The organism is Lactococcus sp. bn62 (assembly GCF_029492705.2).
Lineage (GTDB): Bacteria > Bacillota > Bacilli > Lactobacillales > Streptococcaceae > Lactococcus > Lactococcus petauri.
The window spans coordinates 1666595-1724265 of sequence record NZ_CP120417.1 but is presented as its reverse complement, the minus strand read 5'-3'; the positions used below and the strand labels follow the sequence as shown (position 1 = coordinate 1724265).

Annotated in this window: 61 protein-coding genes, 2 tRNA genes, 2 pseudogenes and 1 riboswitch (2 of these 66 running past the window's edge); of the genes and pseudogenes, 46 read left to right on the top strand and 19 right to left on the bottom strand. The window is 36.0% G+C overall.

What is annotated here, in order from left to right; all coding sequences use genetic code 11:
• Together P3G65_RS08975 and yqeK are read left to right on the top strand one after the other, a co-directional pair.
• Positions 1-1194, top strand: the 3' portion of a protein-coding gene (locus P3G65_RS08975; protein WP_107106237.1) for an ATP-dependent Clp protease ATP-binding subunit. It extends 1053 nt beyond the left edge of the window; the window shows 1194 of its 2247 coding nt (coding positions 1054-2247); the start codon falls outside the window, past its left edge; its stop codon occupies positions 1192-1194.
• Positions 1195-1248: 54 nt separating this feature from the next.
• Positions 1249-1836 (top strand): bis(5'-nucleosyl)-tetraphosphatase (symmetrical) YqeK, encoded by a 588-nt coding sequence (yqeK, locus tag P3G65_RS08970; protein WP_019291614.1) that lies wholly within the window; start codon positions 1249-1251, stop codon positions 1834-1836.
• Positions 1837-2207: 371 nt separating this feature from the next.
• On the opposite strand, the gene def is transcribed toward yqeK, so the two are convergent.
• A complete protein-coding gene (def, locus tag P3G65_RS08965) occupies positions 2208-2834 on the bottom strand; it encodes a peptide deformylase (protein WP_017370260.1) in 627 nt (208 codons plus the stop codon).
• A 104-nt stretch (positions 2835-2938) separates the two neighbouring features.
• Between def and P3G65_RS08960 the strand changes: the two genes are divergently transcribed.
• Together P3G65_RS08960 and uvrB are read left to right on the top strand one after the other, a co-directional pair.
• Positions 2939-3394: an RNA pyrophosphohydrolase gene (locus P3G65_RS08960; RefSeq protein ID WP_017370530.1), complete on the top strand. Its 456-nt coding sequence runs from the start codon at positions 2939-2941 to the stop codon at positions 3392-3394.
• Positions 3391-5379, top strand: a complete 1989-nt coding sequence (gene uvrB, locus P3G65_RS08955; protein WP_284071164.1) for an excinuclease ABC subunit UvrB — start codon at positions 3391-3393, stop codon at positions 5377-5379. Before P3G65_RS08960 ends, uvrB begins: the two co-directional genes overlap by 4 nt.
• A 26-nt stretch (positions 5380-5405) precedes the next feature.
• On the opposite strand, the gene fabZ is transcribed toward uvrB, so the two are convergent.
• Both fabZ and P3G65_RS08945 read right to left on the bottom strand, forming a co-directional pair.
• Positions 5406-5864 carry a 3-hydroxyacyl-ACP dehydratase FabZ gene (gene fabZ / locus P3G65_RS08950; protein ID WP_003134189.1) on the bottom strand — a complete coding sequence of 153 codons (459 nt, stop codon included), beginning with the start codon at positions 5862-5864 and terminating at the stop codon, positions 5406-5408.
• A gap of 277 nt (positions 5865-6141) precedes the next feature.
• On the bottom strand, positions 6142-6840 hold the full coding sequence (locus P3G65_RS08945; protein ID WP_284071163.1) for an N-acetylmannosamine-6-phosphate 2-epimerase: 699 nt from the start codon (positions 6838-6840) through the stop codon (positions 6142-6144).
• Between the two features lie 214 nt (positions 6841-7054).
• Between P3G65_RS08945 and fabI the strand changes: the two genes are divergently transcribed.
• The 4 genes from fabI to P3G65_RS08925 all read left to right on the top strand — a co-directional run bounded on the left by fabI (position 7055) and on the right by P3G65_RS08925 (position 10173).
• Positions 7055-7807, top strand: coding sequence for an enoyl-ACP reductase FabI (gene fabI, locus P3G65_RS08940; RefSeq protein ID WP_003134186.1), 753 nt, complete (start codon positions 7055-7057; stop codon positions 7805-7807).
• A 219-nt stretch (positions 7808-8026) separates the two neighbouring features.
• Positions 8027-8230, top strand: coding sequence for a hypothetical protein (locus tag P3G65_RS08935; protein WP_003134184.1), 204 nt, complete (start codon positions 8027-8029; stop codon positions 8228-8230).
• A 54-nt stretch (positions 8231-8284) separates the two neighbouring features.
• Positions 8285-9508 (top strand): MFS transporter, encoded by a 1224-nt coding sequence (locus P3G65_RS08930; protein WP_003134182.1) that lies wholly within the window; start codon positions 8285-8287, stop codon positions 9506-9508.
• A gap of 8 nt (positions 9509-9516) precedes the next feature.
• Positions 9517-10173: a Crp/Fnr family transcriptional regulator gene (locus P3G65_RS08925; RefSeq protein WP_003134181.1), complete on the top strand. Its 657-nt coding sequence runs from the start codon at positions 9517-9519 to the stop codon at positions 10171-10173.
• Between the two features lie 99 nt (positions 10174-10272).
• On the opposite strand, the gene yidC is transcribed toward P3G65_RS08925, so the two are convergent.
• From yidC to P3G65_RS08900, 5 genes are all read right to left on the bottom strand, one after another.
• Complete coding sequence (gene yidC / locus P3G65_RS08920) at positions 10273-11226, bottom strand: membrane protein insertase YidC (RefSeq protein ID WP_003134180.1); 954 nt, start codon at positions 11224-11226, stop codon at positions 10273-10275.
• A gap of 207 nt (positions 11227-11433) precedes the next feature.
• On the bottom strand, positions 11434-13146 hold the full coding sequence (locus P3G65_RS08915) for a phospho-sugar mutase (protein ID WP_003134178.1): 1713 nt from the start codon (positions 13144-13146) through the stop codon (positions 11434-11436).
• Positions 13147-13304: 158 nt separating this feature from the next.
• Positions 13305-13886, bottom strand: coding sequence for an ECF transporter S component (locus tag P3G65_RS08910; RefSeq protein WP_003134176.1), 582 nt, complete (start codon positions 13884-13886; stop codon positions 13305-13307).
• A 4-nt stretch (positions 13887-13890) separates the two neighbouring features.
• Positions 13891-14442, bottom strand: coding sequence for a phosphopantothenoylcysteine decarboxylase (coaC, locus tag P3G65_RS08905; RefSeq protein ID WP_003134174.1), 552 nt, complete (start codon positions 14440-14442; stop codon positions 13891-13893).
• A complete protein-coding gene (locus P3G65_RS08900; RefSeq protein ID WP_284071162.1) occupies positions 14435-15133 on the bottom strand; it encodes a phosphopantothenate--cysteine ligase in 699 nt (232 codons plus the stop codon). The genes coaC and P3G65_RS08900 overlap by 8 nt, the downstream gene beginning before the upstream one ends.
• 139 nt (positions 15134-15272) lie before the next feature.
• Here P3G65_RS08900 and P3G65_RS08895 point away from each other — a divergent pair, with 139 nt between their 5' ends.
• Positions 15273-16562 (top strand): serine dehydratase subunit alpha family protein, encoded by a 1290-nt coding sequence (locus P3G65_RS08895; RefSeq protein WP_019291616.1) that lies wholly within the window; start codon positions 15273-15275, stop codon positions 16560-16562.
• 48 nt (positions 16563-16610) lie between these two features.
• On the opposite strand, the gene P3G65_RS08890 is transcribed toward P3G65_RS08895, so the two are convergent.
• A complete protein-coding gene (locus P3G65_RS08890; RefSeq protein WP_014025285.1) occupies positions 16611-16790 on the bottom strand; it encodes a 2-hydroxymuconate tautomerase in 180 nt (59 codons plus the stop codon).
• 307 nt (positions 16791-17097) lie between these two features.
• On the opposite strand from P3G65_RS08890, the gene P3G65_RS08885 reads away from it, so the two are divergent.
• The 3 genes and pseudogenes from P3G65_RS08885 (at position 17098) to P3G65_RS08875 (ending at position 19189) form a co-directional block, all read left to right on the top strand.
• The gene (locus P3G65_RS08885) at positions 17098-17676 is read left to right on the top strand and encodes an adhesive domain-containing protein (protein WP_306723677.1); all 579 of its coding nucleotides are present in this window, start codon (positions 17098-17100) and stop codon (positions 17674-17676) included.
• A 62-nt stretch (positions 17677-17738) separates the two neighbouring features.
• Positions 17739-18896: pseudogene (locus P3G65_RS08880) on the top strand (IS3 family transposase).
• Between the two features lie 35 nt (positions 18897-18931).
• Positions 18932-19189 (top strand): ATP-binding protein, encoded by a 258-nt coding sequence (locus tag P3G65_RS08875; RefSeq protein WP_324249118.1) that lies wholly within the window; start codon positions 18932-18934, stop codon positions 19187-19189.
• Between the two features lie 38 nt (positions 19190-19227).
• Here the strand turns inward: P3G65_RS08875 and P3G65_RS08870 are convergent, their stop codons facing one another.
• On the bottom strand, positions 19228-19431 hold the full coding sequence (locus tag P3G65_RS08870) for a CsbD family protein (RefSeq protein WP_003134237.1): 204 nt from the start codon (positions 19429-19431) through the stop codon (positions 19228-19230).
• Between the two features lie 224 nt (positions 19432-19655).
• On the opposite strand from P3G65_RS08870, the gene P3G65_RS08865 reads away from it, so the two are divergent.
• The 3 genes from P3G65_RS08865 to P3G65_RS08855 are packed head-to-tail and all read left to right on the top strand — an operon-like array spanning position 19656 to position 22011.
• Complete coding sequence (locus tag P3G65_RS08865; protein ID WP_003134238.1) at positions 19656-20219, top strand: TetR/AcrR family transcriptional regulator; 564 nt, start codon at positions 19656-19658, stop codon at positions 20217-20219.
• A gap of 35 nt (positions 20220-20254) precedes the next feature.
• Entirely contained in the window at positions 20255-21328 is a 1074-nt protein-coding gene (locus P3G65_RS08860) for an ABC transporter permease (protein ID WP_284071161.1), read from the top strand.
• A 2-nt stretch (positions 21329-21330) separates the two neighbouring features.
• Positions 21331-22011 (top strand): ABC transporter ATP-binding protein, encoded by a 681-nt coding sequence (locus tag P3G65_RS08855; protein ID WP_003134240.1) that lies wholly within the window; start codon positions 21331-21333, stop codon positions 22009-22011.
• Positions 22012-22058: 47 nt separating this feature from the next.
• On the opposite strand, the gene P3G65_RS08850 is transcribed toward P3G65_RS08855, so the two are convergent.
• Positions 22059-23405: a hypothetical protein gene (locus P3G65_RS08850; RefSeq protein ID WP_003134242.1), complete on the bottom strand. Its 1347-nt coding sequence runs from the start codon at positions 23403-23405 to the stop codon at positions 22059-22061.
• Between the two features lie 313 nt (positions 23406-23718).
• Between P3G65_RS08850 and P3G65_RS08845 the strand changes: the two genes are divergently transcribed.
• From P3G65_RS08845 to P3G65_RS08795, 11 genes are all read left to right on the top strand, one after another.
• Positions 23719-24171 carry a hypothetical protein gene (locus P3G65_RS08845; protein WP_019292820.1) on the top strand — a complete coding sequence of 151 codons (453 nt, stop codon included), beginning with the start codon at positions 23719-23721 and terminating at the stop codon, positions 24169-24171.
• A complete protein-coding gene (locus P3G65_RS08840; RefSeq protein WP_306723669.1) occupies positions 24137-25852 on the top strand; it encodes a glycosyltransferase family 2 protein in 1716 nt (571 codons plus the stop codon). Before P3G65_RS08845 ends, P3G65_RS08840 begins: the two co-directional genes overlap by 35 nt.
• 36 nt (positions 25853-25888) lie before the next feature.
• Entirely contained in the window at positions 25889-26575 is a 687-nt protein-coding gene (locus P3G65_RS08835) for an EAL domain-containing protein (protein ID WP_029346261.1), read from the top strand.
• Positions 26576-26639: 64 nt separating this feature from the next.
• The gene (locus P3G65_RS08830; RefSeq protein ID WP_017370988.1) at positions 26640-27320 is read left to right on the top strand and encodes an EAL domain-containing protein; all 681 of its coding nucleotides are present in this window, start codon (positions 26640-26642) and stop codon (positions 27318-27320) included.
• Positions 27321-27388: 68 nt separating this feature from the next.
• The gene (locus tag P3G65_RS08825; protein WP_003134246.1) at positions 27389-28474 is read left to right on the top strand and encodes a GGDEF domain-containing protein; all 1086 of its coding nucleotides are present in this window, start codon (positions 27389-27391) and stop codon (positions 28472-28474) included.
• Between the two features lie 34 nt (positions 28475-28508).
• Positions 28509-29579 (top strand): non-hydrolyzing UDP-N-acetylglucosamine 2-epimerase, encoded by a 1071-nt coding sequence (gene wecB / locus P3G65_RS08820; RefSeq protein WP_003134247.1) that lies wholly within the window; start codon positions 28509-28511, stop codon positions 29577-29579.
• A gap of 243 nt (positions 29580-29822) precedes the next feature.
• On the top strand, positions 29823-31841 hold the full coding sequence (locus P3G65_RS08815) for a KUP/HAK/KT family potassium transporter (RefSeq protein ID WP_003134248.1): 2019 nt from the start codon (positions 29823-29825) through the stop codon (positions 31839-31841).
• Between the two features lie 173 nt (positions 31842-32014).
• Complete coding sequence (locus P3G65_RS08810; protein WP_225666599.1) at positions 32015-32227, top strand: hypothetical protein; 213 nt, start codon at positions 32015-32017, stop codon at positions 32225-32227.
• Between the two features lie 8 nt (positions 32228-32235).
• On the top strand, positions 32236-32991 hold the full coding sequence (locus P3G65_RS08805) for an NADPH:quinone reductase (protein WP_230625268.1): 756 nt from the start codon (positions 32236-32238) through the stop codon (positions 32989-32991).
• 125 nt (positions 32992-33116) lie between these two features.
• Entirely contained in the window at positions 33117-33572 is a 456-nt protein-coding gene (locus P3G65_RS08800; protein WP_003134249.1) for a MarR family winged helix-turn-helix transcriptional regulator, read from the top strand.
• Positions 33562-34182 carry a hypothetical protein gene (locus P3G65_RS08795; RefSeq protein ID WP_003134250.1) on the top strand — a complete coding sequence of 207 codons (621 nt, stop codon included), beginning with the start codon at positions 33562-33564 and terminating at the stop codon, positions 34180-34182. Before P3G65_RS08800 ends, P3G65_RS08795 begins: the two co-directional genes overlap by 11 nt.
• Positions 34183-34207: 25 nt before the next feature.
• Here P3G65_RS08795 and P3G65_RS08790 read toward each other — a convergent pair whose 3' ends face one another.
• A complete protein-coding gene (locus tag P3G65_RS08790) occupies positions 34208-34723 on the bottom strand; it encodes a MepB family protein (protein ID WP_003134251.1) in 516 nt (171 codons plus the stop codon).
• A 144-nt stretch (positions 34724-34867) separates the two neighbouring features.
• Between P3G65_RS08790 and P3G65_RS08785 the strand changes: the two genes are divergently transcribed.
• On the top strand, positions 34868-35290 hold the full coding sequence (locus P3G65_RS08785) for a MarR family winged helix-turn-helix transcriptional regulator (protein ID WP_017370986.1): 423 nt from the start codon (positions 34868-34870) through the stop codon (positions 35288-35290).
• Position 35291: 1 nt separating this feature from the next.
• Positions 35292-35930, top strand: coding sequence for a nitroreductase family protein (locus P3G65_RS08780; protein ID WP_284071159.1), 639 nt, complete (start codon positions 35292-35294; stop codon positions 35928-35930).
• Between the two features lie 57 nt (positions 35931-35987).
• On the opposite strand, the gene P3G65_RS08775 is transcribed toward P3G65_RS08780, so the two are convergent.
• The 5 genes and pseudogenes from P3G65_RS08775 to P3G65_RS08755 all read right to left on the bottom strand — a co-directional run bounded on the left by P3G65_RS08775 (position 35988) and on the right by P3G65_RS08755 (position 39095).
• Complete coding sequence (locus P3G65_RS08775; RefSeq protein ID WP_003134252.1) at positions 35988-36674, bottom strand: B3/4 domain-containing protein; 687 nt, start codon at positions 36672-36674, stop codon at positions 35988-35990.
• 75 nt (positions 36675-36749) lie between these two features.
• Positions 36750-37172 (bottom strand): annotated as a pseudogene (locus tag P3G65_RS08770) (GNAT family N-acetyltransferase); the annotation flags it as partial.
• Between the two features lie 38 nt (positions 37173-37210).
• Positions 37211-37666, bottom strand: coding sequence for a MarR family winged helix-turn-helix transcriptional regulator (locus P3G65_RS08765; protein WP_034999696.1), 456 nt, complete (start codon positions 37664-37666; stop codon positions 37211-37213).
• Between the two features lie 88 nt (positions 37667-37754).
• A complete protein-coding gene (locus tag P3G65_RS08760; RefSeq protein ID WP_017370982.1) occupies positions 37755-38411 on the bottom strand; it encodes a CPBP family intramembrane glutamic endopeptidase in 657 nt (218 codons plus the stop codon).
• A 117-nt stretch (positions 38412-38528) separates the two neighbouring features.
• The gene (locus P3G65_RS08755; RefSeq protein WP_019292825.1) at positions 38529-39095 is read right to left on the bottom strand and encodes a tryptophan transporter; all 567 of its coding nucleotides are present in this window, start codon (positions 39093-39095) and stop codon (positions 38529-38531) included.
• Between the two features lie 493 nt (positions 39096-39588).
• Here P3G65_RS08755 and P3G65_RS08750 point away from each other — a divergent pair, with 493 nt between their 5' ends.
• The 3 genes from P3G65_RS08750 (at position 39589) to P3G65_RS08740 (ending at position 43491) form a co-directional block, all read left to right on the top strand.
• A complete protein-coding gene (locus tag P3G65_RS08750) occupies positions 39589-40413 on the top strand; it encodes an Rgg/GadR/MutR family transcriptional regulator (protein WP_284071158.1) in 825 nt (274 codons plus the stop codon).
• A 144-nt stretch (positions 40414-40557) separates the two neighbouring features.
• Complete coding sequence (gadC, locus tag P3G65_RS08745) at positions 40558-42069, top strand: glutamate:gamma-aminobutyrate antiporter (RefSeq protein WP_017370980.1); 1512 nt, start codon at positions 40558-40560, stop codon at positions 42067-42069.
• A 21-nt stretch (positions 42070-42090) separates the two neighbouring features.
• The gene (locus P3G65_RS08740; protein WP_019292826.1) at positions 42091-43491 is read left to right on the top strand and encodes a glutamate decarboxylase; all 1401 of its coding nucleotides are present in this window, start codon (positions 42091-42093) and stop codon (positions 43489-43491) included.
• 153 nt (positions 43492-43644) lie between these two features.
• Here the strand turns inward: P3G65_RS08740 and P3G65_RS08735 are convergent, their stop codons facing one another.
• Positions 43645-44808: a pyridoxal phosphate-dependent aminotransferase gene (locus P3G65_RS08735; protein WP_003134259.1), complete on the bottom strand. Its 1164-nt coding sequence runs from the start codon at positions 44806-44808 to the stop codon at positions 43645-43647.
• A gap of 265 nt (positions 44809-45073) precedes the next feature.
• Positions 45074-45246: riboswitch (Lysine riboswitch) on the top strand.
• 366 nt (positions 45247-45612) lie between these two features.
• Between P3G65_RS08735 and P3G65_RS08730 the strand changes: the two genes are divergently transcribed.
• From P3G65_RS08730 to P3G65_RS08690, 9 genes are all read left to right on the top strand, one after another.
• Positions 45613-46890 carry a diaminopimelate decarboxylase gene (locus P3G65_RS08730; RefSeq protein ID WP_019292827.1) on the top strand — a complete coding sequence of 426 codons (1278 nt, stop codon included), beginning with the start codon at positions 45613-45615 and terminating at the stop codon, positions 46888-46890.
• 197 nt (positions 46891-47087) lie between these two features.
• A complete protein-coding gene (dapA, locus tag P3G65_RS08725) occupies positions 47088-47951 on the top strand; it encodes a 4-hydroxy-tetrahydrodipicolinate synthase (RefSeq protein ID WP_003134262.1) in 864 nt (287 codons plus the stop codon).
• The gene (gene dapB / locus P3G65_RS08720; RefSeq protein WP_003134265.1) at positions 47951-48661 is read left to right on the top strand and encodes a 4-hydroxy-tetrahydrodipicolinate reductase; all 711 of its coding nucleotides are present in this window, start codon (positions 47951-47953) and stop codon (positions 48659-48661) included. Before dapA ends, dapB begins: the two co-directional genes overlap by 1 nt.
• 93 nt (positions 48662-48754) lie before the next feature.
• Entirely contained in the window at positions 48755-49453 is a 699-nt protein-coding gene (gene dapD / locus P3G65_RS08715) for a 2,3,4,5-tetrahydropyridine-2,6-dicarboxylate N-acetyltransferase (protein ID WP_003134267.1), read from the top strand.
• 165 nt (positions 49454-49618) lie between these two features.
• Complete coding sequence (locus P3G65_RS08710) at positions 49619-50611, top strand: aspartate-semialdehyde dehydrogenase (protein ID WP_284071157.1); 993 nt, start codon at positions 49619-49621, stop codon at positions 50609-50611.
• On the top strand, positions 50608-51921 hold the full coding sequence (locus tag P3G65_RS08705; protein WP_003134269.1) for an aspartate kinase: 1314 nt from the start codon (positions 50608-50610) through the stop codon (positions 51919-51921). The genes P3G65_RS08710 and P3G65_RS08705 overlap by 4 nt, the downstream gene beginning before the upstream one ends.
• A gap of 23 nt (positions 51922-51944) precedes the next feature.
• Entirely contained in the window at positions 51945-53078 is a 1134-nt protein-coding gene (locus P3G65_RS08700; RefSeq protein ID WP_019292828.1) for an N-acetyldiaminopimelate deacetylase, read from the top strand.
• 662 nt (positions 53079-53740) lie between these two features.
• Positions 53741-53941: a cold-shock protein gene (locus P3G65_RS08695; RefSeq protein ID WP_014025161.1), complete on the top strand. Its 201-nt coding sequence runs from the start codon at positions 53741-53743 to the stop codon at positions 53939-53941.
• Positions 53942-54113: 172 nt separating this feature from the next.
• Positions 54114-54187 (top strand) — tRNA-Met (locus P3G65_RS08690).
• A gap of 32 nt (positions 54188-54219) precedes the next feature.
• Here P3G65_RS08690 and P3G65_RS08685 read toward each other — a convergent pair.
• Entirely contained in the window at positions 54220-54558 is a 339-nt protein-coding gene (locus P3G65_RS08685) for an MmcQ/YjbR family DNA-binding protein (protein ID WP_017370933.1), read from the bottom strand.
• 797 nt (positions 54559-55355) lie between these two features.
• Between P3G65_RS08685 and P3G65_RS08680 the strand changes: the two genes are divergently transcribed.
• The 6 genes from P3G65_RS08680 to P3G65_RS08655 all read left to right on the top strand — a co-directional run.
• Positions 55356-55658, top strand: a complete 303-nt coding sequence (locus P3G65_RS08680) for a hypothetical protein (RefSeq protein WP_003134277.1) — start codon at positions 55356-55358, stop codon at positions 55656-55658.
• 446 nt (positions 55659-56104) lie between these two features.
• Positions 56105-56305 carry a cold-shock protein gene (locus tag P3G65_RS08675; RefSeq protein WP_003134278.1) on the top strand — a complete coding sequence of 67 codons (201 nt, stop codon included), beginning with the start codon at positions 56105-56107 and terminating at the stop codon, positions 56303-56305.
• Positions 56306-56359: 54 nt separating this feature from the next.
• The gene (locus P3G65_RS08670; protein ID WP_306723676.1) at positions 56360-56767 is read left to right on the top strand and encodes an ArsC/Spx/MgsR family protein; all 408 of its coding nucleotides are present in this window, start codon (positions 56360-56362) and stop codon (positions 56765-56767) included.
• A 306-nt stretch (positions 56768-57073) separates the two neighbouring features.
• Positions 57074-57147: transfer RNA gene (locus P3G65_RS08665), tRNA-Met, on the top strand.
• Positions 57148-57310: 163 nt separating this feature from the next.
• On the top strand, positions 57311-57499 hold the full coding sequence (locus P3G65_RS08660) for a hypothetical protein (RefSeq protein WP_017371230.1): 189 nt from the start codon (positions 57311-57313) through the stop codon (positions 57497-57499).
• Positions 57500-57603: 104 nt separating this feature from the next.
• Positions 57604-57671, top strand: partial view of a hypothetical protein gene (locus P3G65_RS08655; RefSeq protein WP_003134280.1) — the 5' end (the start) only. It continues 127 nt past the right edge of the window; the window shows 68 of its 195 coding nt (coding positions 1-68); its start codon is at positions 57604-57606; the stop codon falls past the right edge of the window.

Sequence of the window (57671 nt, the reverse complement as noted above, 5' to 3'; positions counted from 1 at the left end):
CCTGAGGACATAAAGAAACGTATTGAGCAAGCAGAGGCGCAAAAAAACGAAGCCATGCAACGTGAAGATTTTGAGAAAGCAGCTCATTTCCGTGATCAAATCGCTAAGCTTCGTGAGCTTCAAAGCCATGAAATCTCAGATACTGACATGCCAAATATCACAGAAAAAGATATTGAAGTAATTGTTGAAGAAAAGACACATATACCTGTAGGTGATTTGAAAGAAAAAGAACAAACACAGCTCATTAATCTAGCTGAAGACTTGAAAGAACATGTTATCGGGCAAGATGAAGCGATTGATAAAATTTCTAAAGCTGTGCGTCGTTCGCGTGTCGGACTTGGAAAGCCTAATCGTCCTATCGGTTCATTCCTCTTTGTTGGACCTACTGGTGTAGGGAAGACCGAACTTGCAAAACAATTGGCTTATGAGCTTTTTGGCTCAAGAGATAGCATGATTCGCTTTGACATGTCGGAATACATGGAAAAACATAGTGTGGCTAAGTTGATTGGTGCTCCTCCAGGATATGTGGGTTATGAAGAAGCAGGTCAGTTGACAGAACGTGTGCGCCGTAACCCATACAGCTTAATTTTATTGGATGAGATTGAGAAAGCTCACCCGGATGTAATGCATATGTTCTTGCAAATTCTTGATGACGGGCGTTTGACAGATGCGCAAGGTCGTACAGTTTCCTTCAAAGATGCTATCATCATTATGACATCGAATGCTGGTACAGGTAAGGTTGAAGCAAGTGTTGGTTTTGGCGCTGCACGTGAAGGACGTACGAATTCAGTGCTTGGAGAGTTGGGTAATTTCTTCAGTCCAGAATTCATGAACCGTTTTGATGCTATCATTGAATTCTCAGCATTGAGCAAAGAAAACTTGCTTAAGATTGTAGATTTAATGTTGGATGAAGTAAATGCTCAAATCGCTCAAAATGATATTCATCTTGACGTCACACAGGCGGTTAAAGAAAAACTCGTTGATCTGGGCTACGATCCGAAAATGGGAGCACGCCCATTACGTCGTACCATCCAGGATAATATCGAGGATGCTATTGCTGATTTTTATATCGAGCATCCTGAGTATAAAGAATTACTTGCAGATTTGGTTGATGATAAGATTGTTATTGTGAATAAGCCTGAAGAAGTAAAAGGCACAGCGGATACATCTGATACTGAAGATGAGGAGAAATAAAAAAAGATAAGACCGGTTGATGGTCTTATCTTTTTTTGTTAAAGTAAGGTAAATATGAAAAATACAAATCAACTTAAACAAGAGATAAAAACTTTTTTATTAGAAAAGGAATGTTATGCAACATATAACCATTGCATAACTGTTGGTGACTATGCTGAAGAAATAGGACATGAATTTCTAAATGAAGCAGAAAGAGAGCAAGTAAAAATAGCAGGATACTTACATGATATTTCTGCTATTTATCCCAATAATGAAAGAATTTTTGTAGCAGAAGATATGAAGATAGAGCTATTTAAGGAAGAAAGACAATTTCCTATGATTATTCATCAAAAAATATCAAGGATAATGGCTCAAAGAGAATTTGGTATCCAAGACGAAAAAATTCTTTCAGCAATTTCTTGCCATACTACCTTGAAGAAAAAATTTTCAAAGGTTGATTTAGTTTTATTTGTGGCTGACAAAATAAGATGGGATCAAGAAGGACAACCTCCTTATCTAAAGGAAATCACTCAGGCGCTAAATTATTCTTTTGAAGCAGCAGCCTTTGCTTATACTGATTATATTTTGAAACACGATATAAAAGTTATTCATCCTTGGCTTTTAGAAGCTTATGAATTTTTAAATCTGAGAAGAATTAGTTAATGAAAAAACTTTATCTTTGGTGCATATTCCTTATATTTTTCGTGCTAATAAATAACTAAAAATACTTTTAGGGGGAGTACTTATGCTCTGGAGAATTTTAAACGAAGAAGATATGTCTCGGAAATATGATCAAGAAACGTCTTCAAAATACACAGCCTTTAATCAAGTCAATAATTATTTTATTGGAGCAATTAGTGGATTTGTGATAATAATCGCTCTCCCCTCGTATATTTTCCTTTTTTACCCCGTTTACCTCATAATAACATTATCCTTAATGTTCAAGACTATAGGATAAGAAAAAGAAAACTTGAAAAATTATTAAAATAAAAAAGAATAAGCTTTTTAGGCTTATTCTTTTTTATTGGGGGAAATTATTGGACAATCAGAAGTCCATCTTTGACAGCCCAAGGTTCTTTTTCATTGATGTGGTCGTAGAACATTATACCATTTGTATGGTCGATCTCATGTTGGACACACATTGAAGGGAAATCTTTCAGACGAATCTTGTGTTTCTCACCATTTTTGTCATAGTATTCTACAGTTACACGCGCGTGACGGATAACCAGACCAGGGACTTCACGATCGACAGAAAGACAACCTTCACCAGACTCGATAGCTGCATCTTGAACAGAGTGACTTACAATTTTAGCATTATACATGATTTCTGCCAACTTATAAGCTTCTTTAGGTGCAACTTCATTACCATTTTCATCTACTTCTGGATCGTTAGGGATAAGGACAGCGATAATTTTTTTGGCAATATCGAGTTGATTGGCTGCTAAACCAACACCTGGACGGAGCTGCATTTTTTCCGCCATTGCTGGATTTTGTGAATTACGGAGAAATTCCATCATTTTTTCGCCTAGAATGATATCTTCATCAGACAAGGGTAAGCTTACTTCATCAGCAACAGTACGTAGCGTTTCGTTTCCTTCACGGACAATATCGTCCATGCTAATCATATGACTTGCTTTGATTAATTTTTCTTGTACAGACATTTTTTTACTTCCTTGATATATTATTACTATTAGTTAATTATATCATAAATTTTCAGTCAAAAATGTTAAAATTGATTAAAGAGAAGGTTTATAAGGGGGCAGAAATGAAAACTTATAGAAAAAATACAGCAGCAATCATTTTGAATGCAGAAAATGAAATTTTACTCTTTCAACGTGCAGATTTGCCACAAATTTGGGGTTTCCCACAAGGAGGAATTGAGACAAGTGAAACCCCTGAACAAGCCGTGGTAAGAGAACTTGAAGAAGAGATTGGTACGCAAGATTTTGAAATTATAGGGAAATATCCAGAACTATTACGGTATGATTTTCCAGAAGGTATGACTTTTCCTGATTGGAGCTATGATGGACAAGAGCAACAGTATTTTCTTATCCGACTTTATCCCGAGGCTTCTATAAATGTAAAAACTGGTCATCCTGAGTTTATCAGCTATAAGGCTGTGCCTTTTGCAGATATTGATTTTAATGCATTTAGTTTCAAAGCCGACGTATACCGAAAGGCCCTCACTTATTTTAAAAAAGAATTTAAGGAAATAAAATGATAGAACGTATAACAGATAATAAATTTGATCTGGTCAGCAAGTATGAGCCAGCTGGAGATCAAGGACAAGCTATTGAGACGCTTGTAGAAAATATTGAAAATGGTGAAAAAGCGCAAATTTTACGAGGAGCTACTGGTACAGGTAAAACATATACCATGAGCCAAGTTATTGCGCGGACAAATAAACCTACCTTAGTTATGGCACATAATAAGACACTTGCGGGTCAGCTTTACAGTGAATTCAAAGAGTTTTTCCCTAATAATGCTGTCGAATATTTTGTCAGTTACTATGATTATTACCAACCTGAAGCTTATGTGCCTTCTTCAGATACTTATATTGAAAAAGACAGTTCTGTCAATGATGAGATTGATAAACTGCGTCATAGTGCAACAAGTTCCCTTTTAGAGCGCAATGATGTCATTGTCGTTGCTTCTGTTTCATGTATTTATGGTTTGGGTTCTCCTAAGGAATATCAAGATAGCGTCGTCAGCTTACGTCCTGGACTGGAAATTTCTCGTGATAAATTACTCAACGATTTAGTGGGCATCCAGTTTGAACGTAATGATATCGATTTTCAACGTGGTCGTTTTCGTGTACGTGGTGATGTTGTGGAAGTATTCCCAGCATCACGAGATGAGCATGCTTTTCGTGTTGAATTTTTTGGTGATGAAATTGACCGGATCCGTGAAATAGAAGCCCTGACAGGACAAGTTTTAGGCGAAGTAGACCATCTTGCTATATTCCCGGCTACTCACTTTATGACTAATGACGACCGTATGGAAGAGTCCATTGCCAAGATTGAAGCAGAACTTCAACAGCAATTAAAGGTCTTCCGTATTGAAGGGAAACTCCTTGAAGCGCAACGTTTGGAACAAAGAACCAACTACGATATTGAAATGCTACGTGAGATGGGCTATTGTAATGGTGTCGAAAACTACTCGCGTCATATGGACGGCCGTACCGAAGGGGAACCACCTTTCACTTTACTTGATTTCTTCCCTGATGATTTCATGATTATGATTGACGAAAGCCACATGACGATGGGACAAGTAAAGGGAATGTATAATGGTGACCGGGCGCGTAAAGATATGCTGGTCAATTATGGTTTCCGTCTGCCTTCAGCCTTGGATAACCGTCCGCTTCGTCGGGAAGAGTTTGAAAGTCATGTGCATCAAATTGTCTATGTTTCTGCCACACCTGGTGACTATGAAATAGAGCAAACAGAGACAATCGTGGAGCAAATTATACGTCCTACAGGTCTTCTTGATCCTATCGTGGAAGTTCGGCCAATGATGGGGCAAATTGACGATCTCTTAGGAGAAATCAATGCGCGTGTTGAAAAAGATGAACGTGTTTTTGTAACAACCTTGACGAAAAAGATGGCTGAAGATTTAACTTCCTATTTCAAAGAAATGGGTGTAAAAGTTAAGTACATGCACAGTGATATCAAAACTTTGGAGCGAACAGAAATTATTCGTGACTTGAGGTTGGGTGTTTTTGATGTATTAGTCGGTATTAATCTTTTACGTGAGGGGATTGATGTGCCAGAAGTTTCTCTGGTTGCTATTTTGGATGCGGATAAGGAAGGCTTCTTACGTAATGAGCGTGGCTTGATTCAAACCATCGGACGTGCTGCACGTAATTCTAATGGACGTGTCATCATGTATGGTGATAATATTACACAGTCTATGCAACGTGCAATGGATGAAACGAGTCGTCGTCGTAAAATTCAAATGGCATATAATGAAAAACATGGGATTGTGCCACAAACCATTAAGAAAGAAATTCGTGATCTGATTTCCATTACGAAACGTACCGAAAGCGGAGAAGTTGAAGAAGTTTCGGCTGAAGCAATGACGAAAAAAGAACGTAAAGCATTACTTAAAAAGCTGGAGAAAGAAATGGCCGAAGCTGCAGGAGCGCTTGACTTTGAATCAGCTGCGCAGTTACGAGACATGATTTTGGAAATTAAGGCTTTAGATTAAATAAAAAAAGAGCACCTGCTCTTTTTTTATTTTTCTTGTTCAGCGGCTTCATCCACGATGAAGGTAAACTCACAAGTTGTTACTTTCTTGCCATCAACATATGCGGCAGCATCAGCCTTACCTACTTTGCCACGGAATTTAGTGATTTCAAATTCGAGTTTCATTACATCACCAGGAACAACTTTTTGACGGAATTTAGCTTTGTCGATGCCACCAATATAGGCCATTTTTCCTTGGAATTCTTCTTTTTTAAGAATCAAGATTGAACCGGCTTGAGCTAAACTTTCCAAAATCAAAACGCCTGGGAAAGTTGGGTTGCCAGGGAAATGCCCATTAAAAACTTCTTCGTTAATTGTAACGTTTTTTGTTGCAAGAATCTTATTTTCTGAGATTTCGTCAACATAATCGATAAACATAATAGGATAACGGTTAGGAATAACTTCCATAACTTCTGTCGCTGTCATGGCATACTTTGAATTTGTCATATTAATAGTACCTCATATTTTATTTGTACTATCTCATTATATCACTATTTTTATTGTTTTATGTATAAAAACATTAAAATGCTCCTTGGATTGCTACTATAGACCATGGAGAAATTCGATAGAGGTATAACTAGAGCCAAGCATGGCAAATTTTTAGAATATTAAACTTAGATGTTTATTACTAGAAAAATTGAAGACACTAGTGCTATACTATTTGAGTAAAGATTACTTTAACATAAGCTCTATCTCTCAGCCACCCTTGGTTTGAGAGATTTTTTTATTCAGCTTGCTTTATAGCTTTGATAAAGCGGGCAGTAATCTCATGAGGACGTGTAATTGCTCCACCAACAACTTGAGCGAGCACACCAAGTTCCTGAATTTTTTTAGCCTGTTCGGGAATATGGATACCACCTTCAGCAATCACTGGAATATTGCTGTCCAAGAGTGACTGAATAAGCTCAATATCAGGTTGAGGTCGTTCTTTTGTTGCCTCAGTATAACCAGAAAGTGTGGTTCCGACAAAGTCACAACCAGCTTCATAGGCCGCTTTTCCAGCAGCAAAAGTATCAATATCTGCCATTAGCAATTGATGACGATATTTTTCCTTCACCTGATGAACAAAATCTGCCATACTTAAACCATCATGACGTTCACGCAGTGTACAATCTAGGGCAATTACGGCGATATTAAGGCTAGCTAACTCATCAACTTCCTGCATAGTTGCAGTAATATAGGGTTCTTGTGGAGGATAATCACGTTTGATGAGGCCGATAATGGGCACATCAACAACCTCTTTAATTTCTTCAATGTCTCGTACAGAATTTGCTCGAATACCTACAGCGCCCGCATTTTGGACACCTAAAGCGATAAGAGGCATAATTCCACCATCAATAGAATAAAGTGGTTCGCCTGGCAACGCTTGACAGGAAACAATCAGTCCACCGCGGACTTTTTCAATAAATTCTTGCTTATTCATAAAACCTCTCTTTCATTCTTAATTTTATTGTATCATCAAATTTAGGATTTTTAAAACGTTTTCTTTTAGATTGAAGAGGGAAACTTGACAATTACAGGCTTTTACATTACAATGTTTTATGTAGTAAGTATTTTGATATACAAAACTATTTACTTATATTTTTTAACTTATATTTTCTGAAATATATTTTTTTATTTTAAGGGGACTTATTTATATGTTTTTAGAAGGAAAAAAAATCGTCATTATGGGTGTGGCTAACAACAAGTCTATCGCTTGGGGTTGCGCTAAAGCTATGAAAGATCAAGGGGCGACCTTGATTTACACTTATCAAAATGAACGTATGGAAAAACAGCTTGCAAAGCTTGCTGGACCAGAAGATCTACTTATTGAATGTGATGTTGTATCTGACGAATCTATCCGTCGCGCATTTTCAACTATTGAAAGCCGCGTGGGCAAAATAGATGGTTTGGTACATGCCATTGCTTATTCAAAAAAAGAAGAACTTGATGGTAATGTATCTGATATCTCACGTGACGGCTATGCCCTTGCACAAGATATCTCAGCTTACTCATTGCTTGCTGTAGCAAAAGCTGCAAAACCTTTATTCAATGAAGGCTCTGGTATTGTTACTTTGAGCTATATGGGCTCTGTTCGTGCGATTCCTAACTACAATGTAATGGGTATTGCTAAAGCAGCTCTAGAAGCAAGTGTACGTTACTTGGCAGCAGAAATGGCACACGTTGGTGTTCATGTTAATGCTATTTCAGCGGGTGCAATCAAAACACTTGCGGTATCTGGTGTTGCAGGCTACAAAGATTTGATTAAAGAATCAAACAGCCGTACAGCTGACGGTAAGGGAGTAACGATCGAAGAAGTTGGACAAACCGCAGCCTTCCTCGTTAGTCCTTTAGCTACAGGCGTCATTGGAGATGTGGTTTATGTGGATAAAGGTGTTCACTTGACATAAGCAAAAACAGAGAAATACTTGATAGGCTTTTGGCCTTATCAAGTATTTTTTTTTATTTTTACAAATAAGAGTTGTTAACATATGTTGTTCATATTTTGCAGTATAAATTGTTGTAGCGATGTTACGCTTTTTCTTATATTATATTTCTTGTACATAAAATGTCGAAATGAAAGTGGCCACTAAATTTTTGACGAGAATAAAGAAAAGGAAAATTTAATAATGAAATTTGAATTTAAAAGTTTATCTACATATGAAGAAGATGCGACCCCTAACTTTATGGGCGGAGTAAACTACCACAGTCTAATCGAAGAATTTGACTCCATGGCCGAAGCTGTAAAATATGTGACTGATCATCACGGTTATTTGATTACAGATAATGGAAAATTTGCTTTTGAAGTAAGAAATATCTCCCTTATCAAATAACAAATAAAAAAGTATCTTCATAAGATACACATCAGTCGAGGAATAGAAAAAATCATGAAAAAAGAAAGTCTTTTTACAGCTACTTTCATTATTAATACACTTATTAGCTTTTTATTTTATATTGTTTTTTACGTTTTAACGTCATCTATAGGGACGTATGCGATGGAAGAACTCCATCAATCTACAGTAGTGAGCTTATCATTATCAAGTATCTTTGTTATCGGGGCGCTTATAGGGCGTGTATGGACCGGTATCGTTGTAACACGGATTGGGATGAAAAAGCTCCTTTATGTAGGTGGAATTATCTTTTTAGTTTTAACCTTGGGGTATTATGCAACGACTAATATACCTTTACTCTTTGTTATACGTGTAATTCAAGGTATGGGATTTGGGATTGGAGCAACAGCTTCAGGAACGATTGCTGGACATATTGTTCCAGCTTCAAGACGAGGCGAAGGGATTGGCTATTATGCTTTGTCCGTTACGCTGGCTGCAGCTGTGGGACCTGCTTTAAGTATTTCCATTTATTCTTCTTCGTTAGGTTTTAATGGGCTTCTTGCTTTGGCACTTATCTTACTTATTTTAACTTTTGTTTTGATATTCTTTGTCCATGTAAAAGAGCTCTCCGAAGAAGAAGTGCAGGAAGCATTACTTCACAGTCCAAAAGGCTTAGATAAATACATCGAAAAATCAGCCTTACCTATTTCTTTTGTGGCCTTTTTGGCAGGATTTATTGACTCCGCTATTTTAACAGGAATGGGGCCATTTACATCCTTCTTACATATTTCGACTGCTGGTTCATTATTCTTTACTTTATATGCTGTCTTGATTTTCTTATCACGCCCATTAACAGGACGCATGTTTGATACTAAAGGAGACAATTGGGTATTCCATCCTGTCTTTATCTTCTTTGCAATTTCAATGCTCTTCGTTGGTTTAGCAGGTTTCATGAGTCCAGGTGCTGGCTTTATCATGTTGCTTATTGCTGGAGGGACATTTGGTCTCGGTTATGGAGGAGTTGCACCTTTTGGTCAAGCTATTGCGATTCGTGAAGCACGTAAAGATCGTATAGGTGTTGCAACTTCAACTTTCTTTGGCTTTTTAGATTTGGGCGTTGGCGGCGGTCCGATTATCCTCGGAGCTATCATTCCAATGCTTGGAAAAGGTATGGTTGGATTCCGTAACCTGTATCTTTACAGTGCGCCAGCGGTTGTCATAGTATGGATTATCTATTATCTTGTGCATGGGAAAAAACAACACCAGACAAATGTTGCTTAAAAAATGGTATGAATGACATAGAATACGTAGTAGAGCTTTTAGAAGAAAAAAATGTGAGTGTAGTTAGTCGTAGGAAACACAGCTATATCATGTATCAAGGCATTGAATCAGAGTATCTTTATGTTCTTAAAGAAGGTGTGGTTAAACTGAGTAGTATTTTGCGAAATGGTCGTGAATTTAATATTACTTATGTTTGTGAACCAGATTTTGTTTCATTGCTTGAAGAAGAACAACTGGATGGAGTTTCAGCTCTCTTTAATGTGAGAATAGAGTCGGATGAGGCAACTTTTTATCGGGTGCCACGTAAAGTTTTTTGGGAATGGATTGATAAAGATATCAAGCTGTTTCGTATTGTGGATAATTTCTATCGTAAAAGATTAGTCATGATCTTAGAAGCATTGCAAAAAATGACTGTAAACGGTAAAAAAGGCGCTGTATGCGCGTGTTTATATAATTTCATTGATTGCTTTGGTAAACAAAAAGCGGAAGGGATATTAATTGATTTTCCCGTAACCAATGAAGACATAGCAGGATTTTGTGGAATCTCAACACGAACCAGTGTTAACAGAATACTTCGTGAACTCCGGGAAGAAAAAATTATTGATATTGTTCAGCATAAGATTATGATTTGTGATCAATACAGCTTACAAAACTATATCAGCTAGAGTGAAGAACAGAGTTCAAAACCTCCAGAATCTTAAGGTTCTGGAGGTTTTTTTGGCTAGAATAAAAGAAGCAACATAAACTTGCTTCTTTAGAGTGTATTATTTACGCTTTTGCTTACCAGCATTACGTCCGTTATTATTCTTCTTACGTGGTGCATCCAAATCTTTCAATCCTTGTTGTGTTGCAGATTTAGGAGTGACATCTTTTGGAAGATCAGCCATTTTTGGAGGATTATTTTTAAATTCTTCATCAATTTTCTTACGCATGCGTGGTTTCATAACGTAAGTAATGATAATTTGTTGGATAACCATCACGATACCACCAACAGCCCAATAAAGAGCTACACCTGCAGGGGACATAAAACTGAAAACAATAATCATCACAGGACTCATAATGAGCATAGTCATACCTGTTTTCTTTTGTTCAGGTGTCATACTCTTGGTTGAAATCCAAGTTTGCAGGAAGTAGAAAACACCCGCAATCAGAGTGATTACAATACTTGAACGTCCGAGGTCAATTCCAAAGAAAGTTGCTGTTGAAATACCAGGAGTATAGGCTGCAGCATTATAGAGGGCAATGAAGAAAGGCCATTGGATAAGTAGGGGGAGACAACCCAATGAAGATAACATATTGATACCATTATCTTTTTGTGCTTTCATCAAAGCTTGTTGGGCAGCCATACGTTCTTCGGGTGTCGTTGCAGCTTTCAATCTTGCATTAAGTGGTTCAAACACTGGAGCCAAGTAAGCTGTTTTTTCTTGCATATAAGTGGACTTATAGGCTTGGTTGAGTCCCAATGGAAGGATAAGGAAACGGATAATCAGAGTGACTAAGACGATACCCCAACCATAACCAAGGTTCATGTTATTCGCAAACACATCGACAAAGGCTGACATTGGTTTAACAAGAATTTGGTAAGTCATACCATGTGTTGCAGCTTCGGTAGGGACACGCACACCATCAACAATATGGGTTTGGACACAGCCAGAGAGCAAGAGCAAACCAGCACTTGCTACACCCAAGAGGGACAATTTTTTGTTCAAATTTTTCAAAATAAATTCGCTTTCTATAAATAAACGGTCTGTTACCATTTTACAGGAAATTGCTTTATTTTTCAATAGGTCTATAGTCTGAAATAACCTATTTTAAGGGTTTGCAGCAGCTTATTTTTCTTGCTTGAAGATTAAAAAAGGTTGAGTTTTTTATTATGTTGGTGATAAATAAAAAAGCTGTCTGTGACAGACAGCTTTTAGGACAATTTATCCGATAAATGTTGTGATTTCTTTTTCAAAATGATCAATTTTACTTTGTGCTTGTGCTTCTGTATCTGCTACAGCAGCCATATAGAATTTTATCTTAGGCTCTGTACCAGAAGGGCGAACAGCAATCCAGCTACCATCTTCTAAATGATATTTTAAAACATCAGAAGGAGGAGTTGTTAATTTTTCAACTTTGCCACTGTGTGATGTTGCAGTAAGTTCTTTGAAGTCTTCAGTCAAAAGAATTTCAAGACCGTCAAATTTTTCTGGTGCATTGTCACGGAATTTACCCATGATTTCAGCGATTTGTTCTTTCCCAGTACTACCTTCAAGCGTAACTGAAAGTGTCTTTTCAACAAAGAAACCATATTCAGCATAGATATCTTGAATACCATCATAGAGTGTTTTACCTAAAGAACGGTAGTAAGCCGCAACTTCACAGATAAGGAGCATTGCTTGGATAGCATCTTTATCACGGACAAAAGGCTTGATGAGATAGCCAAAGCTTTCTTCAAAACCAAACATGTAAGTGTGTTCACCTGTAGTTTCCCAAGCATGAATTTTTTCGCCAATGAATTTGAACCCTGTGAGTACATTAAACATTTTCACGTTATAGCTTTCAGCAATATGACTGACTAACTCAGTAGAGACGATAGATTTAGCCATAGCCGCATTAGCCGGTAATGTACCAGCTGTTTTGTGTGCTTCGAGGATATATTTAGCTAAGACGGCGCCGATTTGGTTACCTGTCAAAGGTTGGTAGCTTCCATCTGGTAAGCGGACTTCGACACCGATACGGTCGGCATCTGGGTCAGTAGCAACTAGCATGTCAGCTCCAACTTTACGGCCAAGTTCTTCAGACATAGCAAAAGCTGCTTGACTTTCTGGGTTAGGTGATTTTACAGTTGAAAAGTCGGGATCAGGGATAGCTTGCTCTTCTACAACGGCAATTTTTTCAAAACCAGCTGTGGCAAGAGCTCGACGTCCGAGCATTTCACCAGTCCCGTGGAGAGGTGTGTAAACGATGTTAAGATCACGACCGTATTCGTTAATTAAATCATGATTGATTGTAACGGTTTCGATATTTTTAAGATATTTTGCATCAATATCTTCACCGATAATTTTGATCATACCATCCGCAATATATTTTTCCGTATCACCTAAAGTGATAGAGAAAATGTCGTCAATTTGTCGAATATATTCGGTCAAGGCTGCCGCATCTTCAGGTGGCATTTGACCACCGTCTTCGCCATAAACTTTGTAGCCGTTATAAGGAGCAGGATTGTGGCTGGCTGTAATCATAACACCTGTGAGAGTATTCAATTCACGAATTGTAAAGCTCAAGGCTGGAGTGGGACGAAGACTGTCATAGACATAGCTTGGAATACCATGGTCTGCTAGGATCGTTGCCGTTTCCATAGCGAATTCTTTAGAAAAGTGACGACTATCATAAGCAATAGCTACACCTCGTTTTTTCGCATCACCTTTGCTGTCCATCAGACGTGCAAGTCCTTCAGTTGTTAAGCGAACTGTGTAAATATTCATACGGTTTGTTCCAGCACCTAAAAGACCACGTTGACCAGCTGTACCGAACTCAAGATATGTATAGAATGCATCTTCCTTTGTTTTTTCGTCCATTGCAAGCAATTCTTTATGCAAGTCAGGCGTTAAGTCAGCATTTAACCATTGTTCGTAAATTTCATTGTATGACATTGTTATCCTCCAAAGCCCTTGTTTTCAAGGCTTCAATTAGTTATTGTTTATTTTAAATCCTAATCAAAAATGAATTCGGTTTCAGATGTATTATATCATTTTTCATTTCTATTTTCCAAAAAATAAAAAAACAGACCATGTGATGCCTGCTTTGTAATTTATCTTGATTTTTCTAAAGAAGGAACAATCGCTGCTGTTAAAATGACGGCGATAACAACTTCAGCAATGGAATTACTTGTAATAATCAGCTGAATAAGTCCTGCGAAAGTCATCCCTGTGTATTGACCAAAAAATAAAGTAATGAAACTTAAGACAAGTACTGTATTTGTAGCTGTACCTACAAAAGCAGCAATACCTGCACCTGTACGTGTTTTCATGGCTTTATAGATAAAATAAGGAAATACACCAATGAGGATCCGAGGGACAATAGCAACTACTAAAGCCCAGAGGGAACCATGATTTGTACCAGGAATGGGTTGAAGTGGGCTAAACACGTAACTCAAAGGTGTAGTAAGGATTGTGGAATTAATAACGCTGATAATTCCCATTACAAGCCCTAAGAAAGCACCTTTCCGTGCACCTAAGACAATGGAACCGATGATTACAGGAATATGCAAGAGTGTAGGCACAATAGGCAATGGCCACACGCTATAGACGATTTGGCTCAAAACTTGCACGACAACCATGATAGCAATAAAGATTGCAAGGATGGCAATATCGGATGCTTTTGATTTTTTCATGTTTTTAAATTTCCTCAATTTTAGTAGCTTGATCCAGCATATCAACAATGGTATCAATATTTGCGAGTGCGCCTTCACCAAAGTCTCCACAAGCTAAGAGAGATTGTTTGGGTTGTATAACATTGTATCCTATTGATTTTAAAATATCAATATTTTTCATCGTTAAAGGATTGGCATACATATTAGTATTCATAGCAGGAGCAATATATTTGGTTTTGCTTGGATGTAGCGCAAGGGCTACAGAAGTTACAATATCAGAAGCGGCACCATGAGAAAGGCGACTTATGGTATCCGCTGTGGCAGGAGCAACAACAAAAATATCAGTGTGTTTTGCGATATCGATATGATTAACAACATCGGGATGTTCTTCATCCATAATATCAAGGTGTACTTTATTTTTAGATAAAACTTGCAAAGTTAAAGGTGTAATGAATTGTGTAGCTGCTTTTGTCATCAAAACAGTAACATTATGGTTCTTTTTGTTGAGCATCGAGACGATATCTGCAGCTTTGTAGGCTGCAATGCTGCCAGTAACAGCAAGAGTTATATTAGCCATGATAAGCCTCCTCGGCTTTTTTTACAATTACTTGAGCAATTTGTGGTTTAGTTTGAAGCTGAGTAATATCCGCAGAACCACTAACTAAGAAGGCTAGATGGTTTTCTCCTTGGATATTAGCTAGATCATTTGCAATAATAAAATCAGCAGAAGTTTCTTTGAGTTTGCTTTGGGCAACCTCCAGCAAGTGCTCCTCACTGACGCCAGAAAGGAGTTTAAAGCCAAAAAGAAGAACTTCAGGTTTCCATTTTTTAATAAATGAAATAACTTTCGGTGTTTTTTCCAAGAGCATCATTTGGTAATCAGAATTTGAGGATATTTTTTTCTGTACTTCAGGGCGGAAATGAATGAGCTGTTCTTTTGTAAGTGGCTGTGGCAAGTCATCTACCCCAGTCATATAAACAGGACGATAATCAGAAACTGCCATACTGTGGACAACAACATCGACTGCTGGAAGAAATCTTTCTACATTATTTAGTAAATCTTGTGTATCGCCAATTGGGATAACAGTTAAATTTTCTTGTTTTGAGGGTAGCTGTGCAAAACGTCCAGCTAACAAAATAACCTGATGTCCGTGTGTCAAAAATTCTTCAGCAGTTAATTTTCCTAAACTACCTGTCGCGAAATTAGTGATACCGCGGACGGTATCAATGGACTCAGTGGTACCACCTGCTGTAATTAAAATCTTCATGGCTTTATTTTAACCTAAGTCTTTTCGCAATGCAAGAAGAGTATACCCCGCTAGGTAACAAAATCAAGAAAGCGGTTGCAATAGTTAGGGAGATGAACTATAATTTAAAATGAAAAAGTCAAAAAGAAAAGAGAGCAATATGCTGACAGAAGAAATTAGAAATAGTTTTTTACAAGTTTTAGAAGAAGGTGTTAAGCCCGCTACAGGTTGTACAGAGCCTGTGGCTGTGGCCTATGCTGCTGCAGTATGCCGCACATATTTAGAAGATCCCCATATCGATCGAATAAATATACGGGTGTCCGCTAATGTAATGAAAAATGCCTTGGCTGTAATTGTTCCTGGAACGAAAGAAGCTGGAGTAGAAGTAGCTGCAGCTGCAGGTGCCCTAGCAGGAAATGCTGAAGCTGGCTTGAAGGTAATTTCTGAACTCTCGCCAGATATAGTTCCAGAAATTATTAGCCTTGCTCGGTCAAACCAAGTGAAATCTGAAGTTGCTTCTGTAGCAGATAAATTGTACGTTGAAGTTAGCATAGCTTCAGGGTGTGAAACAGTTACAGTTAAAATTGCAGGGGGGCACACTTCCATTTATTGGATACAAAAAAATAAAGAAGTGATTTTCAAAAAAGAAAAACTTCAATCTAATGAAGAAGCAAGTAGTGTTGAATTTTTAAAAAAGTGCAGTTTTGCGGAAATCTGGGATTTTGCAATTAGTCAAAATCTGGAAGATATTTTACCTTTAATAAAAGCACAAGAATTAAACATGACTTTGGCTTCAGAAGGTTTAAGCAATGATTATGGGATGGGGATTGGAAAAGCGTTACTTAACCACAGAAGCCTTTCAGATATTAGTCTTGAAGAGCAAATTGTTATTTGTACAGCTGCAGCTTCAGATGCACGTATGGGAGGCTGCCAGCATGCAGCAATGACAAATTCTGGCTCAGGAAATCAAGGAATTACAGCTACAGTTCCTGTTTGTGTCTTTGCGCAAAATAGGAGTGTAAGTGAAGAAAAACTTATTAGGGCATTAACTCTTTCACATCTTACAGCTCTTTATATTCATGCATTTTTACCTTTACTTTCTGCTTATTGTGCTACAGATTCGGCAGCAATGGGAGCAGCAGCCGGTTTAATTTATCTCGAATCAGAGGATGAAGAAAAGGCTGAGATGGCAATTAAGAACATGATTGGTGACGCAGTAGGAATGATTTGTGATGGTGCAGGTTTTTCTTGTGCACTAAAAGTAGTGAGCTCTGTATCCTCAATGTATCGTGCAGTACAGCTGGCTCAGTCAGGTGTGGTTATTCCAGCAACAAATGGGATTGTTTCAGGAGAGGTAGATGACTGTATCCGTGATTTAGGACTTTATGTTTCTAGCGGAATGCAGAATTCTGATCCTGTCATATTAGATATTATGATGCATAAGAAATAAAATCTAGAAAAAGAAAAAGCTTAGAGAAAACTCTCTAAGCTTTTTTCTTTATTGTTTAGGTTCACCGTGGGGATAAAAATTATCTTTTGCCATCTCATCATAGATGACATAAATAGCTTCACGAGGTGCTCCAGTATGTTTCATCACAGACTCTGTGATCTCTTTTGCTAAAGCTTTTTTGGCTTCAGCACTACGTCCTTCAACTAATTCAACATGTACAAATGGCATAGTAATCCTCCTTAGGATTGTTTAATATGCTTTTATTTTATCATTTTTTTTACAAATGAGCATCTTTTTAAATAGGGGTAACATAAGGATAAAAAAATAGTACACTTTCCAAGCTCATTTTTTTGATTTAATAATTTTATAATTTATAATTATTCATATAATGTAATTTTGGGAAAAGTCACAACATTTTAATGTTTGTGATTTTACTAATAAAATAGCTTGTTTTCACTTATTTCAGGGAAACTAGATATAGAGGAGGAGTTGAATAAAAAAATGTTTGTTGAATAAATATTGTTAAAATAGGAGGATATATTGTGAAAAATGGAAAAATTATTTAAAAAGTAGTCAATATATAAAAAAACATTTATTATCAACCGGTATATCAGGAAATGTACTTCTAGCAGGTGTCGTAGTAGCTGGGGCTTATACGCTATTCCCTAACCCTATCGTTGCCAATGCTGCGGTATTAGGAGTAGAAATCTTTGGGGATACCACCTCTTCAAACAACACGACTTCAAGTCTAGCTAACCCCTATCCAGAAGGGTCACAACAAAATGTAAACTTTACAATTTCAGGGAATTCTGCAGTAACTACGAATGTCTTATCTGGTACGCGATATGCAGTCATTGTTATTCCACCAGAACTACGGGGAACGATAACACCGGGACAGGCAACCGGAAGCACCAATGTCTCGGTTGATTTGACTAAAGTTCCACTAATAACAGGACTAGTGGGAACATTAAATAATACGTTGAGTGGTTTAACAAGTATTGTTGACACAGTGACGAGTACAGCAGGACTGAAGTTTGATACCTCGCGACTCTATGCTGATTTGAATTTATTGTCCAATGTAATGACCATTGATCAAGGTGGAGCTATACTATAAAAGTGGACAGAAAATTGTGTGTTATAATCTGTCTATTAAGACACAAAAATGAAAGGACTTTTATGTCAGGTTTTAAACGTTACGATGAGGAATTTAAGCAATCTCTCGTTAATCTCTACCAAACAGGTAAAACTCAATCCGAACTCTGTAAAGACTATGGTGTCTCCCCTTCTGCACTTGCAAAATGGATCAACCAGTACTCTCAAGTTCGTCTTGAAGATAATACGGTCTTGACTGCTAAACAGATTCAAGAATTACAAAAAAGGAATGCCCAACTCGAAGAAGAAAATCTTATCTTAAAAAAAGCAAGTGCCATATTCATGCAAAACTCCAAGTGAGATTAAAAGCAGTCTATAGACTCCGATTTGAACACACGACAGTTATGCTCTGTCGTGTTTTACATGTCAATCGTTCCACCTACTATAACTTCATAAACAAGAAGCCCTCAAAACGTGAAATAGAAAATCAACGCTTGAGAAAATTACTCCTTGAGATTTATATGAAAGCCAAGAAAAGAATTGGAACGAGAGCTTTTAAAATTATTCTCCTGCGTGATTATGGCGTTAATATTTCTGAGGGGCGTATCTTAAGACTTCTCAAGTCTATGACACTCCCTAAAATGTCAACGATTAAACCTAGAGTTAAATCAAAACACTCTCCTGCATTTTCTTCTGATAATCTCCTTAAACAAGAATTTAATCCTAAGTCCCCGAATCAAGTATGGACAACTGATTTCACTTATATTTCTATAGGACATAGACGGCATGTTTATCTCTGCGCCATCCTTGACCTCTACTCTAGAAAATGTATTGCTTGGAAAGTAAGTGACAGGATTGATGCTAAACTTGCCTGTGACACATTAGGGATGGCTATAAATAAGAGGAAGCCTAAGGAACCAATCATTTTTCATTCGGATCAAGGTAGCCAATTTAAATCAGCTTCCTTTAGAAAAATATTAGATGAGCATCAATTGCTTGCTTCTTACTCCAAACCTGGATATCCTTATGATAATGCTGTCACTGAGGCCTTTTTCAAGTACCTCAAACAACGGGAAATAAACAGAAGAACTTATCACTCCATTCAAGAAGTTCAACTCTCTTGCTTTGAATACATCGAACAGTTTTATAACAACTATAATCCTCATTCCGCAAACAATGGTTTAACTCCAAATCAGAAAGAAGAAAACTATTTTAAGAAAATATAGCTCATTTTGTGTCTAAATATTTGACATTAGTCCAAAAACACTAGGGTTTATATTTCAGGACATAAAAGTGAAAATGGCACAATTGAATTGGTCTTTAAAAATATTTCGCGTGAAGAACTCGGAGAAAATAGTCAAGAATTGTCGCAGCGGTTCAAAAGAGGCGATTTATCGAGGAATACAACAGGTTCAGGCTTGGGGCTAGCTATAGCTCAGTCGATTGTGGAAGCACATGAGGGACGTTTCCTTTTAGAAACAGATGGAGATTTGTTTAAAGTAACTTTGTCCTTCCCGAGTTTAGAGCTTGAATAAAATAAAAAAAGCACTATGTAGATAGTGCTTTTTTTATTTTATTTTTTGTGGTGATCAAGTTTTTCTTTGACATTATCAACTGCATCTTCTGATGCATCTTTAATGTCTGCAGCAACTTCCTTCACCTTACCGATTGTTTTATCAAGGACGCCTTCAGCTTTTTTCTTGTTGTCACCTGTAACATCACCAACAACTTCTTTAGCGTTACCTTTGAGTTTGTCTGTTGTACCTCTGTCGACCATAAAAAATACCTCCTTGTTGTTTATACTTTTATTCTACTGGTTATTGTTTCCTTTTGCAAGGTATTCAACTCGTAAATTTTTTAAGCACCTGATTTATAGGATTTTCTGATGTATGACAGTTTTTATAGAAAACCTAATGCACTATATTTGACTCTGTGAGATTAAACTGCTAAAATTTATCCTAAAGTGACACTGTGTCATTTATAAAGTCAAGGGAGGAAAAAATGCCTAAAGCTACATATCTAAAACTTCCAGAAGAAAAAAAACAACGCATCTATGCGGCTTGTAAAACCGAGTTTGCGGATAAACCCTTCCATCAAGCCACGGTGAGAAATATTGTGCAGAGTTTAGAAATCCCTCGGGGGAGTTTTTACCAATATTTTGAAGATTTAACAGATTGTTATATCTATGTTCTGTCTCAAGAGACAAGTGAGCTTCACCAGCTTTTCTTAGATGCGATTAAAAAATATCCGCTTGAAAAAGCCTTAGATGAATACAAGCATTTGCTACTAAAGGAACTCGTACATAATGAAAATTACGCCATCTACAAATATCGCTTTTTAGATTGGAATCACGAATTGACATTAGCTTGGAAAAAGTATAATCCTCAAACATTTGTAAGTAAAGAGCCTGTTTCGCCAATGATTTCTGTGTTTAAAGCAGTTGTGCACGATCTTGTTTACAGACTATTTGCAGAAGAGTGGAGTGATCAAGAATTTGTTGCGCACTATGACAGTGAAGTCGCAGTGATTATGAATGGCCTCTCAGGCAGTCAAAATCATCAATAAAGAAGAGAACGAAGAGATCTTCAAGGAGTTGTATTATGTTTTTATCACTTAAAGAAATATTTTATTACAAGACAAGGTACACTTTGATTGCAACGATCATATTTTTGGTTTCTTATGTTGTTTTCATATTGTCAGGCCTATCAACTGGTCTTGCCAACCAGTTTAAACAAGCTGTAGTGGATTGGAATGCAGAAAAGATTGTTCTGTCAGACAGTTCGAATAACATTCTGTCTGCTTCGCAGATTTCAAAAGCAGAGTTAGATAATATTGATGGAAAAGAGTTGTCTCCCGTTTCAGTTTTTTCAACTTCTATTAATCAGGGAGAGAATAAAAGAGAGAATATTACGGTTATGGCGCTCCCAATAGGTTCCGATATTCTACCACAAGTCAAGGATGGCATTGATTTTTCAGAAGACAAGAAAGAAATCGTCATCCCAGAAAATCTTGCTGACAAGGGCTATAAAGTGGGCGACAAGATAAAGGTAGGGAATAACGATACAGAGTTAAAAATCGTTGGTATCGCCAAAGCGACCTACTACTCAGCAACACCTGTCGTCTACAGTTCATTTGCTACGCTTTCCGCAATTAAAAACATGAACGCAACAGCCGCAGAGGATTCTGTTAATGGTGTCATTGTAAAATCGGGTCAAGTAACCTTGAAAGGTTCAAGTTCAGATAAATTGAAAGTCATCACAACTTCTGAACTTATCAACAATATCCCAGGTTATTCTGCACAGAAAACAACACTGAGCGCAATGATTTATTTCTTGTTCTTGATTGTGCTGCTCATTATTGCTGTCTTTATGTATGTTATTACGCTTCAAAAAGTTCCAATCTTTGGTATTATGAAGGCGCAAGGGATTTCAAACTTCCTTATCATGAAGTCGATCTTATGGCAAAGTTTCTGGCTAGCATTGGTCGGTGTAGTTGCAGCTTTTGGTGGGAGCTATTTCACAAGCTTCGTGCTACCGCAAGCTATGCCGTTTGCAATTGATTTTTCTATATGGACAATTTATGGGCTCATATTGATTGTCGTATCAATACTGGGTTCTGTATTTTCACTGTATACGATTAGAAAAATTGATCCTACTCAAGCGATTGGAGGTTAATAATGAAAGATATTCTACATATGGATAAAGTCACAAAGAGCTTTGGTAAGGGGCGAACAGAAGTTCAAGCCTTGAAAGGCATTGATCTACGGGTACAAGCTGGGGAGTTTATCTCAATCATTGGTCCTTCAGGCTCTGGTAAAAGTACTTTTCTAACAATTGCTGGAGGGCTTCAGTCTTCAACAACAGGGACAACAAAAATCAATACGATTGATTTTAATAAACTCTCAGAAAAAGAACGTTCAAAAGTAAGATTTAAAGAAGTGGGTTTTATCTTACAAGCTTCGAATCTCATACCTTATTTGACTGTCAAAGAACAGTTGAAACTTGTGGATAAGATAAATAAAAAGAACATTAATCGAGGTAAAATAGATGAAATGCTCGACTCTTTAGATATTTTAGAGCTACAAGATAAATATCCTGGGGAACTCTCTGGTGGGGAACGTCAACGTGTTGCAATCACACGTGCACTCTATAATGATCCAAGCTTGATTTTAGCTGACGAACCGACAGCCAGCTTAGATACAGAAAGGGCTTATCAGGTTGTGGATATTTTAAGAAAAGAAGCACATGAAAAAAATAAAGCCACTATTATGGTCACCCATGATTCGCGGATGATCAAAAATAGTGACAGCGTATATCGTATTGAAGACGGCAACCTCTTTAAGGTAGACAATCCTTGAGGGAGGATAAATAAAAAATGAGGGATAACTCCCTCATTTTTTACGGTTTATATTTTACGACGTTTTAAATAGAAGTAAGAGACGATGAGAATAAGAAAACCGCCAATCGAAAGAAGAGCTAACCCGTAAAAAATATGCGCAGCACTTAGATGTGATGATTGTGGATTAATTAATTGTAGGAAAAATGTTTTTGAATTATTTTGCTTCTCAGTAAGAAACAAGAGGAAAATAATGAGAAAGAATTGATGAATCAAGGAACCTTTTTTTTGAGTTGTGTTTTTTAGAAGAATACGGTGGTCTTCGGGAATATGAAGTGCCATGAAATACTGGTTATTGAGCCATTTATTTAGGAGAAAATGACCATAGCTTAATAAGAAAAAACTAAAACTCAGAGCAGAAGGTACTAACGTCATCAATAACCCAAGCACTAATCCCAGTAAAATGAAATTATCCATGTGTGGGACCAATTGAGTGATTTTCTTATAAGTTGCTAATGCGATGACCATTCCTAAAGCATAAGGCAGGTACAATAAAAGATTTTCTGAACCTTTACCAAAGATATTGATGACATAGAGAGAACCGAATAGAAAAAGAAAATTACCAATTGCACCGTTAAGAAAAGTTAAGATATTTAGGGAAAGTGGTATTTGATAATTCCGGTATTCTTTTCTCGTCTTGTAAATAAGAAAAACAAAGAAAAAACTAAAGCCTAGTAATGAAACCCCAATAGCCAAGGCAGAACTTAGAAGTCTTCCCGTACGTAAGAGGATTAATAGAAGGCAGAGCCCCGTAAAAATAAATAGGTCTTTTTTAGAGAGATATAGAGCGGCTTCGGGTTTCATTCTGTTAGTGAGAACCTGTTTACCTACGGCTTCATAGGCATATCCAAGAGCAATTGCATAAAACAAAATGTATAAGCCAAATGATAAGGAAAGTCCCAAAGTCCCTGAAAGGGTCAATCCTGCAAATAAAGCAATCAAAGCTAAGAGAAGAAGAGGATAGGAAGTTTTCTTTTCCGTATTTGGCTGAAAGTGATTAAGTGTGACTGTCGCAGTAGGAAGCCATGAGGCGCTTAAACCAATAAGAACGCCTGCAGGCAGATATAACCAAGAATTCAAGGGGCCAATAAAAGCAAACACAGAACCTGCAAGGCCTGTATACAAGGATAGAATAAGAAGTTCTAAACTAGAAATAGTATTTTTAATGGCACGGACCAGAAAGACGCCAAGGATACGACAAGTATAGTATAAAGCGAAGGGTAAAACAGAACGTTCAGTTATTCCATCATTTAAACTAAGAAAAAGCAAGAAGGGCACCATGATAACGGTATTGGAAAGGACCACTAACATTGACTTTCCCCAATCATAAGCTATTTCACGTATTTTAATTCTCATTTTTCTACCTCTAAATTTTTGCTAAGAAACAAAATGAATTATCTGAATTATTATATCACGTTGCCTATAAAGATAACAGGGAGTTGTGAACAAGAGAAAAATCAAAGAAGGAAGCAGTCTATATTAAAAAAATGAGTGAGATATTCTTAAACCTTAAAAAATGATTAAATTGAACAATCAACTCGTTTAAGTTATAATAGATGCAATAAGGAGGGATTTATGAGACATATGAAAGAGAACAGTATGTTTTTCTAAAAAGATATATACTCTAAATCCCGCCAAAATACAGAAGTAAATAGTAGGGAGTGTAGTAGTGAAAAAGATTGAATTAAATGTATCGAGGGTGATTTATGGCTTATTGGGCTTAACTTTAACCTTTGATGTGCTCTTGTCATTAAGTCAACGCACACTTTATGAAAATTTAAGTTCAGTTCTATTGCTCGTAGCTCCAATCCTGATCATGGTTTATATCATTTCGACACAAAGTGGTAGAAAGAGTACGTGGAAAACAGCACTTTTGTTTTTAATGCTCTTTCTAATTTTTGTCCTTGAAACGGGCGTTGTGATTGGGCACGGTTTAAGTCCAACACCGCTCTTCAATGTTTTAGCGGTGATTGCATATACAGGTCTCATAAGAATTTTCCTAGAAAAGAAGTGGACAATGGAGTTGGCTACTTTGAAAAGATGGACCTTTGGACTTTCAGGATTTTATCTTATCCTTGCACTCATCTTTGGTTTTTTTTACGGTAAATCAAATTCCAACTGAAATATACAGCAATGTTCGTATCTTTTTAGTTATACTGACCTTGGCTGTTCAACTTTTATTGCTTGGTCTTTCAGGCGTAATTTTATTTAATAAATTAAGAAAAAGTATTGGAAATTTTGCTTGGGGCCTTACGGTAGTGCTTCTCGGCATTTTTGGAGGTATTCTTTTCTATGTACTACAGGCTGACGTCAATGCACAGCTAGTAGCCCGCTTTTTATTGCTTGTCCAAATCGTTATGGCAATCTCATTGATTATCGAAAGCATCTATACTGGTCTTTCCAATTACTTTAAGCCATACAATAAGATACTGCTTTACTTGGTTTCTATCTTGCCACTTGTTTTTCTTTTCGAAAATAAATTCTGGGGCATGAGCTATTTGAAAGAGATTTTTGAAATCATGATTAGTAAATTGACATTTTTTGCAGTATTTTTCTCAATTCTCACTTTTATTTATTATACGATAGAAACAATCTTGCTCTGGTATGCTTACAGTACAAAAAGCTATACGAGTGATCTCAGTCATGTTGAGATTGAAACGAATTATCGGATCATTGTATTAATTCCTTGTATGAACGAAGAGTTAGTCATCAAAAACACTGTGAAAAGCTTGTTAAATACCAATTATGAAAATCTTGATATTTATGTGATTGATGATGCCAGCATTGATAATACGGTGCAAGAAGTTCAAGAATTCCAAGGTAATAAGAGATTCCATCTTCTCCAAAGATTTCAGCCTCAAGCGCAGCAAGGAAAAGGTGAAGCACTCAATTGGGCTTATAAAAAAATAACGGATTCCTATATTGATAAAGGTTATATTTTTGAGGAAACACTTATCACTATTATTGATGCAGACTCAAGTGTGGCAACAGATTACTTTGACAAGGTAAATTTGGTCTTTAACTCGGATTTTGAATTGACTGGTTTACAATCAAAAGTACAAGTAATCAACCGTAACAGAGACATATCACAAGATTTGGAATTTGGTGAGATTATTAATGCGACTCAATCTTTGCGTAGTAAAACAAATACCGTAGCCTTTGGTGGAAACGGACAGTTTTGTAAACTTAGCACTCTGTATTCTTTGCATGAAGCACCATGGACAACATCGCTAGTAGAGGATTTTGACCTTTCTTTACGTCTCTTTTTATCTGATATATATAATGTACGTAATGTCCAATATGATGATATTAAAATCAAACAAACAGGAATCTATGATGATACGATGTCCTTAGTTAAACAGCGCGTGCGGTGGGCACAAGGCAATATCCAAACCTTTAAGTACATATTCCCTATTATCAAATCAGAAAATTTAGAGTTCAAACAAAAATTAGAGCTGTGTTTTACCCTGATAAAACCTTGGTTGATGGCTATAGAATATGTAGTCGTTATTTACACAGGCGTTGTTTTATTTGGCACATTGCTGCTTTTTGGTTTAAACGATGCAGTGAAAAGCTTTGTTATAATCTTTGCCTTGATGGTACTCTACATTTTCCTTATCAATGTTGTCTGGGCAGTCCTGTATAATAAAAACTCTCAGGAAAAATTCAGATGGGGCCATGTTTTAAGCGATGCTTACTATTTGACCAAGTTTTTGATTGTTCTCAGTCAAATCTATCCGCAAGCGACACTCAGATATTTCAGATCGCAAAATACATGGGATAAAACGAAACGTCAAGCTTAATTTTTCATAAAAAATTGTAAAAAGAAAGGATGCAACTTGAAAAAATATATCTTACAAGAGAATAATTTTGTTTATTTTTATAATAAAATATATGATCATGCGCATAGTATAAAAGGAGTGGAGTGCGTGCTTCGTGAACAAAATGATAAGCAAGAATGGGTCCTTCCACAAAATATCGATGACTTACCTTTTTTCATACTCAAAGATAATGTAAAAGAAAGCATCAAAGTTGCGAATCCCGAACATTTTAAAGTTGTCATTAAACTTACGCTTGAACAATTTCTGAGTCGCAAGTTTAAAAAGAATATCAAAACGATTGCTGAGTCACTCCAACCATTTGACCTTATTATTGAAATATCTCATAATGAGATTGTGAAAAAGAAGAAGAGTCTAAGACGTGTCAGTCGTAGAATTACAAAGTGCAAAGCCTATGGTATCAATTTTTCTATCAATAATCTTGGAGCCGAATTCTATTTTGCCCGCAACATTCATCGCTTGCTTCCTTTAATTGATGTATTGAAGTTAGATATGCGACATTTTAATGATAAAGAAAAATGGATTGATTTAACCATTAAGTTTTGGAAGAAACTGGCCAATAAATATCAACTTGAGTTAGTTGTGTCCGGTGTTGAAACGGATGAAGATGAAAAACTTGTTGATTTATTAGACATCAATTTGAGGCAGGGTTATCTCTATGGCCCACCTCAAGCAGTGATTGACTGAGAAAACTTTTTACCCCTGAACAGAAGGAAAGAGCTTTTCAGTATATTTGAGGAGAAAAGTAGGCTTGAAATTTGACGAATTAATTTTTTATAGACAAAAAATTTGTGATTTTACTCAAAATGACAAAGAAGAATACGAACTGTTATTGAGATATAAACATGCTGATGTTTGTTATTTCCCGTCGGAGATGTTTGATGAGATTGTTTCTGACCATCAGCTCCATAATTTATACCTTCAAAGGCTGGAAGTCCTCTTGGAAGAACAGCTCAGTAAGGATGATTATATTTATTCCCTGAATCTGGATTATCAAGAACTTTATTTTGAAGAAACGGTAGAATTTTTGAGGACATTTAAATATAGGAACAGGTTAAGATTAGAACTCACAGAGCGGTTGCCCGTAAACTGTCAAAATGAAGAAGACTTCTTGCCGATTGAAGCCATCCAAACGCTTAAGAATTTGGGATATGCGATTGCTCTAGACGATTTTTTATCGGGGATAAATCATTATAAAACGCTATTCATCCTAGATGATTATATTGATCGTGTAAAGATTTCAGCCTTAGATTTTAACAGTTATTTATCACCTACTAAGTTAAAGGATTTTATATTTTCAATTGTTGATACGATTAAATTTCTTAAGAAGGAGATTGTAATTGAAGGAGTTGAGGTGGAAGAGCTTCTCGCAAGTTTTCCAAAAGAATGGCTCCAACAAACTTATTACTATGATAGACCGCATAGCTTCTAATAAAGGAGAAAAAAGATGATTCATATTGATGACATATTAGGCAGTAACTTTATTGATAAAATTTTTTAATGCCTACCGTTCTAGGTATGATGTTTATTGCTAAGTATATGATTCAGTATTATCAGTTGGATCGAAATAAAGTCACTGCTTATATCTTATATTCGAGCAATTTTGCTTTATTTATAATTTTACTTAAATTTCTGTTTAACGACATTGACCAGGGTTCGCCCTATGGTTATATTATTAGTGATATTTCTTTAGTCTTTATTGCGATTTCGGTCGTTTATTTAGTTGCACCCCCTACCAAAAATATTGAATACGAGGTGTTGCCACAGTTTATTATATATTATGGACTTTATTTGCATGTTTACGGTTTTGATATCCAATCCTCTCTCTTAGTGCTTTCCGGATTGACTATATTTTGGCTTGTGATTTATGTGCTATGTAATTATAAGGAATTGATTTCGAAATATTACATTTCCTACTTTTTCCTTAGTATATTTATTACCCTTGCAGCAATATTAGTAGCTTTTTCGCAATTTGACATTCCAATGAGCTATGTGCTTGGTATTTTAGGAAAGGTATTAGCTGTGCTAGTTATCGCGAAGATCGCGATACATTTAATCAGTATTATTGCCTTGATGTACTCGGATTTAAAGAAAGATGCTTATATAGATGCTTTAACCGATACTTATAATCGTAAAAAGTTTGAAGAAGTCTTGAAGGAAATTTTAGACAGTAAGAATGTTCCACTTTTTTCGATTGCTTTGTTTGACGTGGATTCATTTAAATGTATCAATGATTCCTATGGACATTTGGCAGGAGATTATGTGCTGCGGGAGATAAGTTATGGCATTAAAGATACTTTACTTCAAGAGCATAATAATGGTCAACTGTTTCGATATGGTGGTGATGAGTTCTTTGTGCTCTTTAGAAACCAGTCTGGGGATAAGGTCAAAGCAATAATGGATGATATCCAAAAAAATATCTCGGAAAAAGATTTTATCTATAATGATACCTTATTAAATGTTTCTATATCTGTAGGTGTTTCAGAAATAAGAGATGAAAAAAGTCTGAAGGACATTATTGATAAAGTTGATAAAAACTTATATGTCGCAAAAGCAAACGGGAAAAATCAAGTCTTCTATATGTAAAGAAGAGTAGAAATGGAGTAGACATGAAAAAATAATGCTCGTTTTTGGTACACGACCAGAAGCAATTAAAATGGCACCCTTAGTCAAAGCTATTGAGAAAGATGAACGTTTTGAAGCTGTAACGGTGGTCACAGCGCAACACAGAGAAATGCTGGATCAAGTTCTCGATATTTTTCACATTCAACCTGATTACGATTTAGATATCATGGGAAAAAATCAAAGCCTTAGTCAAATTACCACACGTGTTATTGACGCCATTGATCAAGTGCTGGTAGAAGAAGCACCAGATATCATGCTTGTTCATGGAGACACCTCGACAACTTTTGCAGCCTCTATTGCTGCTTTCTATCATAAAGTAACTTTGGGACACGTAGAAGCAGGATTGAGAACTTGGGACAAATATTCACCTTTCCCAGAAGAAATGAACCGTCAAGTCACAGATGTGCTCTCCGATATTTACTTTGCACCAACTGAAGAAAGCAGACAAAATTTATTAAAAGAAAATCATCCGGATGAGAATATCTATGTGACAGGTAATACTGCTATCGATGCTTTACGATATACTGTACCAGCACATCTTCAAAAGGATCGTCGCCAGATTCTGGTGACGATGCACCGCCGTGAGAATCTGGGTGAACCAATGGAAAATGTTTTCCGTGCCATCAAAACGATTTCCGAAGAATATGTCGACTTTGAGGTAGTTTATCCACTTCATAAAAATCCAAAAGTGAGAGAAATTGCTTATCGCATTCTTGGCGACTTGCCGAATGTGCGACTGATTGAACCATTAAATGTGGTTGATTTTTATCGTATGGAAAATGAAAGCTATCTTATCCTGACGGACTCAGGTGGTGTGCAAGAAGAAGCACCTTCTTTTGGTGTGCCTGTCCTTGTGTTACGTGATACAACAGAAAGACCAGAAGGCGTAGAAGCAGGCGCCTTAAAATTAGTCGGTACAGATGAAACCGATGTTTATCAAGCCATACGGGAACTTCTTGATAACGAAGAAGCCTATAATGAAATGAGACACTCTAAAAACCCTTATGGTGATGGACATGCCAGTGAAAAAATACTTGATGCTATCGATCAGCATTTTAAACATTGAACACCATGAAAATCGTAATAAAATACTCTGACTTCTTATAAGGTCAGAGTATTTTATTGCGAGAAATTATCCTCACTATTTGTATTATAAAAAAATCAGATATATAAAAGTTTTTTCCTCGCGTTTTTGAGGGAAACTGATATAATGATTCTAAGAAACTGAGACAATATTATTTTATCCTCTCGTAAAGTTTCTGGAGAAGTATGTACTTCTACCTTTTATAAAAATGAAAGAGGTTTTTGTATGAGTTATGCGAATGAAAAATCGTTTAACAAAGCTACTTCAGCGGGCTTTATAATCGCGCTTGGAGTAGTTTATGGTGACATTGGGACAAGCCCTTTGTATACCATGCAGTCTATTGTTACTGGACAAGGAGGCTTGCAAAATATTTCAACGGACTTTATCCTTGGTGCGGTTTCCTTAGTTATCTGGACACTGACCTTGATTACAACCGTTAAGTATGTGCTGATTGCCCTCAAGGCCGATAATCATCAAGAAGGTGGGATATTCTCCCTCTTCACCTTAGTTCGACGGATGGCTAAATGGCTGATTATCCCAGCAATGATAGGAGGGGCCACCTTACTTGCAGATGGGGCTTTGACTCCAGCAGTTACAGTTACCTCTGCTGTCGAGGGCCTAAAAGGAGTTCCTGGTTTAGGAGAAATCTACGCCAACCAGTCATGGGTTATTGTTACAACGCTTATCATTCTGGCTATACTCTTCCTTATTCAACGTTTTGGAACCGGCCTAGTCGGAAAACTTTTTGGACCGATAATGCTTATCTGGTTTAGCTTTTTAGCTATCACAGGTCTTTTAAATTCCTTTGCGAATCTTGAAATTTTTAAAGCAATCAATCCTTACTATGCTGTCCATCTCTTGTTAAGTCCAGAAAATAAGGCAGGGCTCTTTATTTTAGGTTCGGTATTCTTGGCGACTACCGGAGCAGAAGCCCTTTATTCTGACCTTGGACATGTGGGCAGAGGCAATATCTATGTCAGCTGGCCTTTTGTAAAACTTGCAATTGTTTTATCTTACTGTGGACAAGGGGCTTGGCTTTTGGCGCATAAAGGTGGCGATTTGGGAGGTATCAACCCCTTCTTCGCCGTAATCCCTACAGACATGATGATCTATGCCGTTGTTTTAGCGACTTTAGCTTCTATTATCGCTTCACAATCTCTGATTTCGGGATCATTTACCTTAGTTTCAGAAGCCATCCGCTTGAAGCTTTTACCGATGATGCGGATTTACTATCCAGGGAAAACTTTAGGTCAGCTTTATATTCCAGCAGTCAACTTGATTTTATGGCTTTCGACAAGTGCGATTGTACTTTATTTTAGAAGCGCGGAACACATGGAGGCAGCTTATGGTCTAGCCATTACTGTCACTATGCTTATGACAACAGTACTTCTGGCATATTATCTCGTTTACCGAGGCTTAAAGAAACCTTTGGCTTACCTGATAGCTGCATTCTTTGCTAGTATTGAATTGATTTTCTTTATTGCCTCAGCAGCCAAGTTTGTTCATGGAGGCTATGTTGTAGTGATTATGGCGGCCATGATTATATTTGTGATGTTTGTTTGGTTCCAATCAAGTAAAAGTGTGAACAAACATATTAAGTCACTGGATCTCAATGATTTCAAAGGACAATTGAAAGAACTCAAAGAAGACAAGGAGATGGATCTCTATCAAACCAATCTCGTTTATTTGAGTAATAAAATGGAAGGTGATTTTATTGACCGTTCTATCCTATATTCAATACTTGATAAACGTCCTAAAAAGGCGGAAGTTTACTGGTTTGTTAATGTGAAAGTTACTGATGAACCATGGACTTCCGAATATGAAGTTGATATGATGGGAACAGATTATATCGTTAAAGTTCATTTGTATCTAGGGTTTCGGATGAAACAAGAAGTGCCCCGTTATCTTCGGACGATTGTTAAAGATTTAATAAAATCAGGACGATTGCCTAAACAAGAGCAAAAATACACCACAATGCCTGGTAGGGATGTTGGTGACTTCAGATTTGTAGTTATCGAGGAACGGGTGACAAATGCACAAAAACTTCCAGCTTTTGATCGATTCGTCTTGAAAGCAAAAGCCCGAATCAAGCGCTATACAGCAACACCAGATCGCTGGTTTGGCTTACAATTTTCGGAAGTGTCACTTGAGCGGGTGCCATTAATATTATCAGATGTATATAATTTGAGCATCAAAGAACGTCCAAAACTAGAAGATGAAGGTGAAGAAGACATAAGCTATTAGTATAGATACAATTAACCAGAACAACTGGATTTTTCCAGTTGTTTTTTTGTCATGTCACTTGTTGAAGAGTTACTACAAAGTATCTAAGGCACCTCGGAGTACCTACTATACAAATAGTAAATCTTGCTATATAATGAGTGCTATAGAAACCTGTAATTCATAAGGAGGAAAATATGAAGGCAATAGAAGTATCTGAATTTGGTAACAGTAACGTTCTTAAGTATAAAGAGCTTAAAGACCCAGTTATGAAAGATGATGAGATTTATGTCAGCCTCAAAGCTGCAGCGGTCAACCCAGTTGAAACCTATGTGCGCCAAGGAACATACGCGCAACTGCCTTCGCTCCCTTATATCCCAAAGATGGATCTGGGATTGTCAAAGCTGTAGGTGCACAAGTGAAAAACTTTAAGGTAGGTGATCGTGTCTTTGTGACTGTAGAGAGTGATGCTCAGTTTGGAACATATGCGCAAGCAATAACATGCAAGGCCACAGAAGCGACCTTACTCCCAGAAATTATGACTTATAGTCAAGGTGCAGCACTAGGATCGAGCGGCTTAACCGCCCTTTATGCCCTTAAGCAAAAAGCGGGCCTTAAGTCTGGAGAATATATACTTATACATGGTGCAACTGGAGGAGTGGGGACACTTGTCCTTCAATTTGCCAAGCTGTATGGTGCCAAGGTTATTGCAACAGCAGGTTCTGAAAAGGGCCTTGAGATATTGAAAAAGCTTGGTGCAGACTATGTCTTTAACCATCATGCTGAAGGATATATCGAGAGAATACCGGACTTGACAAAGGATCATGGTCTTGATGTGATTATCGAAATGCTTGCAAATGTTAATTTACAGAAAGACTTAGATGCTATTGGCAACAACGGGCGAATTGTTATTATTGGTAATCGAGGGGAAGTAACCATTAATCCTCGTGTCTTGATGATGAAAGGGGCACATATCACAGGTCTAATGTTGGCAAATATCACACCAGAAGAAGTGGAGGAAAACACACACTTGTTACTGCAAGGTTTAAGTGAGGGTGTTAAACCTGTCGTTGATAAAGTATTCCCACTCGAGCAAGCTGCGACAGCGCAAGATTATATCATGGAAAACAAAGGAAGTTTGGGTAAAATCATTCTTGATACGGCAGCTGAATGATCTGAATAGATGAAAATAAAAAGGCAGGTTTTAATCTGCCTTTTTATTTTAGAAAAGCCTTGACTTTAGTGCGGAATCGTACTATAATGAAATGGTACGACTTCGCACTAAAAAGGAGCGGTTAAATGAAATATCGAGAAATAATGACACAATTTAGCACAGCGCTTGGCAAACTTGATATGACTTACGCGCTTGTGGCGCATGAATATAATCTGACTTTTAATGGACTAATGACGCTCTATATTATCGATGAAAGTGATACTGTCACCCAAAAAGAAATAAGTGAAATCTTATTTTTGCCGAAATCAACAGTACATAGCTTACTTTTGAAATTGCAAAAACAAGATATTCTTCAACTCACTAAAGGAAAAAATGAAAAGGAAAAATTTATCGTTTTCACTCCAAATGGAAGAAAAGTTTTTGAGGAGATTCAAGAGCAAACAGATATCTTTGAAACACAAGTTATAGAAGAATTCGGCTTGAAGAACACACAAGTATTTTTGGAGCAAACGAAAACTTTTACCGAAAGCTTGCTCGAAAAAGCACAGAGAGTTATGGAGGATAAAAAAGATGAAAATTGAAATAAGAGCATTTGATCCAAAGGATTATCAAAAAGCAATCCAGTTTGCTGTTAAAGGGATGAGCTTTGATAGGTACAGTAATAATAAAACCATCATCAATATGTATGCCAAAAATTTTCTATATTTTGAGCTGTCAAAAGCTACGCAAGCTATTGCTGCCTATGTTGATGGTGAAATGGTGGGCTTATTGCTCGCAGAGATATATGGAGAACCTAAACTGAAACAAACGTTTGGCCAAAAAGCTTACATGAAGACTTTTAACTTTTTGCGGTCCTTTTCTAAAAACAAAGGCTTAGACACTTATGAAGCTACGAATAAAGAATTATTACGGTCGTATAAAAGTGAAGCATCACCTGAGGGCGAAATTTTGTATTTGGCTGCTGATCCCGAGAAAAAAATCAAAGGTGTAGGTACCGCTTTAATCAATGAACTCACGGCGCGGGAAGCTGGAAAAGAAATATTCCTCTTCACAGATACGGGCTGTACTTATCAATTCTATGAATACAAGGGTTTTCATATGGCCGGAGCTCGAGATATTCAACTTGATTTTGGTCAAAATCGAATCGATTTAACTGCAATGCTTTTTAGTAAAAAGTTAGCGCAGCAATAAACAATAAAAAACCGTAAGCTCAAAACTACGGTTTTTTATTGTTTATGGATGTAGAAGAAAAATACAATTGGGCTAATTTTTCTTTTTGGATAATATTAGTAGTATCAATGAAATAATCGCATTGCCATTTTTGGGCAGCCTGCGCGGTTTTGTTGAGTGAATTTTCCCAGGATGGGTAAAAACGCAAAGCCATTTTTCCAGTAATTCCCTTGTGTTTTAAAATCTTTTTTTCTCGAAGAACGCTCTTGGGAATGATAAACTGGCCACTCAAGGGTCCATCAATGACTGAAATGACAAGTTTATCGGGAAAAGCTTCAAAACTAAAGGGGATATTTTTGTTGTTGGTGTCCTTTTCCCAAAATGCTACAAAATATCCTTGTTTTTTAGGAGTTTTTTTAGCGCGACGACTTCGAAAAGATAGTCCATCTGCTTGAAAACAAAAACCTTCGTATTCAGAATTATAAGTATCTTTTGTAGGTATACTTGGAGATAAGCCTAAATCATTCAAAAGGGTCGTTATATAGGTCAGCGAATTATACATGGTTTAAGTTTACCACAAGTAAGAGAGAAAAAATCAAAGCTACTTATTTTGACACAGCAGCAATCAAAATAGTTTACAAAAAAATAGGAATGTAGTATCATTGACTAGTCAATGATTGACCGGTCAATTTAAAAAGGGGGACAAATGAACCTTAGACAAATGAGTCAGCTCTTTTACAAGCTAAAACTAGCGAATCAAGAGATGACAACGAAGTTTGAAAAAGAAACTGGCTTTAGTATAACCCGTTATGAGCTTATGATGTTTTTGAAGGAAAACGGTCAATGTTCTCAAGGGCAATTACAGAATGAGTTAAAAATAGACAGTGCAGCTATTACAAGGCATCTAAAATTGCTCGAAGCAAAAGGTTATGTTACCCGTGAGAGAAATAAACAAAACAATCGCGAAGTTTTTGTTAAAATCACGGATAGCTCAAAAGAGGCTTTGGAACGTTGTGAAAGAAACTATAATAACTCTTCTGAGAAAAGTTTAGAGCTAGCACTCACAGCTCAAGAAGAAGACGTACTTCTTGAGCTGCTCACAAAGTTATTGGGACATAAAGGAGAATAAAATGTCAACTCGTATTGTAAATAATGATTTTTCAGAAATCACATTTGGAAGAAAATCCGTGCGTGTTTATGATGAAACTTATAAAATTTCACATGAAGAAATGCTTGAAATGATCCAAGAAGCAACAACAGCACCATCATCTGTAAATATGCAACCTTGGCGTTTTGTTGTTGTTGAAAGTGATGAAGAAAAAGAAAAATTAAAACCTTTAATTCGTTTTAATACCCGTCAAAATGAAACTTCTTCGGCTATGGTTCTTATTTTGGGGGATCTTCTCTGTTATGAATTAGGGGAAGAAATTTATAACCAAGTTGTAGAAGAAGGCAAGATGCCAGCAGAAGTACGTGATCAACAGTTAGAAGCGATTATTCCTTACTACCAAAGCTTTAGTAAAGAAGAAATGAATGATGTTGTCAAAATTGATTCAAGCTTAGCTGCAATGCAATTTATGCTCATCGCACGCGCTCATGGTTACGAAACAAATCCTATCGGCGGATTCGAGGCAGACCAATTGGCAGAAGCTTTTGGTTTGGACGAAAACCGTTACGTGCCAGTAATGATTTTATCTGTCGGCAAAGACAAAGAAGCAGGATATGAATCTGTAAGATTAGCGGCTGAAAAAATCACAGAATTTAAATAACAAAAAGATGCTAGATTATCTAGCACTTTTTTATTATTATTTATCTTTCTTTCTTTCTTACTTATTGTTGATAATTTGAATTTCTCCCTCAACACCAAGAATATCCTTAATTTTAGCCTGTAACTCTTGGATAGCCTCTAGTGCACGTTCTTGTTGAGAAGGGGTTACTGCTTCAATCACCAAGATGGCGTTTGTAGTTTCTTCTGTCAACATGGTACGTTGGGCTTCACGCCAATTCAAAGAGCGACAGATCGCACCATCAAGGTCATAATATATAATTTCTTGCGCAAGAGCTGGCTCACTCTTTTGCGCCCCCAGAGGATAAAAATCTTCACCCCCCTTGGCTAAGCCTAAATATAAATCGCCGTTGATTTTATCTAAGTCCTCACCGCCACAAGGTACACCATAACGAAGAGAAATACTATTATAGATATCCACAAGTGGGTTGATTGGTTCTAACTCTTTGCCCTGAGCCACTCTTTTTAAAAGAGCTTCAATAGAAGAGCGTGCACCTTTTTTCTTCTTAAACTGTGTAAAAATATCACGCCATTCGGAGATGACAAAGTTTTCTTTAAAATCATCTTCAACTAAAAATTTTTCAGACTCTTTAAATGCCTCCTTTAGAAGCTCTTGGTAGGGGCCTAAATCATGAACATGATTGTCAATATTGTTTACAACTAAGGTATAGAGTTGAGCTTCTGGAAAAAGTTCCCAAAAGTTTTTATCCACAGTAACAGTTTGCATAGTAGTTCTCCTTATTTCTTTTTTCATGATTAAATCTGTTTGCGTTAAAGTCCCTAAATGAAAATGACGTGACCCACATTCCACATAGCCTTGATTTTTATAAAAACTATAAGCATTAGGATTGTGCTCCCAGACACTGAGCCAGATATATTCCTTGTGTGTGCGCTGTGCTTCTTCGAAAGCAAAATCTAATAAATGTTTTCCTAAGCCTAAGTGCTGGTGAGACTTTCTAACATATAGTCTTTCCACTTCAAGAGCCTCAGCTAAAGTAGAGTGTTCTGGAAGAGTTGCATTTTTCCACTTGATATAACCTGCGAGACAACCATCTTGGAAAATAAAATAGAAACTATTGTTAGAGTCATTGAATTCTTTGGTTAATTGTTGAGGATTAAAAGCCTTTTCTAAATAAAGCTCTAAATCTTCTGGTGGATTTTGTTCTCCAAAAGTTTCAGCGAAGGTTTCTATACTTAAGTCTTGTAAGACCTGTAGATCCTGCATAGTAACGCGGGAAATTCTAATATTCACACCAACTCCTTTTAGTAGATTCGTTTCTTTCCTTTTTTAACATCGATCCAGTTATCCACGATATTTTGACTGATTTTTCCGAGTAAATTCTCTACTTGAGTAATCTCCTGTGCATTAAGACCGGATAAGGCAACTTGAGTAGAATAGTGAAGCTCTCTGTTTAAGATAGGGTAAACTTCTTTGCCATGAGAAGTAACATATAATAGTTTATTTTTTTTGTTTCCAGTATCTTCAACTTTTTTTATAAGTTTTTTTTCTACCAATTGATTGATAGCACGACTTGCTGTACTCTTATCGACACATAAAAGTTCAGAAATTTGTTGTTGATTAATTCCAGGATTTTCAAAAATACGACTGAGGTAGAGGTATTGTCCTTTTGCAAGTTTCAGCTCCTTGAATTCAATATTACTGATAGAATCTAAGGCGCGTGCTATAGTACCAATATCTCTTAAAATATTATTTTGAATAGTATTTCTCCTTTCATGGAAGAGGATGTATTGATTATAAAATAAAATAGTTGCGTTTGCAACTATTTGGTTATATATAATAAATACCTTAACTTAATAAGCCTAAAATATTATTCAACATATGAAGACAAATAACAAAAATTAAGGAACGATGAGAGCTTAAATAAGCTAAAGCTAAAAGCATTGCTCCAGGTGCATAGAGGACAAAATCCATAGGTTGCTGCATATGCATAACGGTGAATAAACCAGTAGAAACAAGGACTGCAATTAGTGTTCCTGTATAATTTGAGAGTCTATTAAGGAAGATATGGCGAAAGATAATCTCTTCAATGATGGGTCCTAAAACACCAAGAATAAGGATGGTGAAGAATAAAGGGATTTGCTTACTCATTTCAGAGAGAGCAGCTTGATTTTCAGGGTTTAATCCCTTTCCATAAATACCTTGAGCCAGAGATTCCACCAAAAGTATCGCTGCCATCCATAAGGGGAGGCTTAAAATTTTCCATAAGGAATGCTCCTTAAAATAGCCAAAACTTTCTCTTAATTCTTTTCGGAAGAGAATAAGTGCTGTCAGTGCAGAGACTGTTATACCAACTGCGAAGTTTAAAAAATCAGATTCTACCCAATTTGTCTGAGCTAACTCAGATAGAAAGAGTAAGGGGATCATTCCAAGTTGGAAGGGGACAAATAAAATATATATAGTTAATACAATGAATTCTCTTTTATTATCACGTAAAAAATTCAAAAGTATAGACCTCCTTGTTTGAATTGGCGATTCGCCTCAGATATTTTAACATAGCATAAAGTCTATACCAATTAAATTGTTTATGTTTTTATAGAGAGAAGTCTTTTTCATATCTCATTAAGAAACGGCGAAAAGATATTTTCCTTTGGAAAGTGTTGAAACAAGTTTGTAGAGCAAAATTCCCAGGAAATAATTGATAAATGCCGTAGAAAAAATCGTAATTAAAAGAACAGGAAGGCCCATTTTAAAGACAACCATAAGCTCCGAAATGTGAAGTAAAGTTCCCAAAAGATATACAGCAAAAACATACACGCAACCACTTATCAATGTGGCGAGGAAATAGATTACCCCTATTTTAGCTAAAAATAATTTGGGAGAAATTCTTAGGACTAACCTATATAAGAGTAAGCATGCCAAGGCTGACAGGGTACGGTCAAAAGCAGCTGGCAGCTGGAAAATCGGATTACCACCAAGAATCATGGAAGTAAGGATAACAAGACCGCTTGCCAAGAAAACTTGTTTGAGTGTAGGTTTAATCATTATACAGAGGAATAAAAAGGCCAAGGAAAAGTCCGGGCGAATAATTCCAGCGATACTGGGAGTGATAATATTCAAAATTTGACCAAGTATAATGAAGATTGGAGTAAGTGTAATAGTATTTGATGATTTGTTTTTTTGATTCATAAAAGTTCCTCTTTCTAGTTTTTAATGATAAGGCAGAGTACTTTCTATAACACAAAAAAAGCATAGAAACTTCTATGCTTTAATCATCCAATTTGAGCATAGATACAGGTTTTAGAAAGTACACTAAAATTTGTATCTATGGTTTTCTTCAGTTAGAAGCCATACATACACCTGTATCTTTGCCAAAGTTGAGTAGAATAACAGTTGATCATTGGTTGTACAGCTCCTTTCGTTTTTATTAGGAGTAATAATATCATTTTCTAAGAAAACTGTCAATGCTTTGAACTCACAGAGATAAATTAATTTCGCCATATAGAGATTTAAAAGGAAGTTTTTTGAACATAAAAACCTATGCCTGATAGCCTTAATTGAGTATATATTTGACGACCAACTTGTAAATGAGTTATAATTTCACGTGCATATTTTTTTAGGCATAAATGTAATTATTGTTATTTATCATAACGTTAAAAACAAAATTAGGAGGTCATTAACTGTGTATAAAAAATATGGAGATTGTTTTAAAAAGTTAAGGAACCAAAAGAATTTGGGACTCTCATATTTTAGTAAGATTGGAATAAATAGAGCAAATTTATCTCGATTTGAAAGAGGGCAAAGTATGATGAGTTTTGAGCGCGTTGACTTGATGTTAGAAGAGATGCAAGTCCCCTTAGCAGAGTACGAATTAATTGTAAATAACTTTATGCCCAATTATCAAGATTTTTTCTTGTTGGAACTAGAAGAAGCGGACTTTAGTCAAGATCTAAATAAAATTCAAAAGTTATATCTTGAGGCGCGTGAAGCAGGAAAACATATGTTGTCACTTGCTGCAAAAACTCGACTTGAAAATATAAGTCCCCTGGAAGTGAGAGAGAATGAAAATTATCTTTGTAATGTTAAAGAATGGGGCTATTTTGAGCTCACATTATTTTATTTTGTCTCAGATCATATTGATATTGATCAGCTGGAAAATCTTCTGGCCAATTTTGACAAAAGGTGTGAAAAATATTGTCGATTATTAAAGTACAGACGAAGATTATTACAGATTGCGTATCAAAGTGCGGCTATTTTTGCAGCGCATGGGGAAAGAAGTGAAGCTGAAAATATATTAGAAATTACCAAAAAATATCGGGAAATGGGAGTGGATTTATATGCTGAAGTTTTAAGGCATCTGGCAACAGGAATTGTTATTTTTAACTTTGAAGATAAGGATTTAGGACGTAAAAAAATTAATTGTGCTCTGGGAGCTTTGGAGGAATTTGGAGGTTTACGATTGAAAGAATTTTATCAAAGAAGGTTGGAAAAGTTTTTAAAAAATTAATCTCTGTATCTGTTGCTTTAAAGCAACAGATACAGAGAGTTTTTTTATTTTTAAGAGAATATACTTGATATAGAAAGGAGATGAAAACTAGATTTGGGCAACAATTATTTTGAAAATTGTTGCCCCATATTTTAAGGAAGTATGATGAATCAAAAAAAATTAACATTATTCGGATTCTTTGCTTTAACTGCTTCAATGGTTTTGACCGTATATGAGTATCCGACCTTTGCCACTTCTAAATTGCACTTAGTTTTCTTTTTACTACTAGGCGGAATACTATGGTTTTTACCAGTTGCCCTATGTGCTGCAGAAATGTCCACAGTTGAAGGGTGGAAAAATGGAGGCATTTTCAGCTGGGTGAGCCAAACTTTAGGAGAGCGTTTTGGATTTGCGGCAATTTTTTTCCAATGGTTTCAAATTACAGTTGGATTTGTAACAATGATATACTTTATCTTAGGAGCACTTTCATACGTATTAAATTTTGAAGCTTTAAACTCAGATCCACTCATTAAATTTATAGGCTTGCTGGTCATTTTTTGGGGACTGACTTTTTCACAATTAGGTGGGACTCAGCGCACTGCAAAATTAGTAAAAGCGGGATTTATAATCGGGATTGTAATTCCATCCATTATCTTATTTGTATTAGCAGTAGCTTATTTTGTAGGAGGAAATCCTATAGAAATCCCCATCAATAAGGCAGCTTTTATTCCAGATTTTTCACAGCTTTCAACATTGGTAGTTTTTGTTTCGTTTATTTTAGCTTATATGGGAGTTGAAGCTTCAGCTTCTCATATCAATGAGTTAGAAAATCCAAAAAGAAATTATCCTTTAGCAATGGTTTTATTAGTAATATTAGCTATTTCTTTAGATGCCCTTGGGGGCTTTACAGTGGCTGCAGTAATACCTCAAAAAGAGTTATCTTTAAGCGCTGGTGTGATTCAGACTTTTCAAACGCTGATTTTACATTTTAATAACCACTTAAGTTGGTTGGTCAAAATAATTGCAATAATGATTGCGTTTGGAGTAATGGGAGAAGTAAGCTCATGGGTAGTTGGGCCTTCTCGAGGAATGTTTGCAGCAGCGCAACGTGGATTACTTCCAAAATTTTTACGAAAAACGAATACCCATGATGTTCCCGTGCCTTTAGTTATGATTCAAGGTGTCATCGTGACTCTTTGGGGAGCGATTTTAACCTTTGGTGGTGGCGGCAATAACTTGTCCTTTTTGGTAGCAATTTCTTTGACTGTAGTTATCTATTTGGTTGGTTATCTACTATTTTTCTTAGGCTATTTCGTCTTAATCTACAAGAAAAAGAATTTAAAACGAACATATAATGTTCCAGGAAAAATGATAGGCAAATCAATTATTGCAGGAGTAGGGTTATTATTATCTCTGTTTGCTTTATTAATTTCTTTTGTCCCACCGGAATCAATTGCTCAAAGTGAGACACGAACTTATCAAATGATATTACTTATAAGCTTTGCTGTTACAGTAATCTTACCATTTGTTATTTATGAACTACATGATAAAAAGAGTCATGGATCTCTTGAAGAACCAATTCACTTCAAAGCAGGAGAAGTGAATCCAGCCGTTTATCCGGCAGCTCGAGGGGAGCATCATATTGTAAAGAATGAAGAACATATATTAAAACATTAAAGAAAATTGGAGGATGTAAATATGTTATATGGAAAAGAAAATCGTGATGAGGCAGAATTTTTAGAACCAATATTTGGCTCCGAAAGTGAACAAGTTGATTTGCCCAAATATAAATTAGGGAGAAAATCGATCGAACCTCGGGTAGCTTATCAATTAGTTCAAGATGAGATGCTAGATGAAGGGAATGCGCGGTTGAACTTAGCCACTTTTTGTCAAACATACATGGAACCTGAAGCAGTAAAACTAATGAGTCAAACTCTTGAGAAAAATGCAATAGATAAATCAGAATATCCAAGAACAACCGAAATCGAAAACCGTTGTGTAAATATGATTGCTGACCTTTGGAATGCAAGTGAAAACGAACAGTTTATGGGAACATCAACAATTGGTTCTTCAGAAGCTTGTATGTTGGGAGGAATGGCAATGAAATTCTCTTGGCGTAAACGAGCAGAAAAGTTAGGCTTGGACATTAATGCTAAAAAACCAAATCTCGTTATTTCTTCTGGGTATCAAGTTTGTTGGGAAAAATTCTGTGTATATTGGGATATTGAAATGCGTGAAGTACCGATGGACAAAAACCACATGTCAATTAATCTAGACAAGGTTATGGATTATGTTGATGAATATACTATTGGTATTGTGGGGATTATGGGGATTACGTATACAGGAAGATATGACGATATCAAGGCTCTTGATAAGTTAGTTGAAGAACACAACAAACGTACAGATTATAAAGTGTACATACACGTAGATGCTGCTTCAGGTGGACTTTATGCACCATTTGTTGAACCACATCTTAAGTGGGATTTTCGATTAAAAAATGTCATTTCCATCAATACATCAGGTCATAAGTACGGTCTCGTTTATCCTGGAGTAGGTTGGGTATTATGGCGTGATAAGAAATATTTACCAGAGGAGTTAATTTTTAAAGTAAGCTATCTTGGAGGAGAATTACCAACCATGGCTATTAACTTTTCTCATAGCGCGGCTCAGCTGATAGGACAATATTATAATTTTGTACGCTATGGTTTTGATGGATACAAAGCTATACATGAAAGAACGCATAAAGTAGCGATGTATTTAGCAAAATCAATTGAAAAAACAGGTTTATTTGAAATTGTAAATGATGGTTCACAACTTCCAATTGTATGCTATAAATTAAGAGAAGACAGAAATTGTGACTGGGATTTATACGACTTAGCCGATCGTTTATTAATGAAAGGATGGCAAGTGCCAGCCTATCCTTTACCAAAAAACTTAGAGGATAATATTATACAACGGATAGTAATTCGAGCGGATTTTGGAATGAATATGGCATACAATTACGTGCAAGATATGCAAGAAGCTATTGAATTTTTGAATAAGGCACATCTTAAATACCATAATAATCCTAAAAATAAAGTATATGGATTTACACATTAAAACAATCTCTTTTTTACAAGCCAAACCTATTTTCGTTAATTAATAACAAGAATGAATACATAACAAAAAAGACGAGAAAAATCTCGTCTTTTTTGAGAAGGTTTACATTAAAGCAAAGATAAACTCTGAGTATAGCACAACCATAATAGTAAGTTATTCCGAAAGATATTCTTTCAATCTCTCCATAGCAATCTTAATCACTTCCATTGAAGCTGCATAGGACAAACGGACATAACCTTCACCATATTGGCCAAAGGCTGAGCCTGGAATGAATGCTACATGTTTTTTCTTTGCAAAATCATATAAAAATTCAAAAGAATTGCTGTTATATTCTGCTGGAATTTTGGCAAAAATATAGAAAGCCCCGTCTGGCTTGATAATTTCAAAGCCAAGTTCAGTCATCTTCTCAATAATGTAATCCCGCCGTTTGAGGTATTCGGCTTTCATTAGCTCAGCATCATTTTTTCCTTTACTCAGAGCTTCAACTGCTGCCCATTGCGATTGTGTTGAGGCAGAAGTAACCAGATATTGGTGTGTTTTTACAAGCTGATCAATCAAGTATTTTTGTGCAAAAATCAGCCCCATTCGCCAACCCGTCATCGCATGTGATTTTGAAAGGCCATTAAGTACAAAAGTTTGATCACGTAAAAAGGTCGAAATAGAAGTATGTACATGTTGGCTATAGTTAATTTCAGAATAAACTTCGTCAGAAAGGACAAAAATTTCATGTTTTTTGATGATTTCAGCAAGTGTTTTAAGTTGGGCATGAGTGTAAGTTATGCCCGTTGGATTTGAAGGATAATTAAGGATGATAGCCTTGATATTCTCGGTTTCGTTCAATACTTGCTCAAGTTTTTCAGGAGTTAAGACAAATTTATCAGTTGTGGTATCAATCTCGACCAATTGACCGCCAGCTAAGCTTACTACAGGCGCATAACCTGAGTAAGCAGGTGCTGGGATTAGAACTTTATCGCCAGGTTCAATAATTGAAAGGAGACAAGTAGCAATCGCCTCTGTGACACCAACTGTGGTCAAAATTTCTGTTTCAGCATCGTAATGTAAATTGTATTTTTCAGCTACAAATTGACTGGCTGCATGACGGAGTTCAATCAGGCCACGCATGCCAGTATAATGACTTTCATCGGCATCAATCGCATCAATTGCAGCTTTTTTGATATGTTCAGGTGTCGGAAAATCTGGTTCACCAAGTGTTAATTTCAAAACATTCGGTATTTTGGAGATTTCCTGATCAAATTCACGAATTTTAGAAATTTCAATTTTTCCAAGATTAGTGTTAAATTTATTTGATAAATCCATACATAGCACCTCCGCAGGTCAATAGTTAAAGTTGGCTTCAAGCAAAAACTCCGTATATTCGTCGTTTTAAATTTGTATTATAGCATTTTATTTTAAAAATTCACAAAACAATGTTGCAAAATATTTTGGAGATTCGGAAGTTCAGATAAAAAATACACCTTGTAAACCTTGATTTAAAGCAGTTTTAAAGAAAAAAATAAGTCAATACTAAAAATTTGAAAAGTTTTCAATTGACAAACAATACTGAAAATATTATAATTGTGAAAAATAAATTAGAGGTAGCAATGCAAATGAGTACTACACGAGAGGAGGCATCCGACGACCGTGTACGAAAGGTAATCATTGCCGAACGTTAGCAACAGAGGTATCTGGCTAGCGTGGGGGTATAGGAAACACCTATACCACTCGGACTTGAATAAGTCTGGCGCTAAGTGATCGAACCGAATAATATAGAATTCTTTTTTAACTCTATTTTCATGACGACATAAAAGGCGCTTGTACTTACAAGTGCCTTTTGTTTTTATATGATGTGAGTTTGCAGGTTGAAGCGCGACAACGATAGAATAATGTTTTAGCGAGTCAACGAATAAGAAAAACTCTGCTTCTTACATCGAAACTCATTATATCAGTGGTCAAAGGGCACTGGAGACAGAGTTAAAGATTGAGATGGGAAAAAATATCATTTGGTAGACTAAAAGTAAAATCTTCCTTCTTTCAGTTACAATTTTTGACAACCCTCCAGAGCATTGAAATCACCGAAATCTTCAGATAAAGATTTGCATAGCAAGTCCACAGGAGTATGAAATGAAAGTACCATTTATTACTAAAAATCAATTAGATAAAATTACTGCAGAATTTCCGACACCATTTCATTTGTATGACGAGCACGGAATTCGTGAAAAAGCAAGGGCGCTAAACACAGCATTTTCTTGGAATAAAGGTTTCAAAGAATTCTTTGCGGTAAAAGCTACACCAACGCCTGCAATTTTGAAAATTTTGCAAGAAGAAGGCTGTGGAGCTGATTGCGCGAGCTATGTTGAACTTATACTGGCAAATAAATGTGGTTTTGATAAGTCTGAAATTATGTTTTCATCAAATGACACTCCAGCTGAAGAATTTTTATTAGCCAAAAAGCTAGGGGCTACGATTAATATTGATGCATACAACCATATTGAATTTTTATCCACATTGGCAGGATTTGAATTTCCCGAAACAATGAGCTTACGCTATAACCCTGGTGGAGTTTTTACAATGGGTACCAAAATTATGGATAATCCTGAAGAATCAAAATTTGGAATGACAAAAGCCCAACTAATTCAGGGAATTAGAGATTTGCAAAAGTTGGGTGTGAAGAAATTTGGAATGCATAGCTTTTTGGCTTCAAATACTGTGACAAATGAGTATTATCCAAAATTAGCACAGCAATTATTTGAATTAGCACTTAAAATTCGTGAAAAAACAGGCGTTTCTCTTGATTTTATAAATCTTTCTGGTGGTATCGGCGTTAATTATCGTCCAGATGAAGCTCCTAACGATATTGCTGTCATCGGCGAAGGAGTACATCGTGTTTATGATGAAGTTCTAACTGCCAATGGCCTAGGGGAAGTCAAAATTTATACGGAACTTGGACGCTTTATGTTGGCGCCTCATGGCTTACTGGTCACACGTGTCTTGCATAGAAAGCAAACATATCGGACGTATATTGGTGTGGATGCGAGCGCAGTTAATCTGATGAGACCAGCATTTTATGATGCTTATCATCATATTACTGTTATAGGAAAGGAGGAAGATAAAGTGAAAGAAATTGTTGACGTGACTGGTTCATTATGTGAAAACAATGATAAATTTGCCAGGCAGCGCGAACTTCCTGTGATTGATGAGGGAGACCTATTAGTCATTCATGACACAGGTGCGCATGGTTTTTCGATGGGATATCAGTATAATGCAAAATTACGAAGTTCCGAATTATTGCTTCAGCAAGATGGGAGCACGCGTATGATTCGACGGGCAGAGCGACCTGAAGACTATTTTGCAACATTGGATGGCTTTGAGTTTGAAATCTTACCGGGAATTAGCTGGTGAACGCTTGTAAAAGCTTTTACTTCTAACCATTGATAAAATCATAAATAATATTTGGATACAAATTAAAGGAGTGGAGTAAAAACAAGGCGAAGAGGAGATGATTTTCAAGAGAAAGAAAATTATACGATGAGTAGTTTCCTTTTCTTCTATCGCAACACTCATCAAAGGTTTCTGAAATAAATCTACAGGAGAAAATAATGCTTAAAGGTTCAATTGTGGCGCTCATCACGCCCTTTAATGATGATAATTCTATAAATTTTGAAAAATTAGCTGAGCTGATTGAATTTCAGATTAGCCATGGAAGTGCGGCTATTTCTATTTTAGGCACAACAGGAGAAGCACCGACGATTAGCTTTGAGGAGAAAAAAGCAATCGTTGAGTTTGTAGTTAAACAGGTTGCTGGACGTATTCATATCAATGTTGGAGCAGGAAGTAATAACACAGCACAAGCAGTGGAATTTGCTCAAGCATTTGAAAAGTTAGGTGCGGATAGTTTGCTTGTGATTACCCCTTATTATAATAAAACCAATGAAACAGGGATGTTAAAGCATTTTACTAAGATTGCGGAGTCTGTCGATATTCCGATTATCATGTACAATGCACCAGGTAGAACAGGAGTGAATCTTTCTGTTGAAGCCGTAGAAGTATTGGCGAAACACCCGAATATTACAGGCTTAAAAGAAGCATCAGGCGATATTGCCTATGTGGAAAAAATTAGCCGCTATCTTTCTAATAATTTTGCATTATATAGTGGTAATGACGATATGATAGTTCCATGCCTGAGTTTAGGCGCTTCGGGTGTAATCAGTGTTTGGGCTAACTTCATGCCAGATGTAGTTAAGGAGTTAATCGAAACTTTTGCGACCAACCCAGCTCATTCTTTGAGTCTGCAACAAAAATATTTGAACTTGATTGACAGCTTATTTATAGAAGCAAATCCAATTCCGGTCAAATTTGTGATGAATCAACTCGGTTATAATGTCGGTTCTGTTCGGTTGCCACTTGACGAGCCATCCGAAACGGCAAAAATTCAACTTCTTAAAGAATTGGAGATTTTATAATGAAAGTTTTACAAATTGGAACAGGTACAATGGGCGGGCTGCTTGCGGCAGAGCTAGAAAAAGAGCATGAATTAACAGTCGTATCCTTAACAAAGGATATTCCAGAAGAAAAATTCGATGTGATCATTGATTTTTCACACCCTGAGAATCTCAATAATCTTGCTAAATATCTAGAAAAGCATCCAACAGCCACAGTTATTGCCACAACAGGCTTTGACGACATACAAAAGGTAACAATTGATCACCTTTCTGAAAAAATGCCTGTATTATTTAGTGGCAATTTTAGTATTGGAGTTATCTTGATGAATCGTTTAGTCAAAGAAATGACCTATATTTTATCGGACAGTTTTGATATTGAAATCATTGAAAAACATCATAATAAAAAAATAGATGCACCATCTGGTACGGCAAAGATGTTGCTTGACAGTATCAATGAAACATTGGACTATAAAGTTGTTCATGGACGTTCAGGTATAAAGCCACGTGAGAAGAAAGAGATTGGAGTACATGCTGTTCGAGGGGGGACAATCGTTGGTGAACATGAAGTAATATTTGCAGGAAGGGACGAACTTCTTACGATTAAGCATGAAGCTCTTTCGAAAATGATTTTTGTAAAAGGGGCGATCACAGGGATGAATTGGCTTATTCATCAAGAAAGTGGGATGTATTCAATGGAGGAAGTTCTTTTTGGAAAAGACGGAGTGAATTAAGTCCTATTTTTATAGAAGAGAAACAATAAAATAAATTTTGGATATTCCTTAAAAAACTTAGTTTTTATAGGATTACTCACAAGAAGGAGATTTATGGAAGTACAAAAAATTTCGGCTCAAGAAATTATTCAATATATTGGAAATGCTGAGAAAAAAACAACAGTTAAAGTAACTTTTGAAGGTCAATTGACAGGTCAAATATCAAAAGAAATCATCAAAATCAGCAATACTTTGTTTGGGGATTGGAGTTTGATTCAACCGCTTTTGGCTGACATGACTGAAAATAAAGATTATATTGTGGAGCTTGATAGCCGCAATTCAGCTGTACCCTTGCTTGATATTCGCGATGTCAATGGACGTATCGAGCCAGGCGCAATTATCCGTGAACATGTCGTAATTGGTGATCATGCAGTAATCATGATGGGAGCAATTATTAATATAGGTGCTGAAATTGGGGCTGGTACAATGATTGATATGGGTGCTGTTCTAGGAGGACGTGCAACAGTTGGTAAAAATTCCCATATTGGTGCAGGCGCAGTACTTGCTGGAGTTATTGAACCAGCTTCATCTGTGCCTGTGCGTATTGGGGATAATGTACTTGTGGGTGCAAATGCAGTGGTTATTGAAGGTGTACAAGTTGGTTCAGGTTCAGTTGTTGCGGCCGGTGCTATTGTGACACAAGATGTTCCTGAAAATGTAGTTGTTGCTGGTGTGCCAGCCCGTATTATCAAGAAAATTGATGCCCAAACACAGCAAAAAACTGCACTGGAAGAAGCGTTGAGAAATTTGTAAAATTGCCATAAGGATAGACTATTTATCAACATACATGATGCTTCGTACGCTATTAATAAATGGAGTATATCGTCCATGCACTTCAAATAGCACCAAAGTTATTTAACTTTAGAGTGTACGAACTTTATCTTCGAGTATCTTATATCCAAAGAAGAAAGGATAAAAATGAAAAAATATAATATATGTGTTGTGGGTGCAACTGGACTTGTTGGTCGTACTTTTCTCGATATTTTAGAACAAAGAAATTTCCCAATTAAAAATTTGAAATTATTAGCCTCAAGTCGTTCAGCAGGTTCAGTTTTGTCTTTTGCGGGTCAAGAATACGTAGTTGAAGAATTAACGGCTGATTCATTTAATGGTTATGATATTGCCCTTTTTAGTGCTGGCGGAGATACTTCTGAACATTTTGCCCCAATTGCACGAGAAAAAGGGTTGATTGTCATTGATAACTCATCAGTTTGGCGTGAAAAACCTGAAATTGGCCTGGTTGTCCCAGAAATTAACATCCAAGATACGCAAATGAATAAAATCATTGCCAATCCTAACTGTTCAACGATTCAATCTGTTTTACCGCTTTATGCTTTGGAGAAAGCCTTTGGTATTTTACAAGTGAACTATACAACTTTCCAAGCAGTAAGTGGAAGCGGACAGAGAGGTCGTGACGATTTACTTCGGACACGTCAAGGCAAAGCACCAGAATTTTATCCATATAATATCTCTGAAACAGCCCTTCCTGAAATTGATGTTTTCTTTGAAAATGGATATACCAAAGAAGAGATGAAAATGGTCAATGAAACACGTAAAATCTTACATAAGCCAGAGTTGGCTGTTTCAGCAACTTGTGTACGTGTTCCAGTAATAAACAGTCACGGTGTGAGTATCCAGGTAATATTGGATCAGCCTTTCACGCTTAGCGAAGTTCGTGAGGTTTTTTCAAACCAAGAAGGTATAACTCTTATCGATAACCCTAAAAATCATGAATATCCAGTTTCAACAATCGCAAATGGTAATGATAATGTTTATGTTGGACGTATTCGTGAAGATTTGGCGCAAGCAAACAGTTTACTCTTTTACTGCGTAGCTGATAATATCCGTAAAGGCGCAGCATTAAATGCAATTCAAATTGCGGAACATATGATCCAGGAGAATTTAATTTGACATTAACTATTGCAAAATTTGGCGGTTCATCCTTATCTACAGAAAGCCAATTTCAAAAAGTAAAAAATATTGTCAGCCAAGATGAAACGAAAAAAATTGTCGTTGTTTCAGCGATTGGACGTAAAAATCCATCTGATGATAAGGTTACCGACTTGCTCTATCTCATTGCAGCTCATGTGAAACACGGTGTTTCTTACCAAGCACTTTGGGATAATTTAGTCACTCGATTTGTTGCAGTCAAAGAAGAATTGCAGCTTAAATACGACATCTTATCACATTTAGAGAAACTTAAATGTGAGCTGGATTCGGGTCAATTTACAGAGGATTATCTGGTGAGTCGTGGCGAGTATTTTACAGCGCATCTAATGGCGGAATATCTGGGCTATCAATTTATTGATGCGGCTGAAGTAATTTCCTTTTCAGGTAACGGTCGTATCAATTTGGAAATGTCAAAACGTTTGTTGCAGGAACAATTCTCTGGAATTGAGAGAATTGTTCTCCCAGGATTTTACGGTGCTTTCCAAAATGGAAAAATCAAACTTTTGAGTCGTGGTGGTTCAGATATTTCAGGCGCAATTCTGGCAAGCTGTTTAGGTGCTGATAAATATGAAAACTGGACAGATGTATCAGGTGTAATGATGGCAGATCCGCGTATTATTAACAATCCAGCAACGATCAGTGAATTGACTTATGAAGAGTTGAGTGAATTGTCTTATATGGGGGCAAGTGTGCTGCATGCTGAGACGATTTATCCGATTCGTGAACTCAATATTCCTTTGCATATTAAAAATACGAATGCTCCAGACGCCGAAGGCACTTTGATTTTGGCAGAACACCGTACGCATACGACACAAGTTTCAGGAATTTCAGGCAGAAAAAACTATGTTTCGATTAATATTGTCAAAAATCAAATGGCAACAGAGGTTGGTTTTTTACAACGTACTTTGAAAATTTTTGATGATTATCATTTGAATATTGAACATCTCCCTACAGGTATCAATCAAATCGGAGTTATCGTCGAAATGGTTGAAGTAGAAGAGATTTTGCTTGATTTACTGGACCGCCTAAAAAAAGATTTGAAAGCAGATGATGTCACAGTCAAAGAAAATATTTCGCTTTTGACAGTTGTAGGTGAAGAAATTATACGCTCAGCAAAAGTTACGAACAAAATTTTTACAGCACTTGCTAAAGAAGATATTGATATTGAGCTTATTACACAAAGCCCGCGTGGAATCAATATCATTATCGGTGTTGCCAATAAGCATTATCAAAGGGCTTTAGTCGCCTTATATGAAGAATTGACAACCTAAAGGACTTAATAAGGAGGTGTAGAGTGCCTTTTACAAATGAAGAATTGCTTCAAATACGTCGGGAATTGCATGAAATTCCTGAGCTTGGTATGGCAGAGTTTGAAACACAGGCTTATCTATTAGATAAAATACGGCAAATGACCCAGGCAGTTAAGCATGTCAAAATTCGAACTTGGAAGACAGCCGTTCTGGTCAAAATAACAGGATTTGACTCAGACAAAATTATAGGCTGGCGTGCAGATATGGACGGGCTTCCAGTTAATGAAGAAACAAATTTAGAATGCAGTTCAAAGCACCAAGGAAGAATGCACGCTTGTGGACATGATATACACATGGCTGTAGCACTTGGTTTATTAAAAATTGCTATTGAAACGCCAAGTAAAAATGACCGTCTTTTTCTTTTTCAGCCCGCTGAAGAAAATCTCTCAGGCGCAAAACTTTTATATGAGGCAAACGTTTTTGCGGATTGGTTACCGGATGAGTTTTATGCACTTCATGTTCATCCAGAACTACCTGCTGGACAACTAGCAACGAATAATCACACTTTATTTGCAGGAACTTGTGAGGTTAGTATTAAGTTTACTGGAAAAGGAGGCCACGCAGCGTTCCCCCAGAATAGTAATGATATGGTAGTTGCTGTGAGTCATTTTGTAACGCAAGTGCAGACAATCATCTCGCGAAATGTTGGGCCAATGGAAAATGCTGTTGTGACTTTTGGCAAGATGCGTGCTGGAATGACTAATAACGTGATTGCCAAAGAAGCGGAAGTTCACGGAACAATTCGTACCTTGACGAAGGAAATGAACGAACTAACACAAAGACGTATCACACAAATCGCTGAAGGTATTGCGCAATCCTTTGACTGTCAAGCGGAAATTATACTAAAACAAGGAGGTTATCTCCCTGTTATTAATAATAAAAATCTTGCAGACCAACTGATGTCTTTTCTGAAAGAAAAGCCAACAGTTAATTTTTCAGAAATTTCCCCCTTGATGACAGGGGAGGACTTTGGATACTTATTAAATAAAGTACCTGGTGTGATGCTCTGGCTCGGTGTTCAATCAGATTATCCCTTACATCACGAAAAGATGTCTCCAAAAGAAGCAGCTATAATACCTGCAGTGGAAGCGCTCAGTGCCTGGCTAGATACTCGATAAATTTCTTTACAACTGTTGGTATTAAATTGGCACAATTGTACTTCAAATATGTAGTGATGCACCATGACCTCTTTAGTAGTGAGAAGTAATAACAAAAAAATATTTTAGTGGGCAAAAAGTGGGCAGAATAAAAATTGATAAATGTATAAAATAAAAAACCGTTATTTAACGGATTTTTATTATGTGTGTATAAAGTTAAGTCTCACTTTTTATATCATTATGTTATCGGAGACATTAGTGTTATACTAAGTTCGTTGTAGGTCGATGCTTATGTCAAAAATTTGTACTTTCCTACGACTTATAAAATATCTAGCTATATAGTGTAATCTATAACTGGATTATTTATCAGAAAGAGGCATCTCTCACATATCGGATGTCTCTTTTCTGTATGATTAGGCATTATACAAATATTTTAACATACATGGGTATATAATAATTTTAGTATATTAGAAATTTTTATTGTTTATATATTATATTTTAAAAGTCAGTGAGTTTCTTACTATTGGCATTTAGTTCATGAACGAAGATTTTTTATGTCTATTTGACAAAAATGAATAAGCGTGATACTATGTACTAAGTAAGTTTAGTCAAAGTTATATATTTTTAAATGTTTTCTTTAACCATAATGATTTACAATCTAGTTGAAAGGAAATATATATACTATGACAAAAGGAACAGTAAAATGGTTTAATGATGCCAAAGGATTTGGCTTCATTACAGCTGAAGATGGAGTAGATGTGTTTGCACATTTCTCAGAAATCCAAAGTAACGGCTTCAAAAAACTTGAAGAAGGTGAAAAAGTTACATTTGATATGGGCGAAGGTCAACGTGGACCACAAGCCACAAACATCAATAAAGCATAATTAAAAAAGTCACTCTAAGAGTGATTTTTTTGTAGTCAAGGAGTATAAATTAGGGAATGAGAGAAAAGTGTGTTACAATGAGTGAGTCAATTGGATACATCTACGGAAGATCTAGCTTGTTAGGTTATAGCGTGATTTAAATAAGTGATTTAAATTTCTTCTGTTTTATTAACGCGGGATGGAGCAGCTAGGTAGCTCGTCGGGCTCATAACCCGAAGGTCGTAGGTTCAAATCCTGCTCCCGCAATTAGAATAAAATTCTACTTCGTCAGGATTTTTTTATTTTGTTAGATCATTACTTTTATTAATCATTTGAATGAGACCATCATAGGTAAGATTAGTATTGTTCACATTTATGGTATTCCAATGGGTTTTATTCATATGGTATCCCGGAAATACTCCTGCTATTTGTCTAGCCTCCTCACCGTGTTTTGGACTCAGATTTAAATCAATTAATAGTTCGTTATCTTTTTCAAAGATTAAAGCTATAATTTTTTTATTAGATTTTTGTCTAATGGTTGTCCAAAGTATTTTTTCACGATTATTATTGTTAAAGGGATAGTCTTCATAGGAGTTCGTTATTTTTAACACCAAGTTGATAAGTTCTTGTTTTTTCATTTTTATCTCCTTATTGCTTGGTATCATATCATTATTTAAGAGAAATTTTGAGGTTTTAATTGTGTTTGTGACTACTTTTTTGAATTTGTATAAGTGACTAAGATTTTCAAAATATATTTATATTTTGATATAATACTATTGGCAGAAATAAAAAAATGTTAATATATATCATGAAACTACACCTTGCCAGTGTAGTTTTTAGTTTAATTTAAGTTATTGAAAATAGAATAAATGAGTCGAATCTTTTTCATAAGTACCTCATTTGATGGTGTTTTTTTTGTATCATTAGGTTAATGAGACTATTAGTGTTATAGTAAGAGTGTTCGTAGGCGTTACTTCACTGCCACGAAGTTTTGACCTCAAATACGGACTCTAGTTATGACGAGTAATTATAACTAGGTTATTCATCAGAAAAGACACCTTCGCATATTGGGTGTCTTTTTGTGAAATTCGTATAGTCAAACTATTATGCTTTATTTATGTGTCGGACAGCTACACAACCACCAACAATTGAGAGAAGCTTTAATTACTGTTTTGTGTCTGTCTTAGACTCTTGTTATGTATAGATGTATATCAAGAGGCTTTTATGTTTAAAAATAATAAAGTATTTTTAATAATATCTGTGAAAATGAATAGAATAAATAAGAAAAGAACTCTTTTCATTATTGTTTTTTCTTAACCTATAATTTATTTTTTCCTCTAAGCAAATATAAAATGAATAATCAGATTTTTTTAGTATCTGTTTTTTTCAGGGGGGATATGATATACTTTAACTATCAAACAATACAGGGGTAAAGATGCCACCATATGATTATGAGTTTTATCGAAAAAGAAAACACGATCCAAAATGGAGAGTTTTTTATCTAAAGTTAAGAAATAAAAAGATATTAAAAAGAACAATGGTATATATTGTAGTAGTTATAATGTTGATAATTTTGGGTTTATTTATAAATTATATTGACGAATATAAAATTTCTTTAAGAGATTTTAATTTAAAAATCCTCAAAAATTTCTTTAACCATTACATAGAATTATCTAAAAAACTATTTTGGACCGTTATTGATAAAATATCTCATACATTACAACGGAAATGGCAGTAAAAACATCGGATAGAAGTTTATTCTATATGATTAGGTGTTAATCAACTATTTTGTTATACTTGAATTACCGTCAGGTATGAAACACTCACCATACAAACTATTTATAATCCCCGTGGGAAGTGAGTGTTTTCTTTTTAAAATAAAAAGCTTTCTACTTGCGTTGGAGCTTTTTATTTTATATTAGGTATTTACTATCAATTATGCTATAGTTGACTTGTGTCTCCTTGACATATAAGACCGATTCTTCGTATGTGGATTTCTTCAAAAGTCAGTTGAGTTTCTGACTGTTGGCATTTCATTCATGAACGAAGATTTTTTATGTCAATTTGACAAAAACAAATAAGCATGATACTATGTACTAAGTAAGTTTAGTCAAAGTTATATATTTTAAATGTTTTCTTTAACCATAATGATTTACAATATAGTTGAAAGGAAATATATATACTATGACAAATGGAACAGTAAAATGGTTTAATGATGCTAAAGGATTTGGCTTCATTACAGCTGAAAATGGAGCAGATGTGTTCGCACATTTCTCAGAAATCCAAAGTAACGGCTTCAAAAAACTTGAAGAAGGCGAAAAAGTTACATTTGATATGGGCGAAGGTCAACGTGGACCACAAGCTACAAATATTAATAAAGCTTAATTGTAAAGCACTCTTTGGAGTGCTTTTTTTAACCAAAGCCCAAGGGAGAGTACTATTAGTCTTAAAATATATTGGCGAAAAAATTGTGCTTCTAGTAAGCAGGCACTCTTATGGTTTGAAACGCATAGAATTGCAATAGAATGTATCGAGATCACAAAAATAACTCATAACGAATTAATAAAACTATTATTATTAACAGATGGTGGGTTTGATGATATTTTAAAAAATAGACTTACGATGAAGGGGAAGACAAAAGCAGCTATTAAGACCCTAGATTTAATGTCATTTGAAGAGGCTATAGACTATCTAGAGGAGCATGTGGAAATATTACAAACTCCAATTATTATTGATAAAAACCAACTTTTTGTAGGTTTCAATGGAAGCGAAATACGTCAGTTTATCCCAAGTATTAATAGAAAACTTGATATGAGAAGAAATAATGACCAAGGTAATGAAGACTAGGATTATAGAAGGAGAACAATGTTAAGAAATTTTATACTGAAGAGATGTGAAGAAAAAGTTAAAGTTGAAAATAAACAGCTAAGGGGAATTAATAACAAATTACTCAAAAAAGTGAAACGATTGGAAGTAGAGAATAATATCATTAGAAGTAAGTTTATGAATTTAAAGTAATACGTTTATTGGGAAATTAGGTTAATTTAGTTAAGTGTGCTACAATGAGGATAGTATTTGAATAACATCCATTAAGGTAGTGGACTTATATAGAACAATGTTACTTTGTGGAGTTTGTTAGCTTTTATTTATTAACGCGGGATGGAGCAGCTAGGTAGCTCGTCGGGCTCATAACCCGAAGGTCGTAGGTTCAAATCCTACTCCCGCAATATGAAGATGATTTCCCTGCTTCGTCGGGGATTTTTATATATATTGGTTTGGATATAAAATAATAATTTGTTATATATTAAGAAGACGTAGCTTACAAATAAGATAGAATAGCTGATAAAATACATAAATGTAAAATAGACGAGGAATGAAAGGAGGAGATATATGGGAATAGCAAGAACTAAACAACAGATATCAGTAATATTTGAAAAACCATTGAGTTTAGTAAATTATGAATTAGCAACAATGAGGAAAAACATTAATTTTAAAGAATACATATTTGATTCTAGTTATAAAAAACAAACTTATGTAAATATGTACGGATATTATAAATATTTGAATTATTACGAATAAATTGAGTATTAAATATCGATTTACTAAGGTAGAGAAAGTAAAAGTATTATTTTAGTTGAATAATATTTCTATTCAAAGTGAAGTACTTCAGGAGGAGAGAAAATATGCAAAGAGGAGATATAATTACATTATCAAATGGACAAAAAGCAACAATAGTTACTGCAGATACTGA

Coding starts and splice junctions, on each gene's coding strand:
- P3G65_RS08935 (WP_003134184.1), top strand. CDS start 8,027: ATGAAATTTGAATTTAAAAGTTTATCTACATATGAAGAAGATGCGACC.
- P3G65_RS08755 (WP_019292825.1), bottom strand. CDS start 39,095: ATGAATCAAAAAAACAAATCATCAAATACTATTACACTTACTCCAATC.
- P3G65_RS08685 (WP_017370933.1), bottom strand. CDS start 54,558: ATGAAAAAACAAGAACTTATCAACTTGGTGTTAAAAATAACGAACTCC.
- P3G65_RS08660 (WP_017371230.1), top strand. CDS start 57,311: ATGGGAATAGCAAGAACTAAACAACAGATATCAGTAATATTTGAAAAA.
- coaC (WP_003134174.1), bottom strand. CDS start 14,442: ATGGCTAATATAACTCTTGCTGTTACTGGCAGCATTGCAGCCTACAAA.
- P3G65_RS08815 (WP_003134248.1), top strand. CDS start 29,823: ATGAGTTATGCGAATGAAAAATCGTTTAACAAAGCTACTTCAGCGGGC.
- gadC (WP_017370980.1), top strand. CDS start 40,558: ATGAATCAAAAAAAATTAACATTATTCGGATTCTTTGCTTTAACTGCT.
- P3G65_RS08870 (WP_003134237.1), bottom strand. CDS start 19,431: ATGGTCGACAGAGGTACAACAGACAAACTCAAAGGTAACGCTAAAGAA.
- P3G65_RS08790 (WP_003134251.1), bottom strand. CDS start 34,723: ATGTATAATTCGCTGACCTATATAACGACCCTTTTGAATGATTTAGGC.
- P3G65_RS08855 (WP_003134240.1), top strand. CDS start 21,331: ATGAAAGATATTCTACATATGGATAAAGTCACAAAGAGCTTTGGTAAG.
- P3G65_RS08795 (WP_003134250.1), top strand. CDS start 33,562: ATGAAAATTGAAATAAGAGCATTTGATCCAAAGGATTATCAAAAAGCA.
- P3G65_RS08775 (WP_003134252.1), bottom strand. CDS start 36,674: ATGCAAACTGTTACTGTGGATAAAAACTTTTGGGAACTTTTTCCAGAA.
- dapA (WP_003134262.1), top strand. CDS start 47,088: ATGCTTAAAGGTTCAATTGTGGCGCTCATCACGCCCTTTAATGATGAT.
- fabZ (WP_003134189.1), bottom strand. CDS start 5,864: ATGACAAATTCAAAGTATGCCATGACAGCGACAGAAGTTATGGAAGTT.
- def (WP_017370260.1), bottom strand. CDS start 2,834: ATGTCTGTACAAGAAAAATTAATCAAAGCAAGTCATATGATTAGCATG.
- uvrB (WP_284071164.1), top strand. CDS start 3,391: ATGATAGAACGTATAACAGATAATAAATTTGATCTGGTCAGCAAGTAT.
- P3G65_RS08895 (WP_019291616.1), top strand. CDS start 15,273: ATGCTGACAGAAGAAATTAGAAATAGTTTTTTACAAGTTTTAGAAGAA.
- P3G65_RS08730 (WP_019292827.1), top strand. CDS start 45,613: ATGAAAGTACCATTTATTACTAAAAATCAATTAGATAAAATTACTGCA.
- P3G65_RS08800 (WP_003134249.1), top strand. CDS start 33,117: ATGAAATATCGAGAAATAATGACACAATTTAGCACAGCGCTTGGCAAA.
- dapD (WP_003134267.1), top strand. CDS start 48,755: ATGGAAGTACAAAAAATTTCGGCTCAAGAAATTATTCAATATATTGGA.
- P3G65_RS08930 (WP_003134182.1), top strand. CDS start 8,285: ATGAAAAAAGAAAGTCTTTTTACAGCTACTTTCATTATTAATACACTT.
- P3G65_RS08740 (WP_019292826.1), top strand. CDS start 42,091: ATGTTATATGGAAAAGAAAATCGTGATGAGGCAGAATTTTTAGAACCA.
- P3G65_RS08780 (WP_284071159.1), top strand. CDS start 35,292: ATGTCAACTCGTATTGTAAATAATGATTTTTCAGAAATCACATTTGGA.
- fabI (WP_003134186.1), top strand. CDS start 7,055: ATGTTTTTAGAAGGAAAAAAAATCGTCATTATGGGTGTGGCTAACAAC.
- P3G65_RS08865 (WP_003134238.1), top strand. CDS start 19,656: ATGCCTAAAGCTACATATCTAAAACTTCCAGAAGAAAAAAAACAACGC.
- P3G65_RS08680 (WP_003134277.1), top strand. CDS start 55,356: ATGCCACCATATGATTATGAGTTTTATCGAAAAAGAAAACACGATCCA.
- P3G65_RS08900 (WP_284071162.1), bottom strand. CDS start 15,133: ATGAAGATTTTAATTACAGCAGGTGGTACCACTGAGTCCATTGATACC.
- P3G65_RS08910 (WP_003134176.1), bottom strand. CDS start 13,886: ATGAAAAAATCAAAAGCATCCGATATTGCCATCCTTGCAATCTTTATT.
- P3G65_RS08735 (WP_003134259.1), bottom strand. CDS start 44,808: ATGGATTTATCAAATAAATTTAACACTAATCTTGGAAAAATTGAAATT.
- P3G65_RS08960 (WP_017370530.1), top strand. CDS start 2,939: ATGAAAACTTATAGAAAAAATACAGCAGCAATCATTTTGAATGCAGAA.
- wecB (WP_003134247.1), top strand. CDS start 28,509: ATGCTCGTTTTTGGTACACGACCAGAAGCAATTAAAATGGCACCCTTA.
- P3G65_RS08695 (WP_014025161.1), top strand. CDS start 53,741: ATGACAAAAGGAACAGTAAAATGGTTTAATGATGCCAAAGGATTTGGC.
- P3G65_RS08915 (WP_003134178.1), bottom strand. CDS start 13,146: ATGTCATACAATGAAATTTACGAACAATGGTTAAATGCTGACTTAACG.
- P3G65_RS08945 (WP_284071163.1), bottom strand. CDS start 6,840: ATGAATAAGCAAGAATTTATTGAAAAAGTCCGCGGTGGACTGATTGTT.
- P3G65_RS08925 (WP_003134181.1), top strand. CDS start 9,517: ATGAATGACATAGAATACGTAGTAGAGCTTTTAGAAGAAAAAAATGTG.
- dapB (WP_003134265.1), top strand. CDS start 47,951: ATGAAAGTTTTACAAATTGGAACAGGTACAATGGGCGGGCTGCTTGCG.
- P3G65_RS08810 (WP_225666599.1), top strand. CDS start 32,015: ATGAAGGCAATAGAAGTATCTGAATTTGGTAACAGTAACGTTCTTAAG.
- P3G65_RS08890 (WP_014025285.1), bottom strand. CDS start 16,790: ATGCCATTTGTACATGTTGAATTAGTTGAAGGACGTAGTGCTGAAGCC.
- yqeK (WP_019291614.1), top strand. CDS start 1,249: ATGAAAAATACAAATCAACTTAAACAAGAGATAAAAACTTTTTTATTA.
- P3G65_RS08825 (WP_003134246.1), top strand. CDS start 27,389: ATGCCTACCGTTCTAGGTATGATGTTTATTGCTAAGTATATGATTCAG.
- P3G65_RS08850 (WP_003134242.1), bottom strand. CDS start 23,405: ATGAGAATTAAAATACGTGAAATAGCTTATGATTGGGGAAAGTCAATG.
- P3G65_RS08710 (WP_284071157.1), top strand. CDS start 49,619: ATGAAAAAATATAATATATGTGTTGTGGGTGCAACTGGACTTGTTGGT.
- P3G65_RS08860 (WP_284071161.1), top strand. CDS start 20,255: ATGTTTTTATCACTTAAAGAAATATTTTATTACAAGACAAGGTACACT.
- P3G65_RS08785 (WP_017370986.1), top strand. CDS start 34,868: ATGAACCTTAGACAAATGAGTCAGCTCTTTTACAAGCTAAAACTAGCG.
- P3G65_RS08675 (WP_003134278.1), top strand. CDS start 56,105: ATGACAAATGGAACAGTAAAATGGTTTAATGATGCTAAAGGATTTGGC.